57 protein-coding genes and 2 pseudogenes (1 of these 59 cut by a window edge) are annotated in these 55,243 nt (G+C 70.3%); 31 read left to right on the forward strand and 28 right to left on the reverse strand.

Annotated elements, in window-relative coordinates; translation table 11 throughout:
* Positions 1–164 (forward strand): annotated as a pseudogene (locus DDV73_RS29360) (IS982 family transposase); the annotation flags it as partial.
* Positions 165–185: 21 nt separating this feature from the next.
* Here DDV73_RS29360 and DDV73_RS21915 read toward each other — a convergent pair.
* The 4 genes from DDV73_RS21915 to DDV73_RS21930 are packed head-to-tail and all read right to left on the reverse strand — an operon-like array spanning position 186 to position 4,497.
* Positions 186–1,283: a sn-glycerol-3-phosphate ABC transporter ATP-binding protein UgpC gene (locus tag DDV73_RS21915; RefSeq protein WP_109509399.1), complete on the reverse strand. Its 1,098-nt coding sequence runs from the start codon at positions 1,281–1,283 to the stop codon at positions 186–188.
* Between the two features lie 9 nt (positions 1,284–1,292).
* On the reverse strand, positions 1,293–2,186 hold the full coding sequence (locus DDV73_RS21920) for a sugar ABC transporter permease (protein ID WP_109509400.1): 894 nt from the start codon (positions 2,184–2,186) through the stop codon (positions 1,293–1,295).
* Positions 2,186–3,190, reverse strand: a complete 1,005-nt coding sequence (locus DDV73_RS21925) for a carbohydrate ABC transporter permease (protein WP_206051028.1) — start codon at positions 3,188–3,190, stop codon at positions 2,186–2,188. Before DDV73_RS21925 ends, DDV73_RS21920 begins: the two co-directional genes overlap by 1 nt.
* Entirely contained in the window at positions 3,187–4,497 is a 1,311-nt protein-coding gene (locus tag DDV73_RS21930) for an extracellular solute-binding protein (RefSeq protein ID WP_109509401.1), read from the reverse strand. Before DDV73_RS21930 ends, DDV73_RS21925 begins: the two co-directional genes overlap by 4 nt.
* Before the next feature lie 139 nt (positions 4,498–4,636).
* Here DDV73_RS21930 and DDV73_RS21935 point away from each other — a divergent pair, with 139 nt between their 5' ends.
* Positions 4,637–5,656, forward strand: a complete 1,020-nt coding sequence (locus tag DDV73_RS21935; RefSeq protein ID WP_206051029.1) for a LacI family DNA-binding transcriptional regulator — start codon at positions 4,637–4,639, stop codon at positions 5,654–5,656.
* Here DDV73_RS21935 and DDV73_RS21940 read toward each other — a convergent pair.
* A complete protein-coding gene (locus tag DDV73_RS21940) occupies positions 5,653–7,062 on the reverse strand; it encodes a hypothetical protein (RefSeq protein ID WP_109509403.1) in 1,410 nt (469 codons plus the stop codon). The genes DDV73_RS21935 and DDV73_RS21940 overlap by 4 nt on opposite strands.
* A 79-nt stretch (positions 7,063–7,141) precedes the next feature.
* Between DDV73_RS21940 and DDV73_RS21945 the strand changes: the two genes are divergently transcribed.
* Positions 7,142–7,840: a LysR substrate-binding domain-containing protein gene (locus DDV73_RS21945; RefSeq protein WP_109509404.1), complete on the forward strand. Its 699-nt coding sequence runs from the start codon at positions 7,142–7,144 to the stop codon at positions 7,838–7,840.
* A gap of 248 nt (positions 7,841–8,088) precedes the next feature.
* Here DDV73_RS21945 and DDV73_RS21950 read toward each other — a convergent pair whose 3' ends face one another.
* Genes DDV73_RS21950 through DDV73_RS21960 form a run of 3 tightly spaced genes read right to left on the reverse strand, consistent with a single transcriptional unit; the run spans position 8,089 to position 10,461 of the window.
* Positions 8,089–8,637, reverse strand: coding sequence for a nucleosidase (locus DDV73_RS21950; RefSeq protein ID WP_109509405.1), 549 nt, complete (start codon positions 8,635–8,637; stop codon positions 8,089–8,091).
* Entirely contained in the window at positions 8,637–10,082 is a 1,446-nt protein-coding gene (locus DDV73_RS21955; protein ID WP_109509406.1) for a GuaB1 family IMP dehydrogenase-related protein, read from the reverse strand. The genes DDV73_RS21950 and DDV73_RS21955 overlap by 1 nt, the downstream gene beginning before the upstream one ends.
* 10 nt (positions 10,083–10,092) lie before the next feature.
* A complete protein-coding gene (locus DDV73_RS21960; RefSeq protein WP_109509407.1) occupies positions 10,093–10,461 on the reverse strand; it encodes an ankyrin repeat domain-containing protein in 369 nt (122 codons plus the stop codon).
* A 27-nt stretch (positions 10,462–10,488) separates the two neighbouring features.
* Between DDV73_RS21960 and galK the strand changes: the two genes are divergently transcribed.
* On the forward strand, positions 10,489–11,631 hold the full coding sequence (galK, locus tag DDV73_RS21965) for a galactokinase (protein ID WP_109509408.1): 1,143 nt from the start codon (positions 10,489–10,491) through the stop codon (positions 11,629–11,631).
* Here the strand turns inward: galK and DDV73_RS21970 are convergent.
* Complete coding sequence (locus DDV73_RS21970; RefSeq protein ID WP_154402857.1) at positions 11,611–12,318, reverse strand: hypothetical protein; 708 nt, start codon at positions 12,316–12,318, stop codon at positions 11,611–11,613. The two genes, galK and DDV73_RS21970, sit on opposite strands and share 21 nt — an antisense overlap.
* A gap of 134 nt (positions 12,319–12,452) precedes the next feature.
* Here DDV73_RS21970 and DDV73_RS21975 point away from each other — a divergent pair, with 134 nt between their 5' ends.
* Together DDV73_RS21975 and DDV73_RS21980 are read left to right on the forward strand one after the other, a co-directional pair.
* On the forward strand, positions 12,453–12,737 hold the full coding sequence (locus tag DDV73_RS21975) for a YiaA/YiaB family inner membrane protein (protein ID WP_109509410.1): 285 nt from the start codon (positions 12,453–12,455) through the stop codon (positions 12,735–12,737).
* A gap of 65 nt (positions 12,738–12,802) precedes the next feature.
* Positions 12,803–13,639, forward strand: coding sequence for a DUF427 domain-containing protein (locus DDV73_RS21980; protein ID WP_109509411.1), 837 nt, complete (start codon positions 12,803–12,805; stop codon positions 13,637–13,639).
* Here DDV73_RS21980 and DDV73_RS21985 read toward each other — a convergent pair.
* Entirely contained in the window at positions 13,636–13,977 is a 342-nt protein-coding gene (locus DDV73_RS21985) for a winged helix-turn-helix transcriptional regulator (protein WP_109509412.1), read from the reverse strand. The genes DDV73_RS21980 and DDV73_RS21985 overlap by 4 nt on opposite strands.
* A 94-nt stretch (positions 13,978–14,071) precedes the next feature.
* On the opposite strand from DDV73_RS21985, the gene DDV73_RS21990 reads away from it, so the two are divergent.
* The 3 genes from DDV73_RS21990 to DDV73_RS29365 are packed head-to-tail and all read left to right on the forward strand — an operon-like array spanning position 14,072 to position 15,879.
* Positions 14,072–14,560: a hypothetical protein gene (locus tag DDV73_RS21990; protein ID WP_109509413.1), complete on the forward strand. Its 489-nt coding sequence runs from the start codon at positions 14,072–14,074 to the stop codon at positions 14,558–14,560.
* Positions 14,561–14,584: 24 nt separating this feature from the next.
* Positions 14,585–15,031 carry a hypothetical protein gene (locus tag DDV73_RS21995; RefSeq protein WP_109509414.1) on the forward strand — a complete coding sequence of 149 codons (447 nt, stop codon included), beginning with the start codon at positions 14,585–14,587 and terminating at the stop codon, positions 15,029–15,031.
* Positions 15,028–15,879, forward strand: coding sequence for an LLM class flavin-dependent oxidoreductase (locus tag DDV73_RS29365; protein WP_240617417.1), 852 nt, complete (start codon positions 15,028–15,030; stop codon positions 15,877–15,879). The genes DDV73_RS21995 and DDV73_RS29365 overlap by 4 nt, the downstream gene beginning before the upstream one ends.
* A 38-nt stretch (positions 15,880–15,917) precedes the next feature.
* Here the strand turns inward: DDV73_RS29365 and DDV73_RS29630 are convergent.
* Positions 15,918–16,055, reverse strand: a pseudogene (locus DDV73_RS29630) (LLM class F420-dependent oxidoreductase); the annotation flags it as partial.
* 32 nt (positions 16,056–16,087) lie between these two features.
* Between DDV73_RS29630 and DDV73_RS22010 the strand changes: the two are divergent.
* On the forward strand, positions 16,088–16,504 hold the full coding sequence (locus DDV73_RS22010; RefSeq protein WP_109509416.1) for an LLM class flavin-dependent oxidoreductase: 417 nt from the start codon (positions 16,088–16,090) through the stop codon (positions 16,502–16,504).
* An 81-nt stretch (positions 16,505–16,585) separates the two neighbouring features.
* On the opposite strand, the gene DDV73_RS22015 is transcribed toward DDV73_RS22010, so the two are convergent.
* Positions 16,586–17,800 (reverse strand): acyl-CoA dehydrogenase family protein, encoded by a 1,215-nt coding sequence (locus DDV73_RS22015; protein ID WP_109509417.1) that lies wholly within the window; start codon positions 17,798–17,800, stop codon positions 16,586–16,588.
* Positions 17,801–17,829: 29 nt separating this feature from the next.
* Positions 17,830–19,194: an acyl-CoA dehydrogenase family protein gene (locus tag DDV73_RS22020; protein WP_109509418.1), complete on the reverse strand. Its 1,365-nt coding sequence runs from the start codon at positions 19,192–19,194 to the stop codon at positions 17,830–17,832.
* A 282-nt stretch (positions 19,195–19,476) separates the two neighbouring features.
* Here DDV73_RS22020 and DDV73_RS22025 point away from each other — a divergent pair, with 282 nt between their 5' ends.
* From DDV73_RS22025 to DDV73_RS22040, 4 genes are all read left to right on the forward strand, one after another.
* Positions 19,477–19,971 (forward strand): P-loop nucleotide/nucleoside kinase family protein, encoded by a 495-nt coding sequence (locus DDV73_RS22025; RefSeq protein WP_206051030.1) that lies wholly within the window; start codon positions 19,477–19,479, stop codon positions 19,969–19,971.
* Between the two features lie 11 nt (positions 19,972–19,982).
* A complete protein-coding gene (gene def, locus DDV73_RS22030; protein ID WP_240617418.1) occupies positions 19,983–20,600 on the forward strand; it encodes a peptide deformylase in 618 nt (205 codons plus the stop codon).
* Positions 20,597–21,127 (forward strand): GNAT family N-acetyltransferase, encoded by a 531-nt coding sequence (locus DDV73_RS22035; RefSeq protein ID WP_206051031.1) that lies wholly within the window; start codon positions 20,597–20,599, stop codon positions 21,125–21,127. Before def ends, DDV73_RS22035 begins: the two co-directional genes overlap by 4 nt.
* A 150-nt stretch (positions 21,128–21,277) precedes the next feature.
* Positions 21,278–24,532: a S8 family serine peptidase gene (locus tag DDV73_RS22040; protein ID WP_109509419.1), complete on the forward strand. Its 3,255-nt coding sequence runs from the start codon at positions 21,278–21,280 to the stop codon at positions 24,530–24,532.
* Between the two features lie 51 nt (positions 24,533–24,583).
* On the opposite strand, the gene DDV73_RS22045 is transcribed toward DDV73_RS22040, so the two are convergent.
* The 5 genes from DDV73_RS22045 to DDV73_RS22065 all read right to left on the reverse strand — a co-directional run bounded on the left by DDV73_RS22045 (position 24,584) and on the right by DDV73_RS22065 (position 29,223).
* A complete protein-coding gene (locus tag DDV73_RS22045) occupies positions 24,584–25,084 on the reverse strand; it encodes a hypothetical protein (RefSeq protein WP_109509420.1) in 501 nt (166 codons plus the stop codon).
* A gap of 66 nt (positions 25,085–25,150) precedes the next feature.
* The gene (locus DDV73_RS22050; RefSeq protein ID WP_109509421.1) at positions 25,151–25,954 is read right to left on the reverse strand and encodes a TrmH family RNA methyltransferase; all 804 of its coding nucleotides are present in this window, start codon (positions 25,952–25,954) and stop codon (positions 25,151–25,153) included.
* Positions 25,947–27,182 (reverse strand): uroporphyrinogen-III C-methyltransferase, encoded by a 1,236-nt coding sequence (cobA, locus tag DDV73_RS22055; RefSeq protein WP_240617419.1) that lies wholly within the window; start codon positions 27,180–27,182, stop codon positions 25,947–25,949. The genes DDV73_RS22050 and cobA overlap by 8 nt, the downstream gene beginning before the upstream one ends.
* Positions 27,182–28,246 (reverse strand): nicotinate-nucleotide--dimethylbenzimidazole phosphoribosyltransferase, encoded by a 1,065-nt coding sequence (cobT, locus tag DDV73_RS22060; RefSeq protein WP_240617420.1) that lies wholly within the window; start codon positions 28,244–28,246, stop codon positions 27,182–27,184. The genes cobA and cobT overlap by 1 nt, the downstream gene beginning before the upstream one ends.
* 65 nt (positions 28,247–28,311) lie before the next feature.
* Complete coding sequence (locus tag DDV73_RS22065) at positions 28,312–29,223, reverse strand: helix-turn-helix domain-containing protein (RefSeq protein ID WP_109509423.1); 912 nt, start codon at positions 29,221–29,223, stop codon at positions 28,312–28,314.
* A gap of 27 nt (positions 29,224–29,250) precedes the next feature.
* Here DDV73_RS22065 and DDV73_RS22070 point away from each other — a divergent pair, with 27 nt between their 5' ends.
* The 3 genes from DDV73_RS22070 to DDV73_RS22080 all read left to right on the forward strand — a co-directional run bounded on the left by DDV73_RS22070 (position 29,251) and on the right by DDV73_RS22080 (position 32,172).
* Complete coding sequence (locus DDV73_RS22070; protein ID WP_109509424.1) at positions 29,251–29,742, forward strand: VOC family protein; 492 nt, start codon at positions 29,251–29,253, stop codon at positions 29,740–29,742.
* A gap of 13 nt (positions 29,743–29,755) precedes the next feature.
* Complete coding sequence (locus DDV73_RS22075) at positions 29,756–30,271, forward strand: putative immunity protein (protein WP_109509425.1); 516 nt, start codon at positions 29,756–29,758, stop codon at positions 30,269–30,271.
* A 113-nt stretch (positions 30,272–30,384) separates the two neighbouring features.
* Positions 30,385–32,172, forward strand: coding sequence for a hypothetical protein (locus DDV73_RS22080; protein WP_109509426.1), 1,788 nt, complete (start codon positions 30,385–30,387; stop codon positions 32,170–32,172).
* Between the two features lie 3 nt (positions 32,173–32,175).
* On the opposite strand, the gene DDV73_RS22085 is transcribed toward DDV73_RS22080, so the two are convergent.
* Both DDV73_RS22085 and DDV73_RS22090 read right to left on the reverse strand, forming a co-directional pair.
* Complete coding sequence (locus DDV73_RS22085) at positions 32,176–32,793, reverse strand: FMN reductase (RefSeq protein WP_109509427.1); 618 nt, start codon at positions 32,791–32,793, stop codon at positions 32,176–32,178.
* Positions 32,790–33,890: an LLM class flavin-dependent oxidoreductase gene (locus DDV73_RS22090; RefSeq protein WP_109509428.1), complete on the reverse strand. Its 1,101-nt coding sequence runs from the start codon at positions 33,888–33,890 to the stop codon at positions 32,790–32,792. Before DDV73_RS22090 ends, DDV73_RS22085 begins: the two co-directional genes overlap by 4 nt.
* Before the next feature lie 163 nt (positions 33,891–34,053).
* Between DDV73_RS22090 and DDV73_RS22095 the strand changes: the two genes are divergently transcribed.
* The 3 genes from DDV73_RS22095 to DDV73_RS22105 all read left to right on the forward strand — a co-directional run bounded on the left by DDV73_RS22095 (position 34,054) and on the right by DDV73_RS22105 (position 37,207).
* Complete coding sequence (locus DDV73_RS22095; RefSeq protein ID WP_109509429.1) at positions 34,054–34,752, forward strand: hypothetical protein; 699 nt, start codon at positions 34,054–34,056, stop codon at positions 34,750–34,752.
* Between the two features lie 195 nt (positions 34,753–34,947).
* A complete protein-coding gene (locus DDV73_RS22100; RefSeq protein WP_109509430.1) occupies positions 34,948–36,567 on the forward strand; it encodes a sensor histidine kinase in 1,620 nt (539 codons plus the stop codon).
* Positions 36,560–37,207: a response regulator gene (locus tag DDV73_RS22105; protein ID WP_206051032.1), complete on the forward strand. Its 648-nt coding sequence runs from the start codon at positions 36,560–36,562 to the stop codon at positions 37,205–37,207. Before DDV73_RS22100 ends, DDV73_RS22105 begins: the two co-directional genes overlap by 8 nt.
* Before the next feature lie 3 nt (positions 37,208–37,210).
* Here DDV73_RS22105 and DDV73_RS22110 read toward each other — a convergent pair whose 3' ends face one another.
* Complete coding sequence (locus DDV73_RS22110) at positions 37,211–37,948, reverse strand: neutral zinc metallopeptidase (protein ID WP_154402858.1); 738 nt, start codon at positions 37,946–37,948, stop codon at positions 37,211–37,213.
* Positions 37,949–38,038: 90 nt separating this feature from the next.
* Here DDV73_RS22110 and DDV73_RS22115 point away from each other — a divergent pair, with 90 nt between their 5' ends.
* The 5 genes from DDV73_RS22115 to DDV73_RS22135 all read left to right on the forward strand — a co-directional run bounded on the left by DDV73_RS22115 (position 38,039) and on the right by DDV73_RS22135 (position 42,047).
* A complete protein-coding gene (locus DDV73_RS22115) occupies positions 38,039–38,620 on the forward strand; it encodes a DUF2238 domain-containing protein (protein WP_109509432.1) in 582 nt (193 codons plus the stop codon).
* Positions 38,621–38,665: 45 nt separating this feature from the next.
* The gene (locus tag DDV73_RS22120) at positions 38,666–39,592 is read left to right on the forward strand and encodes a hypothetical protein (protein WP_109509433.1); all 927 of its coding nucleotides are present in this window, start codon (positions 38,666–38,668) and stop codon (positions 39,590–39,592) included.
* Positions 39,593–39,846: 254 nt separating this feature from the next.
* Positions 39,847–40,437: a hypothetical protein gene (locus DDV73_RS22125; protein ID WP_154402860.1), complete on the forward strand. Its 591-nt coding sequence runs from the start codon at positions 39,847–39,849 to the stop codon at positions 40,435–40,437.
* Positions 40,438–40,447: 10 nt separating this feature from the next.
* On the forward strand, positions 40,448–41,245 hold the full coding sequence (locus DDV73_RS22130; protein ID WP_109509435.1) for an ABC transporter permease: 798 nt from the start codon (positions 40,448–40,450) through the stop codon (positions 41,243–41,245).
* Positions 41,238–42,047, forward strand: coding sequence for an ABC transporter permease (locus DDV73_RS22135; RefSeq protein WP_240617421.1), 810 nt, complete (start codon positions 41,238–41,240; stop codon positions 42,045–42,047). Before DDV73_RS22130 ends, DDV73_RS22135 begins: the two co-directional genes overlap by 8 nt.
* Here the strand turns inward: DDV73_RS22135 and DDV73_RS28085 are convergent.
* The 3 genes from DDV73_RS28085 to DDV73_RS22145 are packed head-to-tail and all read right to left on the reverse strand — an operon-like array spanning position 42,026 to position 44,528.
* A complete protein-coding gene (locus DDV73_RS28085; RefSeq protein WP_154402861.1) occupies positions 42,026–42,193 on the reverse strand; it encodes a hypothetical protein in 168 nt (55 codons plus the stop codon). The two genes, DDV73_RS22135 and DDV73_RS28085, sit on opposite strands and share 22 nt — an antisense overlap.
* The gene (locus DDV73_RS22140; protein ID WP_109509436.1) at positions 42,193–44,118 is read right to left on the reverse strand and encodes a multicopper oxidase family protein; all 1,926 of its coding nucleotides are present in this window, start codon (positions 44,116–44,118) and stop codon (positions 42,193–42,195) included. The genes DDV73_RS28085 and DDV73_RS22140 overlap by 1 nt, the downstream gene beginning before the upstream one ends.
* Positions 44,118–44,528 carry a DUF6220 domain-containing protein gene (locus tag DDV73_RS22145; protein WP_109509437.1) on the reverse strand — a complete coding sequence of 137 codons (411 nt, stop codon included), beginning with the start codon at positions 44,526–44,528 and terminating at the stop codon, positions 44,118–44,120. The genes DDV73_RS22140 and DDV73_RS22145 overlap by 1 nt, the downstream gene beginning before the upstream one ends.
* 199 nt (positions 44,529–44,727) lie before the next feature.
* On the opposite strand from DDV73_RS22145, the gene DDV73_RS22150 reads away from it, so the two are divergent.
* From DDV73_RS22150 to DDV73_RS22160, 3 genes are read left to right on the forward strand one after another with little or no spacing between them, the layout of a single operon-like run.
* Complete coding sequence (locus DDV73_RS22150; RefSeq protein WP_109509438.1) at positions 44,728–45,933, forward strand: sensor histidine kinase; 1,206 nt, start codon at positions 44,728–44,730, stop codon at positions 45,931–45,933.
* Entirely contained in the window at positions 45,930–46,610 is a 681-nt protein-coding gene (locus DDV73_RS22155; protein ID WP_109509439.1) for a response regulator transcription factor, read from the forward strand. Before DDV73_RS22150 ends, DDV73_RS22155 begins: the two co-directional genes overlap by 4 nt.
* 3 nt (positions 46,611–46,613) lie before the next feature.
* Complete coding sequence (locus tag DDV73_RS22160) at positions 46,614–47,567, forward strand: ABC transporter ATP-binding protein (protein WP_206051033.1); 954 nt, start codon at positions 46,614–46,616, stop codon at positions 47,565–47,567.
* Between the two features lie 109 nt (positions 47,568–47,676).
* Here the strand turns inward: DDV73_RS22160 and DDV73_RS22165 are convergent, their stop codons facing one another.
* Positions 47,677–50,112, reverse strand: a complete 2,436-nt coding sequence (locus tag DDV73_RS22165; protein WP_109509440.1) for a GcvT family protein — start codon at positions 50,110–50,112, stop codon at positions 47,677–47,679.
* A complete protein-coding gene (locus tag DDV73_RS22170) occupies positions 50,105–51,010 on the reverse strand; it encodes a choline kinase family protein (RefSeq protein ID WP_206051034.1) in 906 nt (301 codons plus the stop codon). The genes DDV73_RS22165 and DDV73_RS22170 overlap by 8 nt, the downstream gene beginning before the upstream one ends.
* A gap of 46 nt (positions 51,011–51,056) precedes the next feature.
* Here DDV73_RS22170 and DDV73_RS22175 point away from each other — a divergent pair, with 46 nt between their 5' ends.
* A complete protein-coding gene (locus DDV73_RS22175; RefSeq protein WP_161962500.1) occupies positions 51,057–51,737 on the forward strand; it encodes an HAD family hydrolase in 681 nt (226 codons plus the stop codon).
* Here the strand turns inward: DDV73_RS22175 and DDV73_RS22180 are convergent.
* Together DDV73_RS22180 and DDV73_RS22185 are read right to left on the reverse strand one after the other, a co-directional pair.
* Positions 51,679–52,485 carry a GntR family transcriptional regulator gene (locus DDV73_RS22180; RefSeq protein WP_109509443.1) on the reverse strand — a complete coding sequence of 269 codons (807 nt, stop codon included), beginning with the start codon at positions 52,483–52,485 and terminating at the stop codon, positions 51,679–51,681. The genes DDV73_RS22175 and DDV73_RS22180 overlap by 59 nt on opposite strands.
* A gap of 75 nt (positions 52,486–52,560) precedes the next feature.
* A complete protein-coding gene (locus tag DDV73_RS22185; protein WP_109509444.1) occupies positions 52,561–54,162 on the reverse strand; it encodes an amino acid permease in 1,602 nt (533 codons plus the stop codon).
* A 131-nt stretch (positions 54,163–54,293) separates the two neighbouring features.
* Here DDV73_RS22185 and DDV73_RS22190 point away from each other — a divergent pair, with 131 nt between their 5' ends.
* Both DDV73_RS22190 and DDV73_RS22195 read left to right on the forward strand, forming a co-directional pair.
* Entirely contained in the window at positions 54,294–55,037 is a 744-nt protein-coding gene (locus DDV73_RS22190) for a FadR/GntR family transcriptional regulator (RefSeq protein WP_240617422.1), read from the forward strand.
* A 34-nt stretch (positions 55,038–55,071) separates the two neighbouring features.
* Positions 55,072–55,243: the 5' end (the start) of a glutamine synthetase family protein gene (locus DDV73_RS22195; RefSeq protein ID WP_109509445.1), read on the forward strand. The gene runs 1,196 nt beyond the window's last position; the window shows 172 of its 1,368 coding nt (coding positions 1–172); the start codon lies at positions 55,072–55,074; the stop codon falls past the right edge of the window.

The raw sequence follows: 55,243 nt of genomic DNA on the forward strand, positions 1-55,243 counted from the left end.
ACACCTTCAAGGGACAACTCGACCTCGAACGCCACAGCGGCAAGACCATCGCCGGCGTGTGTACCCGCATCGCCCAGCGGGTCCTGGCACTGACCGCCGCGATCTGGCACAACGACCGCGCCGACGCACCCGTCCTACGCTCGCTCACCGCCTACGACCACTGAGGACCCCTTGGAATTTGTCATCTAGTCGGTCGGCAGCGCCAGCCCAGTCTCGGTGTCGAAGGCGTGCAGCGCGCCGGGCGCGATCGTGAACCACACGGTGGCGCCCTTCTCCGGGACCGAGCGCGGGGCGATCCGGGCGACGATGTGGTCGGCGCGCAGTTCGTCGCCGATCAGGTTGCCGTAGAGGAAGGCGTCCGCGCCGAGCTCCTCGACGACCAGCGCCTCGACCGCGAACGAGCCCGGATCTCCCTTGCCCGCAGGCAGCAGCGCCTCGGGCCGGAAGCCGAGCTGGACCGTGTCGGCCTTCAGCGCGCCGGTCATGGCACGAGGCAGCGGGACCCGGCCCTCGCCGATCTGGGCGTGGCCGTCGGTGACCCGGAAGGTGCCGAGGTTCATCGCCGGCGAGCCGATGAAGCCGGCGACGAACGCGTTGACCGGCTTCTCGTAGAGACCGAGCGGGGTGCCGACCTGCTGGAGTACGCCGTCCTTGAGGACCGCCACCCGGTCCCCCATCGTCATCGCCTCGACCTGGTCGTGGGTCACGTAGATCGTGGTGGTGTCGAGCCGGCGCTGCAGCGAGGCGATCTGGGTCCGGGTCGACACCCGGAGCTTGGCGTCCAGGTTGGACAGCGGCTCGTCCATGCAGAACACCTGCGGCTGCCGGACGATCGCGCGGCCCATCGCCACCCGCTGCCGCTGGCCTCCGGACAGCGCCTTCGGCTTGCGCTCGAGGTACGGCTCGAGGTCCAGGATCTTCGCGGCCTCCCGCACCCGGGCGTCGATGTCGGCCTTCGGCGTACCCGCGATCTTCAGCGCGAAGCCCATGTTCTCGGCCACGCTCATGTGCGGGTACAGCGCGTAGTTCTGGAAGACCATCGCGATGTCGCGATCCTTGGGACGCAGATGGGTGACGTCCTTGTCGCCGATCAGCACCCGGCCGTCGGTCACGTCCTCCAGCCCGGCGAGCATCCGCAGCGCGGTGGACTTCCCGGATCCGGAGGGGCCGACCAGGACCAGGAGCTCGCCCGGCTCGATGGTCAGGTCAAGACTGGCGACAGCCGGAGCCGTCGTACCGGGATAGACCAGGCTGGCCTGGTCGTAGCGGACGCTGGTGGACATCGTGGGTTCCTATCCCTTCGTGCCGCCGGCGGTGAGGCCGGCGACCAGGTGCTTCTGAGCGAAGAAGAAGACGACGGCAGCCGGGATCAGGATCAGCACCGACCCCGCCGTCAGCAGGTGCCACTGCGGGTTGAACTGCGGCACGAACTGCTGTAGGCCGGCACCGAGGGTCAGCTTGTTGCGGGACTGCATAAAGGCGATCGCGTACGCGACCTCGCCCCACGCGGTCAGGAACGTGTAAAACGCGGTGACCGCCAGGCCCGGTCGCGCCAGCGGCAGGATCACCCGCCAGAACGTGCCGAACGGGCCGAGGCCGTCGAGTGCCGCCGCCTCGTCGAGCTCCTTCGGAATGGTGTCGAAGTAGCCGCGCAGCATCCACGCGCAGAACGGCACCGCCACGGTGAGGTAGGCGATGACCAGCGAGGGCTTGGTGTCGATCAGGCCGAGGTTGGCCATGATCGTGTAGATCGGCACGATCAGGATCGCCACCGGGAACATCTGGGTGATCAGGAAGACCCACATCAGCCCCCGCTTGCCGGCGAAGTTGAACCGGCTCAGCGCGTAGCCACAGGTCGCCGACATCGCGATCCCGATCACCATCGTGAACGCGGCCACGATCACCGAGTTCAGGAACCACGTCGGGAACGGCGTGTCGAACAGCACCGCCCGGTAGTTCTCCAGCGTCGGGTCGTCGACGAGCGTGATCTCGCTGCTCTGGATCCGGTCGGCCGGCTTGAAGGAGCTGAGCAGGATCCACAGCACCGGGAACAGCGCGATCACGGTGGCTCCGAGCAGGGTGGCGTGCAGCGCGAGGCTGGCCAGCAGCGGGCGGTCCGAGCGGCGCCGCTGCAGCTGCTTGGGCGCCGGCTTCGGCGCTGGCTTGGAGACCTCGACGGTCGTCATCAGAACACCTCTCCCTGGGCCTTGAGCGTGCGTCGGTACGCCGAGGCGAAAACCATCAGCAGCGACAGGATCAGCACGCCGTACGTCGCGGCGAGTGAGTAGTTGCGCACGCCCTCGAACGCGGCGCGGTAGGCGCCGGTCACCAGGATCTCGGTCTGTCCGGCCGGCTCACCGCCGGTGACGAAGAAGATGATCGGGAACATGTTGAAGGTCCAGATGGTGCCGAGGAGGATCACCGTCGAGCTCACCGGCCGCAGCCCGGGCAGGGTCACGTTGCGGAACCGCTGCCACGGCGTGGCGCCGTCCATCTCGGCGGCTTCGTAGAGGTCGGACGGGATCGACTGCAGGCCGCCGAGGATGGCGACCATCATGAACGGCACGCCGAGCCAGACGTTGGTGCAGATCGCGGCGAACAGGCCGGTCCAGCGGTGGTTGAACCACTCGACCGGGTCCAGCCCGATGTTGACCAGGCCCTCGTTGATCAGCCCGAAGCGTGGGTTGAAGAGGAACTTCCAGCCGAAGGCGGCGACGAAGCCCGGCACCGCCCAAGGGACGATCAGCAGCACCCGGTAGAGGCTGCGGAACCGCATCCTCCGGTTGAGCATCACCGCGAGCCCGAGGCCGATCGTGTAGTGGAAGAACACGCAGGCGACCGTCCAGACGACGGTGTTGGTGAACTGCAGCCAGAACGACCCGCGCTCGCCGGTGAGCAGGTCGACGTAGTTGTCGACGCCGACGAACTCGGCCTTCTTCGGGTTCTCCTTGCACTCCTCGCCGCCGCCGAGGGTCTTGGTGCAGATGACCTCGTCCTGGTTGGCCTCGGTGAGGTTGGTGAAGGACTGGTAGACGCCCTGGACCAGCGGGAACAGCACCAGCACGCCCAGCACGATCACCGTGGGCAGCACCATCGCCCACGCGTACCAGTTCCGGTCGAAGGACCGGCGCAGCCGGCCGGCCGCCTTGGGCGGCTCGGCCGGCGCGTCGGTTGCAGCCTCGGAGCTCACTGCTCGTCGTACTCCGGTACCACGTCACTCTTGAACTTGGCGGCTGCCTCGTCCATCGACTTCTGTACGTCGGCACCCTGGATCAGCACCTTGGTCGCCATCTCGTCGAGCGGCGCGAAGAACAGGCCACCCTCCGGGATCCACGGACGGGCCTTGCTGACGCCCAGCGCCGACGTCCAGGCCGACACCCGCTCGTTGTCACCCAGCGCGTCGTACGCGTCGGCGTTGGCCGGCAGCACACCGAGCTCCTCGGCTGCGAACGCCTGCGACTCGGCCGAGGCCATGAAGTTCACGAACGCGATCGCCGCTTGAGCCTTGTCCTCGTCCATGCCGCTGTAGATGACGTAGTTGTGGCCACCGACCGGAGCGCCGGCGCCGTCCGAGCCGGCAGGCACGGGCGCGATGCCGAGGTTCTCGAACCCGCCGAACTTCGGGTCGTCGGAGATGGCCGCGGTCTCCCACGGGCCGTTGATGATCATCCCGACCTTGCCCTCCTTGAAGAGCGTCATCATCGTGCCGTAGGAGTCGTTGGCGTCCGGCTTGACCGCGGCGCCCGAGTTCACCAGGTCCTGCGCGGTCTGGATGCCGGCGACGTCCGCCTCGGAGTTCAGCAGGATGGTCTGCTCCTCGGTGTCGACGATGTCACCGCCCTCGCCGTAGATGAACGGAAGCAGGAAGTAGCCGCCGTTGTTGATGTAGAGACCGTCGACGTTGGCCTTCTGCTTGAGCAGCTTGGCGGCGTCCTCGACCTCCTGCCAGGTCGTCGGGGCCTCGGTGATGCCGGCCTTCTCGAACAGCGCCTTGTTGTACATCAGGCCGAGCGTGTCGGTGACCTGCGGCACGCCGTACGTCTTGCCGTCGTAGACGTTCGACGACAGCGGCGTCTCGAGGAAGTTGTTGTCGTCGAGCAGCGGCGTACCGTCCAGGGCGTAGAGGTGACCGGCCGCCGCGAACTCCGGCACCCAGGCGACCTCCGCGCGCAGGATGTCCGGCGCGCCCGAGTCGGCCTCGGCGGCGGTCTTGAACTTGTTCTGGGCCTCGCCGAAGGGGACCGACTCGTAGTTGATCTTGACCTTCGGGTACTCCTCGTTGAACTTCTTGATCAGCGCCTCGTAGGTCGGGCCCTCGTTGGTCGGGTCCGAGGTGTCCCACCAGGTCAGCTCGGCCGTGAGCGACGCCGGGTCGACGTCGGACTTGTTCGAGTCGTTCTTGTCGTCGCTCCCCGAGTCGCCGCCGCAGGCGGCGAGGACGAGAGCGAGCGCGGCGATACCAGCGATGCCAGCCATGCCGGGCAGCGTGCGGCGCATCTGTGCTCCTTGCCTATGTGTCACGTGGATCTGTGTCGCCCGGAGGACCGGGCTGTGACGGGAATCACCGGAGGTTAGCAACACTTTGCAAGAAATGAAAAGTCTTGCAGAACTCTTGCCGATGCGCTTTCATGCCCCCATGGCCACGCTCGCTCAGATCGCCGAGTCCGCTGGGGTCAGTGAGGCGACCGTCAGCCGCGTCCTCAACGACAAGCCCGGCGTCTCCGACACCGCCCGCCAGTCCGTGCTGACCGCGCTCGACGTGCTCGGCTACGAGCGGCCGGCGCGGCTGCGGCGCCGTTCTGCGGGCTTGGTGGGGCTGGTCGTTCCTGAACTCGAGAACCCGATCTTCCCGGCGTTCGCGCAGGTCATCGAGGACGCGCTGGCGCGGCGCCGGTTCACGCCGGTGCTGTGCACCCAGTCCCCCGGCGGCATCTCCGAGGACGAGTACGTCGAGTCCCTGCTCGACCACGGCGTGGCGGGCATCATCTTCGTCTCCGGCCGGCACGCCGACACCACGGCCGACCACGAGCGCTACCGCGGCCTGCTCGAGAGGGGCCTGCCGGTCGTCTTCGTCAACGGGTACGTCGAGGAGTTCGACGCGCCGTTCTTCAGCACCGACGACCGCGAGGCGATGGTGACGGCGATCAGCTACCTCGCCCAGCTCGGCCACCAGAAGATCGGCCTGGCCACCGGCCCGGCCCGGTTCGTGCCCTCACAGCGGAAGCGAGAGGGCTTCATCGGCGGTCTGATGCGCACCTTCGGCTACTCGAAGGCCGAGGCCAGGAAGTGGATCGAGGAGGGCCTGTTCACAGTCGAGGGCGGCGAGACCGCGGCCCTGTCGCTGATCGACCGCGGCGCGACCGCCGTCGTGTGCGCCTCCGACGTGATGGCGCTGGGCGCGGTCCGCGGAGCTCGCGAGCGCGGTCTCGACGTACCTGGGGACGTGTCCGTGGTCGGCTTCGACGACTCGTCGCTGATGGGCTTCCTCGATCCGCCGCTCACCACGGTCCGTCAGCCGGTGCAGAGCATGGGCGCGGCCGCCGTACACGCCCTCGCGGACGCGATCGGCGGCCAGCCGGTGCCGTCGAAGGAGTATGTCTTCAAGCCGGAGCTGGTCCTGCGGTCGTCCACAGGACCAGCCCCGATTCGGGACTAGATCGGCATCATTCGGCCGCCGCCCCCACGGACCGGTGGATACTGCCCTTCTGCGACCACCTTTGCGTGCGCCTCCAGCGCCGCGCTCGCCTCGGCGTCCCGGTCGCCCATGTCCTTGACCGCGAGCTCCAGAGTCTTGGCGCCGTTGGACACCTCCCAGTGAAGGTCGTCCAGCAGCCGCCACGAGAGCCAGAGCAGATTGCTCCAGTCGTTGAAGAAGCCGTTGTAGCCCAGCCCGACGGCTGCGTCGCGGTAGAACGGGCCGGATTCGCTCGCGTCGTCGAGATAGCCCCGCGCCTTCGCGATCTCGCCGGCAATGCCCGGCATCGCGGTGCCGGTGATCTCGAAGACCAGCGACTTGTTGTGGATGATCGCCGGGCTCCCGGCGACGTGCAGGTCGCTGTCGTCGTCGACGTTCTTCAGCGGTGCCTCCAGGTCGAAGCCGGCCTCGGGTCCCACCCGCTGAACGTTGGTGGTGAGGTTTCGCTGGACGGTCTCCTCCTCGATCCGGATCGCCTTGTTGATCTCGTCGAGGTTGTTCTCCAAGCCCTTCATCAGGCCCTCGAAGTTCTTCCCGGGCGGGTTGCTGGCCTTGGTGCGCTCGGCGGCCTCGCCGCCCTCCTTCAGCAGTGTCAGTGCCGCGCCAGCTCCGGCGATGACACCGGCCGCTCCGCCGGTGATGAAGGCGCCGACGCCCGCGAGGACAGCGGCGACCAGGGCGATGTCGAACTTCCAGTCGCCGCCGCCGGTCTTGGCGTAGGCATCCAGGGCATTGGCGGCGTTCTCGACCGCGTTCGCGACGTCCTGGCGCGCCTTCTCCCACATCAGCCGCTCGCCGGCAAGGGCGCCGCCGAGGACGATGGTCAGGCCGTGGTGACCACCGACGCAGTTGCCCAGCGACATCAGGAACTTCTGCTTGAAGGCGGAGATGATGCCGCCCGACATCGCGTCGGAGTTCTCCTTGATGATGTCGAGGTTCGCGCCGATCTGACCGGCGCCGTTCGTCGAGCCGCCGCCGGTTGCCGGCGAAGCCGCGAGGGAGACGTTCGCCAGCCGCATCGACTCGATGATGCCGTCGAACTCGCCCGGCTTGGGCAGGTCCTGCCACTTCTTCAGGGCGTTGTCGACGCGGGTGCGGATGGTGTTGAAGTTGTTGGTGAACTCCTCGTCCTTGCGGCCGCCGCCGATCCAGCTGTCCGGCAGGAGGTGGTCACTGGTCCAGTCGCCACCACCGTTGCCGTCGGCGCCGGGACGGGAGACCCAGTAGTGCAGGTCGGAGACGGAGTGGCGGGCGTCGTAGTACTTGGACTCACTCTCGATGGTGAAGCCTTGGTCCTTCATGTACGCGTCGATAGCGGCACGCTTCAGCTTGCCGGTCAGCGAGGGGAGGTCGTCGTAGGTGGCCATGCCCTCGAAATCCCCATGATTCGCAATCGCAAAACTAGGCTCTAGGTAAAGTCTTCCGCTCGCGGATAGCCTCAGGCACGTGACCCTCACGATCGCCTACGTCGCCGGCGCGGCTCCCGACAAGTGGGCGCGGCGCTGGCGGCAACGGGAGGCCGAGCCGCTTGAGCTGGTGGCCGTCTCGGACGACGAGCAGCTCGCCGTACTCGGTGATGGGCGGGCCGAGATGTCAGTCGCACGGCTGCCCGTCGACCGGGAGCGGCACCACGTGATCCAGCTGTACGTCGAGGTCCCGGTCGTGGTGGTGCCGAAGGAGCATCCGGTGGCGGCGTACGACGAGGTCAGGCTCGCCGACCTCGCCGGCGAGCAGCTGATCCAGGACCCTGAGACGGTCCCGGGGTGGGCCGACCTGGACACGCCCAAGCGGCTGAACTGGCCGGCGATGTCGGCAAAGGAGGCGATCGAGGTGGTCGCCAGCGGCACCGGGATCGTGATTGTGCCGATGTCGGTGGCCCGGCTCCACCACCGCAAGGACGTAGTGCATCGGCCCGTTATCGACGGCCCGGAGTCCCAGGTCGCGCTGGTCTGGCTGCGTGAGAACGACGACCCGCGGTTACAGACCTTTGTCGGCATCGTCCGCGGCCGGAGCGCTCGCAGCTCACGCGACGCCGAGCCGGCCCCCAAGAAGGCGAAGCCAACCGCGAAGAAGGCGGCCCCGAAGACCCCACGGCCTACGCAGTCCAAGAGAGTGCCGGCACGGGGCCGGCGGCGAGCCCGCTAGCCCACCTCGCAGCTGCCAGTCCGACACGGCGTCGCTGATCTCGAGCCAGAGATACTCGGAGCCGCCCCGCCGCACGTGCGCCCACAAGAAGTCCTGCCACTCCTCGGAGGTGTCGAAGTCGAACTCCGACCAGTCCTGGACGCGCCTGGGCACCAGAACCTTGGACTTCAGGACGATGTAGTCGAGGGTCGGCAGCCGCTTGTCGCCTGGCGGCTCAGGCGACGTCAGCGGCATCTCATCGCCTCCCGTTAGGCGAGGTTGTCCGTGGCCCAGTCGCCGAGGACGCGGGCGCTGGCGTCGACGAGCGACGGCCAGTCGAGGGCAGCGGAGTCCGCGTTGTCGGAGACGTGCTTGACCAGCCGCACCGGGACGCCGGCCCGCTGCGCCGCGTAGGCCACGGCGTACCCCTCCATGTCGACCAGATCGGCCCGCTCGGCCAGCGCCGCGCGCCGGATCGGGTCGGTCACGAAGGCGTCGCCGGTCGCGAGCACCGGACCGTCCCCACCGAGCTCCAGCCGGTCCCGCGGGTCGTAGCCGAGCGCGCGGAGCGCGTCGGCGTCGAGGTCGTGGTTCAGGACGACGCTGGGCAGGTGCAGGCCGTCGAGCCCGTCCTTGAGCGCACCGGCGGTGCCGAGGTTGATGGCCGTGAGCCCACCGAGGTCGTCGTAGCCCGCGAGTGCGGCCGCGGTCGCGGTGGCCGCCGCGACCTTGCCCATCCCGGTGATGACCAGCGGCAGATCCGCCGGAAGGTACGCCGCCTCCGCCTTCGTCGCCGAGACGACGAGGTAGCGCGGCATCACCAGCCGGCCGGCAGCGGCCGGCCCTCGTGGAAGCCGGCGGCCGACTGGACACCCACCAGCGCCCGCTCGCGGAACTCCGCGAGGGTCCGAGCGCCGGCGTACGTGCACGCGGAGCGGACACCGGCGCAGATCTGGTCGACCAGGTCCTCGACGCCGGGCCGCACCGGGTCGAGGTACATCCGCGAGGAGGAGATGCCTTCCTCGTAGAGGCCCTTCTTCGCCCGCTCGTACGCCGACTCCGTGGAGGTCCGGTTGGCGACGGCACGGGCCGAGGCCATCCCGAACGAGACCTTGTAGGGCCGGCCGTCGGTGTCGTGGAGCAGGTCGCCGGGCGACTCGTAGGTGCCGGCGAACCAGCTGCCGATCATCACCGACGAGGCGCCGGCCGCGAGCGCGAGGGCGACGTCGCGCGGGTGCCGCACTCCCCCGTCAGCCCAGACGTGCTTGCCGAGGTCGCGCGCCGCCTCGGCGCACTCCAGGACGGCGGAGAACTGCGGCCGGCCGACGCCGGTCATCATCCGGGTCGTACACATCGCGCCCGGTCCGACGCCGACCTTCACGATGTCTGCGCCCGCCTTCACCAGCTCCCGCGCGCCCTCGGCGGAGACCACGTTCCCGGCAGCGAGCGGCACCTCTGGGGTGAGCGCGGCGACGGCACGGAGTGCGTCGGCCATCCGCTCCTGGTGGCCGTGGGCGGTGTCGATGACCAGGCAGTCCACCCCGGCCTCGATCAGCGCGGCGGCCTTCGCGGCCACGTCGCCGTTCACGCCGATCGCGGCGGCCACCCGCAGCCCGCCCGTCGCGTCCACGGCCGGGGTGTAGAGCGTCGCCCGCAGCGCGCCGGTGCGGGTGAGGACGCCGAGCAGCTTGCCGTCGGCAGCGACCGCCGGCGCAATCCGGACCCGGGCGGCGTCGAGCTTCTCGAACGCGCTGCGCGGGTCCTCGTCACCGGCGATGAGCACCATCCGCGTGGTCATCACGTCGCGGACCTGGGCGAACCGGTCCACCTCGGCGCAGTCCTCCTCGGTGACCACGCCGATCGGCTTGCCGTCCTCGACCACGACGGCGGCCCGGTGGGCGCGCTTCGGGATCAGCGAGAGCGCCTCGGCCACGGTCTGGTGCGGGGCGAGCTCGATCGGGGTGTCGAAGACCAGGTGCCGCGACTTGACCCAGGCGATCACGTCGCGGACCACCGGGAGCGGGATGTCCTGCGGGAGTACGGCGAGCCCGCCGCGCCGCGCGATGGTCTCGGCCATCCGCTTGCCGGCGACGGCGGTCATGTTGGCGATCACCAGCGGCAGGGTCGCGCCGGTGCCGTCGTCGGTGGCCAGGTCGACGTCGTACCGCGAGGCGACCGCGGACTGCCGCGGCACCATGAAGACGTCATCGTAGGTCAGGTCGTGCCCGATGTCGCCGGGCGCCGCGTCATGGAGAAACTGCACGGCTGGGACGCTACAGGTCCTCCCCGAAGCGAGCAGCAATCTCCCGCGCACTGGGCGTCCCGAGATCCGGGTCGGCGTGGTTGTCCATCAGGTACCGGACGATGTCGTTCTCACCCTTGAACAGCGCTCCGGCCAGCGGCGACTGGCCGCAGTTGTTGAGCCGGTTGACGTCCGCGCCGCGGTCGACCAGCCCGTGCACCAGCTCGGTGTGCCCGTAGTAGGACGCGACCATCAGCAGGGTGCTGCCGTTGTCGTTGGTGAGGTCGGCGGGGACGCCGGCATCGAGGTACGCGAGCACCTTATCGGCGTCGCCATCATGGGCGAGGTCGAACATTGCGAGCCCGAGCTGTTCCAGGCGGGCGTCTACGTCGTCAGCCATAGTCGCCGAGTCTGACAGGCTGTCGCGGTGAACCTCGTAGAACCCGCCGACGACTCTCAGATCGCCAGAAGCCTTCCCACTGCCTTTCTCGAAGCGTACGGCGCGAAGCCGGCGTTCGTCGGTCGGGCGCCTGGTCGAGTGAACCTGATCGGTGAGCACACCGACTACAACGCAGGACTCTGCCTGCCGTTAGCGCTTCCGCACGCGACCTACGCGGCGGTCGCGCCGCGAGCCGACGGCGTGGTCCGGGCGCGCAGCGTGCAGAGCGAGGAAGGCTTCGAGGGTCGCGAGCTGGCTCCGGGCCGGGTGGCCGGCTGGCCGGCGTACGTCACCGGCGTGATCTGGGCGCTGCGGGAAGCCGGGTACGACGTCCCCGGAGTCGACGTCCTCGTCGACGGCCGGGTGCCGCTCGGCGCCGGGCTGTCGTCGTCGGCGGCGTTGGAATGCGCGGTGGCGGTCGCGCTCGCCGGTCTGGTCGGTGGAGTGCCACCCGAGGCGATGGTGGCCGCCGGGATCCGGGCCGAGAACGAGGCGGTCGGCGCACCCACGGGAGGCATGGACCAGACGGTGTCGGTCTTTGCCCGGGCGGGCTACGCGCTGCTGATCGACTTCGACGGCGGCCCACGGACCCAGGTGCCGTGGCGGCCCGAGGAGACCGACCTGACCCTGCTCGTGGTCGACACCCGGGTCTCGCACCAGCTCGCTGACGGCGGGTATGCCGCGCGCCGGGCCGACTGCGTCGCGGCGGCGGCCGAGCTCGGCGTGCCCTCTCTGCGGCACGCCAAGCACGTCGAGCGGCTCCCGTACAACCTTCAGCGGCGGGCTCGGCACGTGGTCTCCGAGATCGGCCGGGTTGAGCTGGCCACCTCCGCTCTCGCAGTCGACGACTGGCCGGAGGTCGGCCGGCTGTTCACCGAGTCGCACGCCTCGCTGCGCGACGACTTCGAGGTCAGCTGCGCCGAGCTGGACGTCGCCGTCGACGCGGCCCTCGCTGCCGGGGCGCTCGGCGCGCGGATGACCGGAGGCGGGTTCGGCGGCTGTGCGATCGCGCTGCTGCCGACCGACCTCGTCGACACCGCCCGGAAGACGGTCGACGCGGCCTTCGCCGAGCGCGGCTGGCGGGAGCCGGCGTACCTGCTCGCGGTGGCGTCAGCGGGGGCGGGTGTCTGAGCGCGGGGGCAGCGCGGGCTCCGGTACTGGTGGCTCGGCCGGCTCCTGCTGGACGGCGACGGCGAGCTGCTGACGGGTCGGCGGGGTCAGCCCGCAGTCGCGCAGCTCCAGCTCAGCAAGCCGCTCGATCAGCACCGGGTCACCGGAGCGCCAGTCGCCCGCCGGGTCGTCGCTGATCTGAGCCAGCACGTGCATCGGCTGCCGCGCCAGTGCCCGCAGCGCGAACAGGTCGAGGTCCTCGCGCGCGTCGAGGTACTTCTGGCCGGCGGTGGCGTTGCGGACGAAGGTGGCTCGCCGCGGCAGGTACTGCAGCGCGATGAGGGCCAGCGGCACCAGCCCTGAGTAGAGACCGAGCGCGACGGCCAGGTTGGCGACGTTCTGGCTGCCGTCCTCGGCCGCGGTTGCCATCTTTTCGGCCGCGTCCGCGCCCTTCTCGAATGGCTCGGCACCCTCGTCGCCGACCAGCGGGATGCCGCCGACGACGTCGCCCGCGTCTCGCAGGCTGTCGGCCAGCCCGGAGGCCGACCGCGAGGCGTCGGTGCTCGGGTCCTCCAGGTCCATGATCATGCTGTGCACGGCGAAGCCGATCAACACGAACGCGCCGCACCACATGACGAAGAGCAGGTCGGTCACTATCTGGCGTACCCGGCGGCCCGGACTGTCGGCGTACATCTTCATGGGTGTCATCCAACCAGCCCCGGCAACCGGCCTAGACAGCCCCATCTGGGCGCCGGTACTCAGGCGCCACCGTGTACGGCGCCCGCCCGATCCGGGTAGCCGGGCGGGTCACTCGCGGCCGGTCCGCGACCAGGCTGATGCCCATGAACGATCCCACGCCACCGCGGAACACCACCGCCTTCTACGTGCAGTCCATGATCGCCTTCGGCATCTCGCTGTCGACGATGATCGTCGCGATCCTCTACCTCCCGGTCGACGGCTGGATCCGCGCCTTCCTCGGCCTCGGCACCCTGTTCCTCACCACGTCGTCGTTCACCCTCGCCAAGTGCGTGCGAGACGCGCAGGAGAGCCAGGCCGTCGTCAGCCGCCTCGACCAGGCCCGGGTCGACAAGATCCTCGCCGACCACGACCCGTTCCGGACCGCCTGACTTCCGCGGTATCTGCGCCCGGTTCGGGGGCCACAATGAGGTGAGGACCGGAACCGGGAGGCACCATGGCAGTCCGCATGCGACACCACCTCGGCCAGGCGCTCGGGAGCCTGCGCTACGAGCCCACGCCGACTCGGGTGCGCGCCGACCTGGTCGGCGTCACCTGGGTCGATACCACCGACGCGTTCCTGGTCTGGGAGCCGCGCCGGATCATCCCTGTGTACGCCGTACCGCCAGGCGACATCGCGGCCGCCGTCGAGATGACCGACCCACAGCCGGCGCCGGCCGACCTCGACGCACTGCCGAAGGTTCTTACGCCAGCCGTCGGCTTCGAGACCCATTCCTGTCCCGGAAAGGTGATCGACCTCGACCTGCCGGGCCCGACGCTGTTCAAGATCGGCTTCCTACCCGACGACCCGGACCTCGGCGGCAGGGTGCTGCTCGACTTCACCCGGTTCGAGCGGTGGCGGGCCGAGGAGACCGAGCTGGTCGGTCACGCGCACGACCCGTTCAAGACCATCGAGGTGCTGACCTCGTCGCGCCGGGTGGAGGTGCGCCACCAGGGCACGCTGCTGGCTGCGAGCAGCCGCCCGAAGATGCTGCTGGAGACCGGCCTGCCGCCGCGCTGGTACCTGCCGCACGAGGACGTCCGGATGGAGCTGCTGGTTCCGAGCGAAACACGCACGACCTGCGCCTACAAGGGGCACGCGTGGTACTTGTCCCGCCGCGACGACGCCGAGGACGGCGCCGACCTGGCGTGGCTCTACCCCGAGCCGCTGCACGCCGCGGTCCCGGTGAAGTACAGCATCTGCTTCTGGTCCGAGCGCTCCGATCTCACTCTCGACGGCGAGCCGGTCCCGCGGCCTGTCACGCCCTGGTCCCGGACGCCGATGGAGCCCTAGACCAGCGCCTGCACGCAGCCCATCGCGTCCTCGACGGCGCGGTCGCCGCCATTGAGCTCGAGGTGGGACTCGCCCCAGACCCGGACCGCCTCCACCACCGGCAGCACGGTCGCGCCGTACGGACCCAGCCGGTAGATCACCGGCGCCGGCACCGGGCCGGTCTCGACCCGCTCGATCAGCCCGTCGGCCTCGAGCTCGCGGAGCTGCTCGGCCAGGACCTTCGCCGTGATCGGGGCGCAGCGTCGCCGCAGCTCGGCGAAGTGCGTGTCACCCCGTCCGAGCCAGTAGATCAGGGTCAGCTTCCACTTGCCGCCGATCGCAGCGAACGCAGCGGCCATCGGGCAGCCCGGAATGGGGTTGGGCCGTGAGGCGGAGGGGTTACCTGAAGGTGCCTTCTTGTCCATGGGTGTCCTCGGTTCGGATAGTCGGCTCATGACGACGGACCCAACCGGCACCCTAGATGACTTCGACTGGGAGATCGGCAGCTGGACGACGACCGTGAACGTACTGGCCGACCCACTGTCGCGGGGCCCCGACGAGTGGCTCCACTTCACCGGAACCACCGTGGTCAAGCCGCTCTTGAACCGCCGCGCGAACGTCTTGGAGTTCGACGTGTCCGGGCCCGGCGGCCGGATCGAGGCCGTCAGCCTCCGGCTTTTCGAGCCGCAGGCCCGCCGCTGGAGCATCAACTTCGCCAACATCCGCAACGGCCTGCTCACGCCCGCGGTGTACGGCGGCTTCGACGACGGCGTGGGCATCTTCTTCGGCGAGGACGAGCTCAACGGCCGCTCGGTCCAGGTCCGCTTCCAGATCGTCCTGCAAGGCCCGGACGAGGCCAGGTTCGAGCAGGCGTACTCCGATGACGGCGGCACGACCTGGGAGGCGAACTGGATCGCCGTCGACCACCGGGTGGATCGGTGACCACCCGGCCTTAGGGTGGCGCCCATGCCGACCGCCTGCGAACGCCTTGCCGACACTGCCGACGCCATCGTCGCCGACGATTCCGGGATCAGCGGGGAGGACTTCCTGCTCGAGCTCGGCGAACGCGCGGCCGGCATCCGGCGCGGCCTCAGCGGGCTGATCGACCTGGTCTCCGGCGGCAGCAACCCGATCGAGGGCGGCGGCTTCAAGAAGGAGTACGGCGATGGCAGCGGCAAGCAGGTCCGGCACTTCGCGGGCATGGCGGCCGCGGCCGCCCGGCTCGGCACCGACGTGTCGAGCTGGACCGGCGAGCACATCCGCCGCGACCCGGACGACTCCGCGGATGGCCGGCTGAACGAGGCCGCGATCCGGTTCGCGCGCGGGCTCCTCGAGGGCGATCTCTCCCCCGCCGACGCCGGCGGCTGGATTCGCGCCAACATCTGCGCGAGGGCTGCAAAACTGCCGGAGTGAACGTGCCATCGACCGGGCAGCGGCTACCCGACCCCGCGCTGGTCGTCCTGGTGGGCGCATCCGGCTCCGGCAAGTCGACGTGGGCCGAGCAGCGGTACCGGCGCGAGGAGACCGTCTCCTCAGACGCGCTGCGCGGCGTTCTTGGCAGCGGCCCGCACGACCTCGACGCCAGCGACGACGCGTTCTCCGTCCTGGAGACGGTCGTGGCCGCTCGGGTCGGTCGTGGGCTGACCACCGTCGTGGACACGCTCGGGCTCGATCAAGAACGACGCGAGCGCTGGCTGGGCCTGGCCAGGGCGGCCGGGCTGCCTGCGGCGGCCGTGCTGTTCGACGTACCGGAGCGCGAGTGCCGGCGCCGCAACGCCGCCCGGGACCGGCCGGTACCCGCCCTGGTCCTCGGCGGCCAGCTGCGCCGCGTCAGCGAGGTGGCGGCCGCGCTCGCTGACGAGGGCTGGGACCTGGTCGTCGAGTACGACGGCGGCGAGGCCGCCGCGACCGCCACAGCGGCGACGCCTCGACCGGCCCCGGAGGCGGACCGGCGCTCGTCGCAGGGCCTGCGGATCATGCTGCAGCTGTCCCGGTTCCCGTGGGGCGAGGACCCGGCGGCCTGGCTGCGCGAGGTCGCGCTCGCGGCGGACGCGGCCGGCTTCGCCGGGCTGGCGCTGATGGACCACCTGATCCAGATCCCCCAGGTGGACCGGGCCTGGGAGCCGATCCCCGAGCCCTGGGTGAGCCTCGGCCTGCTCGCGGGTCTGGACACCCGGCTGCAGCTCGGCACGCTGGTCACACCGGCGACCTTCCGCCCGGCCGGGATCACCGCGAAGGCCGCCGCCACCGGCCGCGGATAGCAGGTGGTCTCCGGCAGCGTGACCGCCTCGCCGGCGTACGCCTTCGTGCCGGGCGCCCAGAGGGCGCGCATCGTCTCGATGCCCGCCTCGAGCAGGTCCAGCCGCTCCCGCGCGGGCGGAAACGGCAGCCCGTACGCCGCGTGCTCGCGGGCCCACCAGCCGGCTCCGACGCCCACGAACGCCCGGCCACCGGACAGCGCGTCCAGCGGTGGGCCGGATCCCGATCGTCGTCGGCGGTGGTGGCGAGCGGCGTACGCTCCGGATCGCGGCGCGACTGGGCGACGCCTGCAACCTGCCGTCAGACCTGGCCACCCTCGACGCCAAGCTGGCGGTGCTCCGGCAGCACTGCGCCGAGGTCGGGCGGGCGCCCAGCGAGGTGGAGGTGACCGTGCTCGACCTGCCGATCATCGGCCGCGACCGAGACGACACCTGGCGACGGGTCGAACGGCTGCGTGGCCGGACCGCAGCCGCCGCCTTCGCAGCACGGCACCATGCTGGGACCATCGAGGACCAACGGCAGCGCTACGGCGACCTGGCCGAGCGCGGCGTCGGCACCGTCTTCGCGGCGCTCCCCGACCTCGACCGTCCGGACGACGTACTGGCGCTGTCGGATCTGACCAAATGACGACGGGCGGGCGCTCTCGCGCCCGCCCGTCGTCCTCTCCCCCGGCATGCTCCCGGTTGACTGTGTCCTAGTCAGGTGGTGCTACTTCAGCTCGCCCGATGTCAGGCCCAGGACCCGGCGAGCGACGATCAGCTGCTGGATCTGCTGGGTGCCCTCGAAGATGTCGAGGATCTTGGAGTCGCGAGCCCACTTCTCCAGCAGCTCGCCCTCGGAGTACCCGAGGGTGCCGCAGAGCTCGACACAGCTCAGGGTGATGTCCGAGCCGACCCGGCCGGCCTTCGCCTTGGCCATCGAGGCCTCCAGCGAGTTCGGCTTGCGGTTGTCGGCCATCCACGCCGACTGCATCATCAGCAGCTGAGCGGCCTCCCAGTCGGCCTCCATCTGCAGGAACTTCGCGGCGGCCGCCGACTGAACCTGGGCGGGCCGGTCGTAGTCGACCTCGACCCCGGCCTTGGCCAGCAGCTCTCGGGTCAGGTCGAGCGAGGCCCGCGCGGTGCCGACGGCCATCGCGGCCACCAGCGGACGGGTGTTGTCGAAGGTGGCCATCGCGCCGGCGAAGCCCTGCTTGACGTCGATCTCCGGCGAGCCGAGGAGGTTCTCGGCCGGCACCCGGCAGTCGGTGAACAGGATGACCGCGGTGTCGGACGCGCGGATGCCGAGCTTGTGCTCGAGCCGCTCGACCTTCATGCCCGGCGTGCCCTTCTCGACCACGAACGACTTGATCGCCGCCCGGCCGAGTGACTTGTCGAGGGTCGCCCAGACGACCACGCTGTCGGCCCGCTCGCCCGAGGTGACGAAGATCTTCTCGCCGTTGAGGACGTAGTGGTCGCCGTCGAGCTTCGCGGTGGTGGTGATGGCGGCCGAGTCCGAGCCGAACGACGGCTCGGTGATCGCCATCGCCGCCCAGGTGCCCTGGAACCGCTTCAGCTGCTCCTCTGTCGCGACCGAGGCGATCGCGGAGTTGCCGAGGCCCTGGCGCGGCATGGTCAGCATCAGGCCGGTGTCGCCCCAGCACATCTCGGCGACCGAAAGCACCGAGGCGAGGTTGGCGCCATTCTTGACCTTGCCGTCGTCGCCGCCGTTCTCGTCGCGGCGTACGCCGGCCGCACCGGCGCCCTCCGCCGCACCGGACTCGGAGAGCCCGTCGATCATCGCGGCGAGCATGTCGAGCTCCTTGGGGTACTCGTGCTCGGCGGCGTCGTACTTGCGGGAGATCGGGCGCAGCATGTTGGCCGCGGTCTGGTGCGCCTGCTCGATGAGTGCGCGATGCTTCTTGGGGGTTTCGAGATTGATCATGATCGTGTCTCCGGGTCGTGAGCCGAGGCTCAGACCAGGACCGCTCCTTCCGCGAGGCCGATCGCACGCAGGTCGCGGTACCACCGCTCGACCGGGTGCTCCTTGACGAATCCGTGGCCGCCGAGCAGCTGGACGCCGTCGTTGCCGATCTTCATGCCCTTGTCGGCACACAGCCGCCGGGCCAGCGCGACCTCGCGGCTGTAGTCCAGCCCCTGCGCGGCGCGGGACGCGGCCTTGTAGGTGACCAGCCGCATCGACTGCAGCTCGATCGCGATGTCGGCGACCATGAACGCCACCGCCTGGCGGTGGCTGATCGGCTCACCGAACGCGTGCCGCTCGTTGACGTACGGCGTGACGTAGTCGAGGACCGCCTGGGCGGTGCCGACCGCGAGTGCGCACCAGGCGAGTCGCGACAGCCGCACGCACTCGGTGTACGTCGAACCGTCGGTCTCGCCGAGTACCGCCTCGGCCGGGACCTTGACGTCCTTGAGCTTCAGCTTGGTCAGGCCGGCGGCGCGGACGCCCATCGCCGGGTCGGCCTCGATGTGAAGGCCCTCGGCGCTGGACTCGACGAGGAACAGCACCGGCTTGCCCTCGAGCTCGGCGCCGACCACGAACAGCTCCGCCTCGGCGCCGCGCGGCACCAGCGACTTCACGCCGTTCAGCACGAAGCCGCCGTCGCGGCGGGTCGCGGTGGTGGCCGGCGACAGCGCGTCGAAGAGCACCGTCGGCTCGGACAGCGCGAGCGCGGCGGCCGGCACGTCGCTGCCGGTGAAGGCCGGCAGGTAGGTCTGCTGCTGCTCGTCGGTGCCCCACAGCGACAGTGCGGTGGCAACGGCGCCGGGAGCCAGTGTCGCGACGGCCAGGCCCAGGTCGCCCTTCGCGAGCGCCTCGGCAACCAGCGTGCCGGCCATCGCCGAGCGCGCCTCGGAGACGCCGCCGAGCGACTCCGGCACCCCGAGGATCGGCAGCCCGATCTCCAGGCTGGACTCGAGCAGCTCCTTGGGCGCCGCGCACTCGTCGTCGGCAGCGGCCGCTGCGGGCCGGACCACGTCGGTGGCGAACTCGGTGACCACGTCGACGAGCATCTGCTCGTCCTCGGTGGGCGTCAGATCGAAGATGCCGCGGCCGTCGGCACTCGGTACCCGGACTCCGGCGGCACCGCGCTTGCCTCGCTTCTCGAACGTCCGGCTCGCGGCGCCGATCGCCTTGAAGCCGGACCTGGTGGCGGTGTAGACGGCCTGCTCGGCCGGCTTGCGGAGCCGCATCCGGTCCAGCAGCTCGCTCTGGGCGACTCGGTTGAGGGCGGCGACCGCGAACCCGATCGGGTCCCGGCTCTCCGACGACGGCAGGCCGTGCCGGCCGCCGGGCTTGAAGGTTCGCGTCAAAGACATGCGCTAAATGTAACTGGGAGTTACACACAGTGCCACACCTGGTTGGCGTGGCGCGGGTCACGGGCGCGTGTGGCCCGCTGTCCGCACCGCGGGGCGACTGGGCGCGCGCGGCCCACGCGTGGCCTCGGTTCCGAACGCATACCTCGGATGTCCGAATTTGTACGTACGGGCCTGTCCGTACAAATTCGGACACTGGCCACCGGACGCCGCCAGCTGACCAGGTTCGGAACTCTGTCGGAAACACAGGTGTGCGCGGCTGTCGCAAGCCCTACGTTGACATGCGTGAGCCGGGTGATCTTCATGTGCGGGCCGTCGGGGTCAGGCAAGACGACGTACGCCAAGCGATTGGAACGCGACGGGATGGTCAGGCTGTCCTTCGACACCGAGATGTGGGAGCGCGGGATCTTGTTGGTGCCGCTGCCGCAGGACGTTCGGGATGAGATCGAGGCGGACCTGCGCGCCCGGCTCCTGGAGCTCGTCGCCACCGTGCGGGACGTCGTCCTGGACTTCTCGTTCTGGTCACGCCGGATGCGCGACGACTACCGCCGGTTGCTGGAGCCGACCGGCGTGGTGCCGGAGACCATCTTCGTCGCGACCGACCGCGAGACGGTTCTGGAGCGAGTACGAGCCAGGCGTGGGAGCCATCCGGACGACTTCGTGCTCAGCGACGAGCTGGCCGCCCAGTACTTCGACCACTTCGAAGTACCGACCGCCGAAGAGGGTCCACTCACTGTGATCGCCAGTAGCCCCGCGAACTCGTCAGACTCGCGCCACTAGGATCGCTGACTGTGTCTGACTCCACCGCCACGCCGAGCCCGATTGCGCCGTACGGCCCACTTCCCGAGGGCGGCCAGGTCCGGCCGGTCACCCGCTGGGGCACACCGGTGATGCACCGCCCGCAGCAGCAGGTGACGTCGTACGACGAGGACCTGCGGCAGCTGGCCGCGGACATGGTCGTGACGATGTACGCCGCCGAGGGCGTCGGGCTGGCGGCCTGCCAGGTCGGCGAGGACTTCGCGATGTTCGTCTTCGACTGCCCCAACGCCGCCGGACAGTCGGTGGTCGGCGTGGTCTGCAACCCGGTGCTGACGCTGCCCGAGGGCCGGGACCGCCAGCTCGACGAGGACGACGAGGGCTGCCTGTCCTTCCCCGGCGCCTACGTCGAGTGCGCTCGCCCGGACTTCGCCCGCGTGGACGGCTTCGGCCTGGACGGCCAGCCGGTCAGCTTCGAGGGCGACGGCCTGCTGGCGCGCTGCCTGCAGCATGAGACCGACCACACGGTCGGGACGGTGTTCGGCGACCGGCTGCCGACCAAGCTGCGCAAGAAGCTCGGCAAGCTGCACGACAAGGCGGCCCCGGACTACCCACTGGGCTGGCCGGCCGAGCAGTCCGAGCAGGTCGAGTGACCGAGCCCGACATCCGCATCGTCCAGCTCGACCACGCCACCCTGGCCGCGCTCGCCGACGGCGACCTGGCGCGCGCTCGGCAGACGTCGCCGGTCGAGCTCACGCCGTACCTCGCATCCGAGGAACGCCGCAGCACCTGGGCCCGCCGCGCCCGCCAGTTGGTCGAGACGCCCGTGGACGCAGACTGGGTCACCGGCGTGGTCCGCGACGAGGCCGCCGGCCTGACGATTGGTGGGGCCGGATTCCACGCGGCGCCGGACGAGGACGGCATGGTCGAGGTCGGGTACGGCGTGGATCCGGCGTACCGGGGCCGGGGGTACGGTCACGCGATCCTCGCCCACCTGATCGAGCGCGCCCGCCGCGAGCCCGCCGTGCACGTGGTCCGCACCAGCATCCGCCCCGACAACGCGGCCTCGCTCGCGGTCATCGCTCGCTACGACTTCGTCGAGATCGGTGAGGAGTGGGACGAGGAGGACGGGCTGGAGATCGTGCGGGAACTTAACCTCCAGCACGCGCCGAACGCTTAGATCGTCCGTTTCGCCCGCAAATTGCGTGGCATATACCGGGCATGGCGAGACTCCGCCACCGGGCCGGTGTGGCCTGGCCCACTGCCGTGAGGCAGGCTTTGCGGCTATGTGCCGGTGGCCCCCGCCACCCGCGATTTCTCGAGGAGAACGATGTCGACACGCATGCCGGGCCGCCTCCTGGCCCTGGCCATCTCGGGTGGGCTGCTCGCCACCGCCGCGACCGCTACCACCGCGTTCGCCGAGGAGACCCCTGACCAGAAGGTCAGCGTGGTCCCCGGCAACGAGCTGGACGCGCATGATCTGGAGCTGCTGGCGGACGCCCGGCAGGCGAAACAGCACTGGGTGACGATGATGCTGGCGGCCGACGACGGCCAGGCGGACGCCATCGAGGAGAAGGTCCGCAGCCTCGGTGGCACGGTCGGCTTCCGCGACGAAAAGATCGGCTACCTCCGGGCCACTCTGCCGATCGGCAAGGTCGCGGCCGCGGCCGAGCTGCGCGGCGTACTCGCGAGCGACCTGGCCGAGACCCTGGTCGTGCCGCAGCCGGCCGACCTCTCCCGCAAGCCCCGCAAGGCGGGCACCTACCCCGGCCCGGACGCAACCACGCCGGACGCGAACCCGTACATGCCGACCCAGGACATGGGTGCGGTGACCTTCAAGACCGCGCACCCGAAGTACGACGGTCGCGGCGTGACCATCGGCGTACTCGACAGCGGGGTCGACCCGGAGCACGAGGCACTCGCCACGACCACGACCGGTGAGGACAAGCTCGTCGACTGGTTCCCGTCGACGGACCCGGTCCGGCACCTGTACGCCGGCGGCGACGCCTCCTGGCGGATCATGCTGACCGAGGTGCAAGGCCCCGAGTTCACGCTCCAGGACAACACCACCTGGAAGGCGCCGGCGGGCACCTACAAGATCAACCGCTTCAACGAGTCCTCCACGCGTGCCGGTGACTGGGCGGGCGACGTCAACCGCGACGGCGACACCACCGACCGCTGGGGCGTGCTCTACGACCCCGAGACCCACGACATCTGGGTCGACAGCGACCAGGACTTCGACTTCACCGACGAGGTCAAGCAGCGGCCGTTCGCCGAGGAGCGGCAGGTCGGTCACTTCGGAGTCGACAACCCGGACACCCCGAAGGTGATCGAGTCGACGCCGTTCGTGGTCAGCTTCCGTGAGGACGTCGACACCACGGTGCTCGACGACACGGAGATCACCAAGGCCGACTTCGTCAACATCGGCATCCAGGACGGCTCGCACGGCACTCACGTCGCCGGCATCGCGGCTGGGCACAAGCTGTTCGGCGGCACGATGAACGGTGTCGCCCCCGGCGCGAAGGTCGTCTCCGGCCGCGCCTGCTGGGGTGCCGGCTGCGAGAACTACGCGCTCGTCGAGGGCATGGTCGACATGGTGGCGAACCACGGCGTGGACGTGGTCAACATGTCCATCGGAGGCCTGGACGCCCTCAACGACGGCGCCGACGCACGCGACCTGCTCTACGACCGGATCATCGACGAGTACGCCGTCCAGCTGTTCATCTCGGCCGGCAACAGCGGTCCGGGCCTGAACACCGTCGGCTCGCCGTCGACCTCGACCAGCACGGTCAGCGTCGGCTCCTCGATCACCAAGCAGACCTGGGCGGCTAACTACGGCTCCGAGGTCAGCGCCGCCACCGCACTGCACAACTACTCCTCGCGCGGCCCGCGCGAGGACGGCGGCCAGAAGCCGAACATCATCGCGCCCGGCTCGGCGATCTCGTCGGTCGCACCGCAGTTCGGCGAGACCTCGGTGCCGGAGGCCGGCTACCCGCTGCCGCCGGGCTACGCCCACTTCAACGGCACCTCGATGGCCTCGCCTCAGGCTGCCGGTGGTGCGGCGCTGCTGCTGTCGGCGAGCTTCGACAAGGGCATCGCGGTCACCCCGAAGCAGCTCCGGACCTCGATCTACAGCTCGGCCAAGAAGGTCGGCGCGCTGAAGGCACACGAGCAGGGCTACGGCCTGTTCGACGTACCGGCCGCGTGGGCGCTGCTGAAGAAGCAGCCCGAGACCAACGAGTACCAGGTCTCCGCTCCGGTGTGTACGCCGATCAGCGAGCACCTCGCCACCCCGCACAAGGGCACCGGCATCTACAACCGCTGCGCCGCCGGCGCGGGCGGCCAGACCATCGGCAAGGCGAAGTCGTACCGGGTCAAGATCACCCGCACCTCCGGCCGGTCCGGCACCGTCGCTCACACCCTGAAGTGGTCGGGCAACGACGGCACCTTCACCGCGCCGAGCAAGGTCCGCCTTCCGAAGGACAAGGCGGTCACGATCACGATCAAGGCGAAGGCCAGGTCCGGCGGCGTCCACTCCGGGCTGCTCCGGCTCGACGACCCGAAGACCAAGGGCCTGGACGGCTCGGTGCTGTCGACCGTGGTCGTCGCGACCAACGTCAAGGCGCCGTCGTTCGGCACCACCGTCAACGGCAAGGTCGAGCGGAACCGGACCAAGTCGTATTTCATCAATGTTCCGGAGGGCGCCAAGACCCTGCAGGTCAACCTGGGCGGGCTGGCAACCAAGAGCCAGACCCGGTTCGTCGCGATCGACCCGCTCGGCCTGGTCCGCGACAGCACGTCGTCGCTGAACTGCTACTCGAGCTTCAGCGACCCGAACGTCTGCAAGCCGAGCGAGCGCGACTACGCCGACCCGATGCCCGGGATCTGGGAGTTCGAGGTGGAGAGCCGCCGTACCTCGCCGTTCCTCAGCAACCCGTACCGGCTCACGCTCCAGGTCCAGGGTCTCACCGTCGACCCGGCCTCCCAGGAGATCGACAGCGTCAAGGCCGACGAGCCGACGCCGCTGACATGGAACGTCACCAACGACTTCGGCTCGGTCAGGCTGGTGCCGACCGGCGGTGACCTCGGCAGCGCCAAGACCGACCGGCCGAGCATCGGGCAGGACGCGACCCAGGAGTACGACGTGGAGGTCCCGGCCGGCGCGTCGCGGCTCGATGTCAAGATCGGCAACACCAGCGACCTCGGCGCCGACCTCGACCTGGTCGTCCTCAAGGACGGCGAGGAGGTCGCGAGCGACGCCGACGGCGACTCCGAGGAGGCGGTGAGCATCGCCTCGCCGGATGCCGGCACCTACACCGTGCAGGTGATCGGCTACGCGGTCCCGGCCGGTACGACCGAGTACGACTACCTCGACGCCTTCCTGTCACCCGGCCTCGGCTCGCTGACGATCGACACTCAGCCGACCCAGCTCGCCTCAGGCCAGAAGCTCGAGGTCACCGGCACCCTCACTGCCAAGGCGGCACCCGCGGAGGGCCGTCAGCTGTTCGGCTCACTGCGCGCGCTCAGCGGTGACGAGGGGCTGCTCGGCACCGGCGACGTGCTGGTCAAGGCGGTCACGCAGTAGCTGCTGCTCACCACGAGGCCCCGCGAGCACGGCTCGCGGGGCCTCGTCGTGTCACTGCGGGTCGTCGGCCGCCTCCGAGGACACGACCTTGGTCACCTGGAACGGGATGCCCTGCATACAAGTGCCCATCAGGTCCGGCTGGGCCACGCCCTCCACGACGACCTTCGCCCCGAGGTGGCTGCGGTGCAGCCCGCTCAGCTGGTAGGTCTCGCCGCCGACCGTCATCACGACGCAGCCGGACTCGACGCCCTCGGTCGGCACCCCGGAGAGCCGCTGCTTGAACTTGCCAACGGTCGGGTCATCGGTCGGCTGGGTCTCGGGCGGCGGCATCGGCGTGACCTCGGTCGGCGGCGGGTTGCCGGCGGACGGCGACCCACTCGGCGGCGGCTTGGTCGGTGGAGTAGTGGAGGCCGGGTCGGACGGCGCGGCCGACGTGGACTCGTCGGAGGGTGTGGTGGACGGCTCGTCGCTCGACTCGTCCGACCCGCCACAAGCGGTCATCGACAGGGCCACCAGGGCGGCAGCCGCGATCCGGACTGGGAATGAGTGCACACGAGAGAGTCTCATGTTTGGTAGGACGGGACCCGGCATGGCCGCGTTCCCATCTGGACGGGATGGCTAGCGGCGCGCGGTGACGTAGCAGGCGACGGCGGACGCCGCGGCCACGTTGAGAGAGTCGATTCCGGCAGCCATCGGGATGATCGCCCGGCGGTCCGCGGAACGCTGCCAGTGGGCGCTGAGGCCGGGCCCTTCCGAGCCGAGGACCAGCGCCACCTTGTCCAGCCCGGCGACCGCCTCCTCGACTGAGACCGCGTCGGAGGCCAAGGTGAGCGCCACGGTCGTGAAGCCGGCCGCCGACAGGGTCGGGAGCGCGTCGTACCAGTCATCGAGCCGGGTCCACGGCAGCGCGAAGACCGCGCCCATCGCAACCTTGATCGACCGCCGGTACAGCGGATCCGCGCACCTCGGCGAGAGGAGTACGGCGTCGAACCCCATCGCGGCGCCGCTGCGGAAGATCGCGCCGACGTTGGTGTGGTCGACGATGTCCTCGAGCACCAGCACCGAGTGGGCGCCGTCGAGAACACTGGCGAGCGAGGGCAGCGGGCGGCGCTCCAAGGAGGCGAGCGCGCCGCGGTGGACGTGGAAGCCGGTGACCTCTTCGGCGAGCGCCTCGGACACCACGAAGCAGGGAGCGTCGGTGGCGGCCAGCACGTCGGCGAGCCCGTCCAGCCAGCGCTCGGCCATCAGGAACGACCGCGGGGCGAAGCCGCCCTCGACCGCGCGGCGTACCACCTTCTCGCCCTCGGCCAGGAACAGCCCGTGCTCGCTCTCCAGCCGCTTGCGGAGCTGGACATCGCGCAGGTCGCGATAGTCGGCCAGTCGAGGATCCGCGGCCGAGTCGACGGGGACGAGCTCAGCCACGGCCGAAGTGCTGGGGCCGGGCCACGGCCACGACCTCGCCGATCACGATGATCGCCGGCGGCCGCACCTCTTGGGCCACGATGTCGGCGCCGAGCTCGCCGAGGGTGGTCAGCACGGTGCGCTCCTCGGGCATCGTGCCCTCGACCACGACAGCGACCGGCGTGTCGGCGGGCCGGCCGCTGTCCACGAGCGCGTCGGCGATGGCCGGCGCGTTCTCGACGGCCATCAGCAGCACCACGGTGCCGCGCAGCCGACCGACGGCGCGCCAGTCGACCAGCGACTCGGGATGTCCGGGCGGCAGGTGGCCGGAGATCACCGTGAACTCGTGGGCGACGCCGCGGTGGGTGACCGGGATGCCGGCCCGGGCCGGCACCGAGATCGCCGACGACAGCCCGGGTACGACGGTCACCGCGACGCCCGCCTCGGCGCACGCGATCACCTCTTCGTAGCCACGGCCGAACACGAAGTTGTCGCCGCCCTTGAACCGCACCACCCGCTTGCCCTCGAGCGCCTTCTCCACGATCACCCGGTTGATGAACTCCTGGGCGGCGGAGCGGCCGCGCGGCAGCTTCGCGACGTCGATAAGCTCCACGTCCGGGGAGAGCTCGGCGAGCAGCTCGCGGGGGGCGAGCCGGTCGGCGACCACCACGTCGGCCGACGCGAGTGCGTGCCGGGCGGCGATGGTGACCAGCTCCGGGTCGCCTGGTCCGCCGCCCACCAGCACCACGCCCGGACTGCGGTCCTGGGCGTCGCGGGCGGTGATCGAGCCGTCCCGGAGCGCGGTCATGATCTCGTCGCGGACTGCGGCCGACTTCCGCGGCTCGCGGTTGCCGAGTACGGCGACGGTGACCCCGCCGTGCCGGCCGACGGCGGGCGTCCAAGCCGACGCGTCCCGGGCGTCGTCGCTGCGCACGCAGAAGACCCGGCGCTCCTCGGCGGCGGTGGCGACAGCCGCATTGGTCTCCGCGTTGTTGGTCGCGGCGATGGCGTACCAGGTGTCGTCGAGGTCGGCCGGCTCGAACTTGCGCGACACCCAGGTCAGCTCGCTGAGCATCCCCTCCAGCGCGGGCGTGAGCGACGGCGACACCACGACCACGTCGGCACCGCAGGCGATCAGCGCCGGCACCCGCCGCTGCGCGACGTGGCCGCCTCCCACCACCACCACTCGGCGGCCGGCGAGCCGCAGCCCGGAGGGGTACGGCGGCAGCGAACTCCCGTGAGTGACCACTAGGCGTCCTTGTTCGCTACGCCAGCCGAGTCGAAGGTGGCCATCTCGGCCAGGATCAGCGCGGCCGAGCGGACCAGCGGGAACGCCAGCGCGGCGCCGCTCCCCTCGCCCAGCCGCAGCTCCAGGTCGACGAGCGGACGGAGCCCGAGTGCGGCCAGCGCAGCGGCATGCCCGGGCTCGACACTGCGGTGTCCGGCGAAGCAGTAGTTGATCGCCTCCGGCGCCAGCCGCTGCGCGACCAGTGCGGCGGCACCGGCGATCACTCCGTCGAGGACGACCGGCCGGCGGTGAGCGGCCGCGCCGAGGATCAGCCCGGCGAGGCCGGCGTGCTCGAGGCCGCCGACCTCGGCGAGAACGTCGATCGGGTCGGCGCCGGGGGCCAGCCGGGCGACTGCCGTGGCCACGACCTTCGTCTTGTGCACCAGCATCTGGTCGTCGATGCCGGTGCCGCGGCCGGTGACCTGGGCAGCCGGCGTGCCGGTGAGGGCGGCGATCAGGCAGGCCGACGGCGTGGTGTTGCCGATGCCCATGTCGCCGGTGAGCAGCGCGTCGTAGCCCTCGACGATCAGCCCGCCGGCCACCTGGATGCCGACCCCGATCGCCTGCTCGGCCTCTTCCCGGGTCATCGCGGGGCCACCCGCGAGGTCGGCAGTGCCGGGGCGGATCTTCCGGGCCAGCACAGTGGCATCGCCCTTCACCGGGGAGGCCACGCCGACGTCCACGACGTACACGTCGGCACCGGCTGCCCGGGCCAGCACGTTGACCGCGGCGCCGCCGGCCCGGAAGTTCTCGACCATGCCCGCGGTGACCTCCTGCGGCCACGGCGTCACGCCCTGGGCGAGTACGCCGTGGTCCCCCGCGAAGACGGCGACAGCGGGCCTGGCCGGCACCGGCGCCGGGCATGCCTCGGCGATGCCGGACAGGGTGATCGACACGTCCTCGAGTACGCCGAGAGCGCCGGCCGGTTTGGTCAGCTGGGCCTGCCGCGCCCGCGCATCGGCCATCGCCTGGTCGTCGAGGGGACGGATATCGGCGATGGTCTCGGCAATCAGCTCATTGGTCACCTGCACATTCTGGCCGAGATGGATGACGCGCCGTGCCGCGGCCTGGTCCACGACCATCCCTCGGACTACCGCTCCCCCGCGGGGCGACCAGCACTGACGGCGTACGCGCTCGGTGACTGACCGACCTGCTCGGTGAACTCGCGGGTGAAGTGGGCCTGGTCGAACCAGCCGAGCCGGGCCGCGAGCTCGGCGAGGTCGTCGTACTCCCCCGCGTCGATCAGCGTGACCGCGTCGTGGAGGCGGTAGCGGCGCTGCACCCACTTCGGCCCGACCCCGACGTAGCGCCGGAAGAGCCGCTGCAGCGAGCGCGGCGCGATCTCGAACCTCTCGCACACGGCGTCGACCGAGATCATTGTCGGGTCGCCGATCATGCCGGCCACGATCGCCAGCACCCGCTCGTAGCGCGGGTCCGGCTTCGGCAGCCGACGCTCCAGGAACTCGTCGACGATCGCTGCGCGCTCGGCGTCCTCAGGCTCAGCGAGGACCGCACCCATCAGCGCTGTCGACTCCTCCCCGAAGGCCGCGCGGAGTGGCAGCACCTGATCGGTCCAGGCGCCGACGTCCTCGCCGGTGAACGCGCCGAACCCTCCTGGCCGGAACTTCACGCCGAACGCGCGCCCCTCGCCGGAGAGGTCGATCCGGAACCGCTTGGTCGGCACTCCGTGGATCAGCGCCGCCGGCATCTCGACGCCGTAGTGGGGTGTTGTGCCGGACTCGACCGACAGCTGCACGGCCGGATGGGTGACGACCTCGGAGGTGTACGGCGGCGCGTCACCGAGGTCCCAGCGGACGGTCCAGTAGTTCTCCACCCAGGTATGCAGCCGCGGGCTCACCGGCGGCCTGGCCAGTTCGACCACCTCGGCGTGCCGGTCGGGGTGGAGGATCCCGGCCGTCGTGGCGGTCGGCGGGCGACGGGCCTCGGGCGGCAGCGAGCGCAGGCTCAGCCGGCTTGTTGTCGCATTTCTCCAAGCGCCCATGGCGGCAGCGTAGAGACGATCACCGACATGACCACTGAACAGGACACCAGCACCCCCGTCGCGCCCGTCCCGGCCGGCTACACCACGCTCACGCCGTTCTTCGTCTGCGACGGAGCAGCCAAGGCGATCGAGTTCTACATCTCGGTCTTCGGCGCGCGCGAGATCACCCGCAACGACGGGCCGGACGGCACCGTCGCCCACTGCGAGCTGGAGCTCGAGACCGGCCGGATGCAGGTCGGCGACCCGGCGCCCGACCACCACCTGGTCGCGCCAACCGGCGGCGACGACGTCAGCCGCTCCACGGTCTACTACTGCGCCGACGTCGACAGCGTGTACGCCGCGGCGGTCACTGCCGGCGCCAAGGGGTACGGCGACCCCGAGACCTTCGTGACCGGCGACCGCTACGCCGCCTTCCTCGACCCGTTCGGGCACCGCTGGGCGGTGATGACCAAGGTCGAGGACATCGACCCCGCGGAGGCTGAGCGCCGGGTCAACGAGTGGCTGGCGAGCCAACCGTAGGCTTGCGAGGGCCATGATCCTCTCGAAGATCCGCGACCCTCGCCTGGTCACCATCCGACGTGGCGGGACGCTGACGGACTCGGACCACTACCTCCTCGCCCTCTGGGCGGCCACCTGCGCCGAGCACGTCCTCGAGATCTTCGAATCCGCCTGCCCCGAGGACGAGCGGCCACGTCAGGCCATCGAGCAGGCCCGCGCCTGGACGCGCGGCGAGGTCAAGATGATGGAGGCCCGGGCGGCGGGCGGCCACGCCATGGGTGCCGCGCGGGACCTGCGCGGGGCGCCGCGCCACGCGGCGTACGCCGCCGGCCAGGCCGCGGTGGTCGCCCACGTCGCCGCGCACGAGCTGGGCGCCGCCGCCTACGCGATCAAGGCCGCTCGGGCCGCAGCAGCGCGAGGCGAAGGCGAGGAAGCTGGCCGACGAGAGTGCCGGTGGCAGCGCGAGCAGCTGCCACCGACAATTCGCGACCTGGTGCTGGACGACCAGAGGCTGCGCAACGACCTCTGCTGGTCGGTCTTCGAGTCCTGAGGTCCCAGGGTCGCAAACCGGCCCGGCGACGGTTCGTGACGTGTTAACTTGAGCCGCTCAATCAACGGGGGTGCGCTCGGGTCGCGCCATGACCTCATTCTTGGAGTGGCTCAGTGAAGCGCTACCTGGGCGCCGGTCTTGGCGCCGTACTCATGCTGTCCGGCCTGTCCGGCCTGTCCGGCCTGTCCGGCTTCGCCGCGAAGGCGGCTGAGCCCCACTCGCCTCCGGTCATCAACTTTGCGGGCGAGATCAGCAGCGGCTCGATCTCCCTCAAGGCGACGTCATCCGCGCCGTACGTCAGGTTCCGGCTGTCGAACTCAGACACCGGAGGGCCCTACATTCAAGGCTCGCCGGTGGCTGCGGGCGCCGATGGCAAGTTCGCGGACGAGATCCCGTCACGCGGCCTGAACCGCGTCTCGTACGCGACGGCGATCAACTGTGCGTCCGCCAGCGCCGACTCGTGCAGCACGATCTCCAGTGAGTGGCACCGTGCCGGCCGCTCCGGATCCACCCAACTCTCGCAGACCGACAATCCCAAGCAGGTCCATAACCCGGCACTGAGCGATGCGCGCGTGATGGTGCCGGAACTCGGGGACGACGAGACCTGGCTCCTCGTCGGCACCCAGCGCCAGGCGGCTGTCACCGGCGAGAACACCGTGGACCTCGCGCCGCTGGCTGACGGGGACTACTGGGTGTGGCTCTCGCGCTGCAGTGCGATCAACAGCCAGGTCTGCGACCGGCCGGAGTGGGTAGACGAGAGCCAACTGCCACGAGTGTCGGTACGCCGTGCCATGCGTCCGTCGCTGCGCGCGGTCGGTGGCGGCGGCCTCGATGGCTATCTGAACCCGAACGGAGACGGCTTCGCCGACCGGGCCGGCTTCCGTTTCGGCCCCGACCATGCCGTCCCGGTCAGCTCCGGCTCCTGGCGAGTCGTCAACGGCACCGGCAAGACACTCATCGGGCCGCGTTCCATGACCTCCGGTCAGCGCACCGGCGACGAGCCCATCGTCGTCGACCCGGCCAAGGAGGGCCTGCGCCTCGCCGACGGCAGCTACCGGATCCGGGTCAGTGTCACCGGCAGCGTCAGCGGAGTCAGCAAGAAGTCGACGCTGGAGCGAGGGATCCGAGTCCGGAACTCCAGGTCGCTTCTGGGTGTCCGGACCGACCTGTCGACCTTCTACCCGGTCATGGACGACTATCGGGACGAGGTCAGGATCGATCCGAGCTTCAACATCGGCTATGCCGAGTCGACCGACGTTGTCCGTGCAGACGGCACCGTGGTCCGGCACGGCCGGTATGCCAACGGCTGGTGGGACGGCCGGTCCGACCGGGGCTTCCTTGTCCGCGAAGGCCGCTACCGGATCGCAGTCGAGATGAAGAGCCCTTCAGGCGAGCGGAAGACGTTCTACACACCGCTGTTCAACCTGTCCCACAAGCGACTGGTGACCAAGACCTTCCGGAAGACCACAACCGCAAAGGCCAGTCTCCTGCGTAACCAGTCGCAGCGGTGCGGTCGGCTTCGTAGTGAGCCGACGGGTGCCATCCGCTACCTCAGCAGGCTCTGCCGGCCGTTCATCGGAGAGGGCTCGCGCGCGACCGGCCTCCACCGGGTCCAGCTTCCCTCTGGCGACCCGGTCTCAGTGCGCATCGGCACGACCGGCCGGAGCCTCGACAGGTGGCGTGACCACGAGGGCAAGCTGATCAACCTCACCCGGACCGGTGGCCGCGCGGTATGGACCGAGATCGGGCCCGGTCGGGGCACCTGGTTCACCCACACTATGAGGCCCAGGCACATCTTCCGCCGGGACAGCAAGCTCCGCTGGCTCTTCGAGACCCATCTCGGCCGGGAGTTCCAGGTGCGGACGTTCAGCGTTGTCTACCGCTACCGCGTTCTGCGGTAGGGCTCACGCTTTCAGCAAGTCCTCGAACGGCGTCGGTTCGTCGAACTCGTCAGCCAGGGTGCGCGGGCGGGTGGCGATCGGCGCCGCGGTCACCGCGTTGGCGAGCTCGGCGGCGGCGCGTTCGACCCGGCCGGCCAGCGCGCCATCGGCGGTGTTGCCGAAGTCCTCGGTCGCGGCGTACACGCCGGTCGGGACGGGCAGCGCCTTGAGGTAGTTGAACAGCGGGCGCAGCGCGTGGTCGAGGACCATCGAGTGCCGCGCGGTGCCGCCGGTGGCGGCCATCAGCACCGGCAGCCCCGCCAGCAGGTCCGGCTCCAGGACGTCGAAGAAGGTCTTGAACAGCCCCGAGTACGACGCGCTGAAGACCGGCGTGACCGCGATCAGAGCGTCCGCCTGACGGAGCAGCCCGACCGCAGCGGCCAGCTCTCCTGACGGGAAGCCGGTGACCAGGTTGTCCGCGAGCGGACGGGCCAGCGCCCGCAGCTCGATCACGTCGACCTGGACCTGCTCGCCGCGCGTGCGCAGCGCGCCTGCCGTCGCTGCGGCCAGCTGGTCGGCCAGGATCCGGGTCGAGGACGGCGTGCTCAGGCCGGCGGTCACGACCACGATTCGGCGGGTCACTGGTCGGCTCCCTCGGTGGTCTCGGCCAGCTGGTCTGCTAGGAGCGACTGGTGGGTGGGGGCGTTCGGCACGTGCGCGGGCCGGTCGGCCTCGAAGCCCTTGCGCAGCTCGGGCAGGATCTCGCCGAGCAGGTCGAGCTGCTCCAGGACCGTCTTCAGCGGCAGCCCGGCGTGGTCGACGAGGAACATCTGGCGCTGGTAGTCGCCGACGTACTCGCGGAAGCCGAGGGTCCGCTCGACGACCTGCTGTGGAGAGCCGACAGTGAGCGGGGTCTGGCTCATGAAGTCCTCCAGCGACGGGCCGCCGCCGTACACCGGGGCGTCGTCGAAGTACGGCCGGAACTCCCGGACCGCGTCCTGGGTGTTGCGCCGCATGAAGATCTGGCCGCCGAGCCCGACGATGGCCTCGTCAGCGCTGCCGTGCCCGTAGTGCTCGAAGCGGCGACGGTAGAGCCCGACCATCTGCCGGGTGTGCGAGGCCGGCCAGAAGATGTGGTTGGAGAAGAAGCCGTCGCCGTAGTACGCCGCCTGCTCGGCGATCTCGGGGCTGCGGATCGAGCCGTGCCAGACGAAGGGAGGTACGCCGTCGAGCGGCCGCGGCGTGGAGGTGAAGCCCTGCAGCGGGGTGCGGTACTTGCCCTCCCAGTCCACGACGTCCTCGCGCCAGAGCCGGCGCAGCAGCGCGTAGTTCTCGATGGCGAGCGGGATCCCGTCGCGGATGTCCTTGCCGAACCACGGGTACACCGGCCCGGTGTTGCCGCGGCCGAGCATCAGGTCGACCCGTCCGTCGGAGAGATGCTGCAGGTAGGCGTAGTCCTGAGCGATCCGGACCGGGTCGTTGGTGGTGATCAGCGTGGTCGCGGTGGACAGGATCAGCCGCTCGGTCTGGGCGGCGATGTTCGCCAGCAGCACCGGCGGGTTGGCCGGCGCGGCGAACGGCGGGTTGTGGTGCTCACCGGTCGCGAACACGTCCAGCCCGATCTCCTCGGCCTTCTTCGCGATCTCGACGGTCGCCTTGATCCGCTCCTGCTCGGTGGGAGCGCGACCCGTGGTCGGGTCGGGCGTCACGTCGCCGACGGTGAAGATCCCGAACTGCATGACTGCCTGCCTCTTGTAGTTGAAATCCTAACTACCCCCCGAACAGGCGCGGGATCCAGGCTATTCCCGCCCGCGGATCCCGGCAGATCGAGGGCGTTTGCCTCTGCTGCCTGGGACGCCGGGACTCCGATCCTCGGATCACCCACTAGCCCAGGAGGACCCCATGAACGACCGCCACGACGTTCTGACCGCAGAACGCCCTCTCATCGACCACCGGGTCCGGCTCGCCCGCCAGCGCTCGCTCGCCGTCGTGCTCGCACTGGGCGCGACCGCCGCGGCCGCCAACCTACTGCTGCGTCCCGTGGCCGCCGAGGACTCCTCGGAGTTCGCCCAGGTCGCCCCGGACCGTGACGCCGTCTGGCTGTTCGGCCTCGTGGGCGCGATCAGTACGCCGGTCGCCTACCTGGCGGTGGGCCTGGCCTCCTGCCTGCTGGTCAGCGCTCGTGGCGGCATGCTCGCCACAGTCGGGGGGATGCTCACCGGTCTCGGCGCGTTCGGCTACGCCTGCGGGTTCTTCGCCTTCCACACTCTGTCCTGGTACGGGACGGCGGATGTCCTGTCCCCGCAGGGCGAGGAGTTCCTGACCTACGTCGGCGACAACGCCGGCCATGTATTCGGTCCGCAGATGCTCGGCTTCCTGCTGTGCGCGCTGGGCTACCTCACGATCGCGGGCGCGTTCTGGCGCTCTCGCGCCGTACCCCGATGGTTGCCGATCTCCATCGCGGTGACCTTCGTGCTCACTATGCTGGCGGGAACCGGCATCGCCTTCGACGTGGTCCACGCGGTCTACATGGCGACGTTCGTGGCGGTCGCCTGGTTCGCGTGGCACGCGCCGCAGGAGCGGGTGCCGGCCACCGGATGACGGGAGTGCCGATGCGGAGGCTGCTCGCGTACGGCGATCGGCCTCCTGCTCTGCGCCTGGTCGGTCGCCGCCATCGACTGGATCGTCCACGCCGACCAGGTCCGGGAGGTCGAGTGGCTGCCGTGGACCTCCGACGAGGGGCGCGCGGTCCTCGCCGACTGGGGAGTCTCGCCGACCCGCTGGGCGGCGTTCCTCGTGATCGTCTCCGGTGCCGTCGTCGTCGCGACCGTCGTCGCCGCCCGGCTGCTGCTCCGAGGCTCCCCGTCCACGTTCCGCGCCTACGTCGCAGTGGTCCTCGTGCTCTTCGCCACGGCCGGCGGTCACGTGGCGGTCGTCGTCGGGACCTTGCACGACGGGTTCGGCGAGACCGGCGCCGTTGTCCAGGGCCTGGGCTGGGTCGCCGTGCTCCAGCTGGCCTACGTCTTCCCGGACGGGCGGTTCGTGCCGCGCTGGAGCGGCTGGCTCACCGTCGCGTGGGCGGTCGTGCTCGGCGCCGGCATCATCGTGGCCGCCGCTGGACTCGCCACCGACGCCTACCAAGGGATCGAGTCCGTAGCGGTCCTGGTTCTCGTCGGCACCTGCCTCTATGCCCAGGTCCACCGCTATCGCAAGGTCTCCGGGTCTGCCGAACGCCGCCAGGCCCGCGGCGTCCTGATCGTGATCGGAGTCTGGTTCGCGTTCGGGGCGATCCTCATCGCCACCCCGCTGCAAGACCTGCAGCGCGAGGCGACCACGCAAGGGCTGCTCGCTCACCTCGCCGTCGAGCTGGCGACGGCGGCGATCTGGGTCTCCTTCCCCCTGGCGATCACGGTCTCGCTGCTGAACCACTCCACCTTCGTCCTGGCTCAGCTCGGCCGGCGCCTCGCCGGCGCGATTCCCGGCGACGACGTCGCCCCGATGCTGGTGAGGTCCATCGGCGAGGCGCTGGGTGACGGCCGCGTGGCGCTGACCATGACGGGGTCGCCGGGAGTCGTGGCGGAGTACGGCCGAGCGCCGGCACGTCGGCGGGACGTGCTGAGGGTTCCGATCGCGTACGACGACGCGCCGCTGGGCGAGCTGGAAGTGGCAACGTCCCGGCGGATCACGGACCGCGACCGCCAGCAGATCGACGATGTGACCCAACAGGCTGCCGTCGCGCTTCGTGCGGCCGCCCTGACCAACGAGCTGCGACGGGCCCGGGAGCGGCTGGTCGCGACGCGTGAGGAGGAGCGCCGGCGCCTCCACCGCGACCTGCACGACGGCCTCGGCCCGACGATGGCGAGCCTGAGCCAGCGCCTGCAGCTGGCCGAGCGGTTCCTGGACGGCGATCCCGAGCAGGCACGCCGCCTGCTGGACGGCTGCTCGGAGCAGACCAAGGCGGCCATCGCGGACCTGCGCCGGGTCGTCTACGCACTCCGTCCGCCCGCGCTGGACGAGCTGGGGCTGGCCGGCGCGATCGAGGAGGCCTGCCGCCGGTTCGGTACGCCGGACGGTCTGCGGATCGAGGTCGCCGCGGACGGGCTGCCCTCGCTGCCGGCCGGCGTCGAGGTCGCGGCGTACCGGATCGCGACCGAGGCCGTGACCAACGTGGCGCGGCACGCTGAGGCGACGACCTGCCGGGTGACCATCTCGCTCGACGGCCGCGACCTCGCGGTGTCCGTTGTCGACGACGGCTCCGGTGTGCCCACCGGGACCTCCGGAGGCGGACTGGCGACGATGCGTGAGCGCGCCGAGGAACTCGGCGGCAGCCTGTCCGTGACCGCGAACAGACCTCGGGGAACGGCCGTATCGGCCCGCCTGCCGATCGGTTCGATGGATGATGTCGACCATGAGTGAGCGCCCGGTGCGCGTGGTCATCGTCGACGACCACCCCTTCTACCGAGAAGGGGTCAAGGCGATGCTGACCGCACGCGCCTCCGACATCACCGTCGTCGGCGAGGCACAGAACGGCGAGGAGGCACTCGAGATCGTCGGCTCACTTGCTCCCGACGTCGTCCTCATGGACCTCGCGATGCCGGGCATGGGTGGCCTCGAGGCCACCAGGCGCGTGGTGAAGGACCATGCCGGCGTCGCGGTCGTCGTACTCACGATGTTCGACGACGAGTCGGTGCTATCGGCCGTCCGCGCCGGCGCCAAGGGCTATCTGCTCAAGGACGCCGACGTCGACGAGGTGGTCCGTGCGGTGCACGCCGCGCACCACGGTGAGACGGTCCTCGGCGCCAGGCCGGCGAGCACACTCGTCGGCTACGTCGCGAGGGCGACCGCACAGCCCGGGCCGTTCCGCGAGCTGACCCAGCGTGAGCACGAGATCCTGCGGAAGATCGCCGTCGGCGCGGACAACGCGACCATCGCCCGCGACCTGCACCTCACCGACAAGACCGTCCGCAACTACGTCTCGACGATCCTGTCGAAGCTCCACGTCGGCAGCCGCGCCGAGGCGGTCGCCAAGGCGCGGGATGCCGGCATGGGCGGCTGAGGGCTACTCCCCCAGCGGGTGGTCAGGCAGGTACTTCTCACAGCGGTCGAGACCCTGGAAGGCGCCGGAGGCGAACGAAGTCTCGCGCTCCAGCACGGTGCCGTGGGAGCGGTCGGGACCTTCGAGCTCGGAGATCGCCGCCAGCAGCAGTCCGACCTTCAGGTCCTGGAGGAATTTGTCCAGGCCGCCGCCGCGTTCGTCGCGGTACCACGCACCGGAGATGCAGTCGGCCTGGTTCTCGATGGCGATCTGGGTGTCCTGGTCGTTCACCTCGAGGTCGGTCTGGAACTGCAGGTGGTGACCCCACTCATGGGCCATGCCGACAGCGGGCGCCTGCTCGCCGAAGGTCTCCCCGAAGTCGGCCATGCTGGCCTCGCCAATGAAGATCGCGTCGTCGGGCGGGCAGTAGAAGTAGGCCGTGTCGTCGGCGTCGAGCTCCTGACCGCTCTGATCGGTGCACTGGGTCGGCTCGGTCTCGCCCTCGGCGATGAAGTGCCAGTCCGACGGGGTGCTGAGGTCCTGCTCCTCGGCGTACGCCTCGATCTTCTCGACAGAATCGTCGAAGAGCTCGCGCATCTCCGAGGCTTCCTCGGTGGGCTCGTCGCTGGTGTCCTCGCTGGGCTCCTCGGTCGACTCCGTGGCGGAGCCGCTCGGCTTGTCCTCTGCGGGGTCGCAGGCAAGGCTGCCGACGGACAGGATGGCGATGGCGGCAGCGGTGCTGGCCACACGGATGAAAGACACGACTCTCCTTGATGGTTCGGCTCAAACGTGCGGGGATGCCGGTGCGTGGCGGTCCAACCCGCCGTACCAACCTTCCGCAACGATGAGCCGATGAAACCAGATCGCTGCCCCGCCTGGGTCCCCGCCCTGGTACTCATTCTCACGGTCGTACAGCTCGCCGTGGCTGAGTACGCGCCGGGGATTGAGCGGTTCGAGGGCAAGGCGTTCGGGGCCCGGCTGCTCGCCTATCCCCTGCTGATGCTGCTGGTGCCGGCACTCTGGTGGTACGCCGCCCGCCGCCGCGAGCCGCGCCCGTCACCGCCGTACGGCGCCTTCGCACTGGTGATGCTGCCGTTCCTGATCGACGTCACCGGCAACAGCCTCGACCTCTACGACACCGTCGAGTGGTGGGACAACTTCAACCACTTCTTCAACTGGTTCCTGCTGCTCACCGGGCTCGGCCTGATCATCTGCGGCTCGGTCAGGCCGCGCTGGGCGGTCGTCCTCCTGGTCACCGGCCTCGGCGCCATCCTCGCCGTCGGTTGGGAGATCGGCGAGTGGTACACCTTCATCCGGCACGGCACCGAGATCGACACCGCCTACGAGGACACGCTCTCCGACGTCAGCCTCGGCACCCTCGGCGCGCTGCTCGCCGGCCTCGTCGTTCTCCGTCGAAACGGGTCTCCCGATTGACCGGCTCGGGTTAGGATCTGCCGACTTCATCGAGGGGGACCCGCTGTGAACCAACCGCTTGCCGCTGCCCTGGGCCTGGTACTCGCCGCCACCTTGGCCACCGCTGTACCACCGTCGTACGCCGACGAGCCGCTGCCGATTCCCACGATCACCTCCCCCACACAGGAGGAGCCGGTCGGCAACGAGGTGACGGTTGCTGCAACCGCCTCTGGCGCTCCCTACGGTCTCTTCGAGCTGCGGCACAGTTACGACCAGGCCATTCGACATGCTCCGGTGACGTCCGGACCGGACGGCACCTTCACCGACACGCTGCCGACGAAAGGCCTCGGCAGTATCTTCCACGTCACCGCACGGGCCTGCCGAACCTCGAGTGTCGACAGCTGTCATGACCGTGGCGCGGAGCTGTACCTGAGACGGACACCCCTGCCTGCGGTCACCACCGGTGAAGGCTGGCGCGACGTGGTCGATACGACCACGGTCGGCACCGTACCCGTCGTGGTTCCGGACACTGCAGGTCTTGACGTGTTCTTGTACACCCCGAAGGGCCGGTTCGCCGCTACTCCGGCGGGCCCACGGCAGATCGATGTCGCCGGCATCGAGGACGGATATACGAGCGTCGGCATTGGTCAGTGCAGTGACCTCAACCCCGACGTCTGCACTAAACGGGGCATACGGTTCCTCGTCCGCCGGGCGCCGCACGCTTCGTTCGTCTGGCACGACAGCGTCATCAGCCAGAACCGGGATGGGATCTGTGATACCGCCCGGTATCAGCTCAGGCTCGACCCAGACCTTCCGGTGCTCGCCCGCTGGCGAGTGCTGAGCGGTTCGACGACGGTCGTCGGTCCGATCGACTACTCAACGTCAGAGGTCGCTCAGGCGCGCCAGCTTGGCGGGATCCAGCTCGCTGCCGACCACTGGCAGCCCTTGGCCGTGAGTTGCCTGCCGCCAACTATCAGTTCCAGGTCGAGGTGATCCCTGACAACGTGCCCGGGTACACCAACCAGACCCGGGTCAGCTTCCCGCTGCGTGTCGCGAACACGCCAGCAGACTGGCGGCTGTGGGTAGACCGTGCGGTCATCTATCCCCGAGACCACACTGGTGCTGGGTCCAAGGTCCGACTGCTGCATGGACTCGACGCCGACGAGGTTCGCTGCGGATGGTTCGCCTGGAGGGTCGTCAATGCGGAGGGGCACGAGGTCACCGACGGTTGGTACACCCTGAACCCGATGAGTCATCCGAGCAGCTGGGATGGCATGACTCGCCGCGGAACGGTGCCCGCCGGCCGGTACCGGTTCGAGGTACGAGCGCTCAACTACCCACAGGGGCGAATCAACCGGTCGCCGTACTTCACAGTCTCCCACCGCTACCGAGTCCTTCAAGAGGTCAAGACCCCGCGTCAGCGTGCCGTCCAGAGCCTGATCAGGAAGTCGAAGCTGAGGAACGGACGGATCACCCGCGGACCGCTCGGCAGCCTGAACTACCTCAGCAACTCCCCGGCGCGCCCAACTCCCGACCTGCGCACGTTGCACAGAATCAAGCTGCCGCCCAACCGGGTAGGGAAGGCGGAGATCTGGTTCTCCGGCTCCTGGCCGCAGTGGGCACAGCACCCACGGGTCTTCCTGATCGCCCCGAGCGGCCGGCGCGTCCCAGCCAGTGGCTGGGATTACCCGGATCGACAGAACATGAGGTTCACGGTGCCGAGGCGCTTCGTGCGAGCAGACGGTTTGGTTCGTTTCGAGCTAGCCGTCAAGCACGCCGGGCGTACCCGGATACGAGACTTCCGGGTCGGCTACCTGCGCTACCGCTGGGTGTCATAGCGTCACCTGAATGCTCCACCTCTCGGTCGCCGTGAGCTCGTTCCGGCGCTACTCGACATACCGGGCGGCAACGATTGCGGGGGCGTTCACCAACAGCGTGTTCGGCATCATCATGTGCTTCGTCTACCTGGCGGTGTGGGAGCGGCAGCCGGACGCCGGAGGGTACGACGCGAGCGACGCGGTCACCTACGTGTGGCTCGGGCAGGCGATGCTGGCGGCGCTGGCGACCTTCGGGGGTGGCGCGCCGGACGACCTGGCCGCGCGGATCAAGTCAGGTGACGTGGCGATCGACTTCTACCGGCCGGTCGACATCCTCGGCTGGTATCTCGCCGCCGACCTGGGCCGGGCGGCGTTCCAGCTGCTCACCCGGGGGCTGGCGCCGACGCTGGTCGGGATCGCGCTGTTCGACATCCGCCTCCCACCCGGGCCCGTCGCGTGGCTCGGCTTCGCGGCCGCCGTCGTTCTGGCGGTGGTGGTCAGCTACGCGCTGCGGATGCTGGTCGCACTCTCGACGTTCTGGCTGCTCGACGACACCGGTCCCCGCACCCTGGCGATGGTGGTCGCGGTATTCCTCGGCGGGATGACGGTGCCGCTGGTGCTGTTCCCCGATGGTTTGCGCGAGGTGGCGATGGCGCTGCCGTGGGTGGCCTACCTGCAGGTGCCGGCCGACATCTGGCTCGGCCAGCGGGCCGGCACCGAGCTCCTTGCCGGGCTCGCGCTGGCCGCTGCCTGGGCTGCCGTCCTGCTGGCCGTCGCCGCGCTGGTTCTGCGCGCGGCGGAGCGACGAGTGGTGGTCCAGGGTGGTTGACGCGGCAGTCGATGCAGCGGTCGGCTACCTGCGGACCTCGGCGATGTGGATGCGCGCCTCGCTCGCGTACCGCACGTCGTTCTGGATGCTGACCATCGGCGGCTTCGTGGTCGGCGGCCTGGACATGGTCGGCATCTGGATCCTGTTCCAGACCATCGACCGGCTCGGCGGCTTCTCCCTGACCGAGGTCGCCTTCCTGTACGGCGCCGCCGGGTTCGGGCTGGCCGTCGCCGACATGATCGTCGGGCAGGTCGAACGGGTCGGCCAGCTGGTCCGGCTCGGCAAGCTGGACGTGATGATGGTCCGCCCGCTGCCGCTGCTGAGCCAGGTCTGCGCCGAGCAGTTCGCCCTCCGTCGGGTGTCGCGTGTGCTGCTCACCGCCGGCATCCTCACCTGGGGAGCGGCGTACGTCGACTGGACGCCGCTGCGGGCGGCGGTGACCGTGTCGATGCTGATGAGCGGGGTGGTGATCTTCGCCGCCGTCTGGATCACCTTCGCCACCATCCAGTTCTGGACCGCCGACTCCGCCGAGATCGCCAACGCCTTCACCTACGGCGGCTCGACGGTCACCCAGTACCCGCTCGCGATCTACCCGAGCGAGGTGATCAAGGCACTGACCTTCGCGGTCCCGCTAGCGTTCGTGAACTGGTACCCGGCGCTGTACGTCCTCGACCGGGACGACCCGCTCGGCCTGCCGACCGCCTTCCAGTTCGCCTCGCCCGTCGTCGCCCTCGTCCTCACGGGCATCGCCGCCCTGGCGTGGCGCACCGGCGTCCGCCACTACACCTCGACCGGGAGCTGAGCGACCTCGAACAGCCTCAGCAGCCGCGCGGCGACGTGCTCCATCGCCGCGTCGATGAGCTCCCGCTCGCCGGCGCCGAGACCAGGTGCGCGCCGGTACAGCCGCCGGAGCTCGGCGTCGATGACGGCACGGCTCTGGTCCGACATCAGTGGTGCCCGGTGTGGGCGCCGTGGAAGGAGTCGGTGACGCCGTCGTATACCAGCCGCAGCATCATCCCCTGATGGGCGTGCGGCAGGTTGTGGCAGTGGTTCATCCAGATTCCGGGGTTGTCCGCCCGGAAGCCGACCTCCCACACGTCGCCCGGGCGAACGTCGAACGTGTCGAGCCACAGCGGACTCCCGGTCGGGCGGTCGCCGTTGCGCGACATCACCAGCACCGGGTGGCCGTGCAGGTGCCACGGGTGAGTGTCCAGGCTGCGGTTGACGACGGTGAACCTCACTAGGTCGCCCTCGGCCACCAGCTGGTCCGGGATTCGCGGGTGGCCGCGGCCGTTGACGGTGTGGGCGTACGCCGGCCGCCCGTCCACGATCGCCACGCCCCGGTCCAGCACGATCGTGAACTCCCGATCCGCCCGCTCCAGGTCGGCGGCGTCGAAGGGTACGGCGGCAGGCCGGCCGTAGCTCAGCAGGTCGAGCTCGGGCCAGTCGGCCACGTCGTCGTCCATCAGCAAGGCAACCGGGCCGTCCGGCTGGTCGAAGACCAGGTCGTACCGGCCGCCCGCGGGGAGGCGCAGCGCCACTTCCTCGACCGGACCCGGCTGGTGGAGGTCGCGACCGTCCACGGCAGCGACCCGGAACGCCGTACCGTCCAGCGCGAAGATGTGCGGCTCGGAGTCGGTGTTGACCAGCCGCATCCGCACCGGCGTGCCGGCCGGAGCGGTGTGGTCCAGCCTCCCCTCGCTGTCGCCGAGCAGCACGGTCCCGTCAAAGGTGTGCACCGGCAGGGTCAGGTCCACTCCGTCAGGACGAGGACCGCGCGGGGTCACCACGAGCGTGCCGTAGAGACCCTTGCGCACGCCGATGTGGGAGGCCTGGTGGGTGTGGTACCAGTACGTCCCGACCTGGTCCGCCCGGAACCGGTACCGGAACTCCTCGCCGGGCAGCACCACCGGCTGGGTCACCCCGGGCGCGCCGTCCTCGCCGCACGCCACGTCGTAGCCGTGCCAGTGCAGGGTCACGCCGTCCTCGATGTCCTCGTTGCGCAGCGTTACGTCGACGAGGTCGCCCTCGGTCGCGGTGATCGCGGTGCCGGGCAGCCGGCCGTCGTAGGTGAAGGCCTCGACCTCACGCCCGGACGGCAGCCGGACGGTGGCCTGCCGAGCGGTGACCGTGTGCCGCCGTACGACGCCGCCGGGTGCCGGTGACCGCTCGCCCCTCAGCTCGGTCACCGGCACTGCGGCATTCGGCGAGATCGCCCGGCCGGGCCCGCCGCCGGTGGTCACCGAGCTGTCCGACAGGAACGACATCAGCCACAGGCCGACGCCCGACCCGCCCGCGGTCACCGTCAGTGCGCTACCCACGGCAACTCCCCCGCTCGCACCCAGGAAGCCGCGTCGGGTGAGCCCGGCGCGGTCCGCAGCCGGGAGCGGGTCGGTCGCCACGGCTGCCGGAACCGCCCGGGCGGTCAGCAGCGCGGCGAAGCCCAACACCGACATGCTGACCAAGGCGGTGCTCCAGGTCAGTGGATAGCCGACGACGAAGGTGACCAGGAAGCCGGCGAGTGCGGCGTACCCGGCCACGAGCGGCGCGACGGCACCGCGTCTGGGCAGTGCCGCCCTGCCGGTACGCCGCGCGGTCAGCAGCGGCGGGCCGGCCAGCACCAGCGCCGCCGCCCCGGTGACCATGAGCAGCGGCAGGCCGAGCAGCACCTTCTCCTGCACGAACCACCATCCGTGGCCGGCCAGTACGGCGACCGTGCCGACTCTGGCCAGGGTGGACAGCAGCGCGGCGGCCAGCAGGCCGAGCGCCCACCGGGGCCGACGCAGTACGGCGGTGACGCCGGCGCCGAACCAGGTCCCGATGGTCAGCAGCGCGGCCAGGTGGTCGAGAAGCAGCCATGACCCGGCCCCCATCAGGCGGTCTCGGCCGAGACCAGGCCGCGGGCGCCGCTCACCAGGCCGGACGCGGTGAACACGATGGCCACCGCGTTGATCGCGTGCAGGCCGAAGACCATCGCGCTGGTGGTCGAGGTGCCGCCGCCCGTGTCGTCGAGGGCGCCGGCGACGCCGGCGATCACCGCCTGCAGGATCGTCAGCCCGGCGACCGCGCCGGCCATCGCGATCAGCTGTCCCGGGACGCGCGCGAGCGCACCGACCAGCGCAACGAGGCCGGCGATCAGGATGATCGCGTAGCCCAGGGCGCGGTGCATCTGGAACGAGTCGTCGACGGGCGCGTCGTCGTAGGCGCCGGTGGCGGCCAGGAAGAACTGGATGGCGATGGCCAGCATCAGCAGGAAGGCAACGCCCGCGAACAGCTTGCGCATGGTCGGTCTCCTCGAATCGGTCGTGTGTCGGGCTCCGAACCGATCGTGGCGCCGCGGGTGGGTCGCGGGCGTCGGCCCACCTGCGACATCGACTACGCAGATCTGCGTAGACGGCAGGGCGCCGACTAGGACCTGAGTCGTAACAGGTTGCGCCCGTGGACGGAGTCGGTCAGCCCGCGCGGCTCCCTACGATGACGGCATGCGACATCGCACTGCGCCCATCCGGGTGCCACCCCTGGCGCAGGACGTCCTACTCGCGGCGTTCGTCGCGGTGATGCAGGTCCAGGGCACGGTCACTCGCGCGGCCTCGGAGCCGGAGTCGGTGTTGCGCCCGCTCGCCGATGTGGGCCACCTCGGCTACGTCCTGCTGGCCGCCAGCGGCGTCGTGCTGGTGGTACGCCGCCGCTTCCCGGTCACCGTCTTCGTGCTGACCGCGCTGTCGAGCGCCACGTACTACGCGTTGGACTACTCCGACGGACCCGGCTGGCTGGCGCTGTTCATCGCGACGTACACGCTGACAGCCCACGGCGACGGACGCCGGTCGCTGCGGATCGCGGCCGTGGGAATCGTCCTGCTGACCGGCTGCTGGCTGGCCGCCGCGGCCGACATCACCCCGGACATCGCGATCGGCTGGGTCTTCTTCCGGATCGGGGCCACGGTGATGAGTGCGGCGCTCGGCGAGTCGATCCGGAGCCGCCGGGTGATCGCGGCCGAGGCGATAGCCCGGGCCGAGCTGGCCGAGCGAACCCGCGACGAGGAGGCACGGGCGCGGGTGGACGAGGAGCGCCTGCGGATCGCCCGCGAGGTGCACGACACCGTGGCCCATGCGATCGCGATCATCAATGTCCAGTCCGGCGTCACCGCGCACGTGATCGACAAGCGCCCCGACCGGGCCCGCGAGGCACTGGAGTCGATCGAGCGGACCAGCTCGCAGGCGCTCCGCGAGATGCGCACCATCCTCGGCGTGCTCCGCGACGCCGACGACGAGCGCGCGCCGTACCCGGGGCTGGGGCAGGTCGACGAGCTGGTCGCGAAGGGACGCGATGCCGGTCTCGACATCAAGCTGGAGGCGGCTGCGCCGGTCAGTCCGCTGCCGAGCGCGGTCGACAGCGCATGCTACCGGATCCTGCAGGAGTCGATCACCAACGTGATCCGCCACGCCGGCCCGACCCGGGTCACCATCGGCCTGCGGTACGACGCCGAGTCGGTCGGGCTGCGGGTGACCAACGAGGCGGCCGCTCCCGAACGCCGGCCGGCGGCGCCGTCGGCGGGCCGTGGGATCCAGGGCATGCGCGAGCGCTGCCAGCTCCTCGGCGGCGAGCTCACCGCCGGACCGGTCCCGAGCGGCGGGTTCGAGGTCACCGCCTCCCTGCCCTTCTCCCCCGACGCGAAGGCGCGCCCGTGAACGGCAACGCTCCGATCAAGGTGCTGCTGGTCGACGACGAGGGGCTGGTGCGCTCCGGATTCAGGCTGCTGCTCGAGCTCGAGGACGACATCGAGGTGGTCGGCGAGGCGGCCAACGGCGCCGAGGCCGTCGAGCAGGCGCGGGCCACGCGACCGGACGTCGTCCTGATGGACATCCGGATGCCGAAGCTGGACGGCATCCAGGCCACTCGTCAGATCGCCGCGACTCAGGGCCTGCACCAGGTCCGGGTGCTGATCCTCACCACCTACGACACGGACGCCTACGTCTTCGAAGGTCTGCAGGCCGGTGCCAGCGGGTTCCTGCTCAAGGACGCCGGGCCGGCCGAGCTGCTGCACGGCATCCGGGTGGTCGCGGCCGGCGACTCGCTGCTGGCGCCGCGGATCACCCGGCGGCTGATCTCCCAGTTCACCGCCCGGCGCACGGCCGACCAGGCGGCCGAGGCGCGGCTGGCGGCCCTCACCGGCCGGGAGCGGGAGGTGCTGACCCTGGTCGGGAAGGGGATGAGCAACGACGAGATCGGCGGCGAGCTCTTCCTGAGCCCGGCGACCGCCCGCACCCACGTCAGCAAGGCCATGATGAAGTTGGGTGCCCGCGACCGCGCCCAGCTGGTCGTGATCGCCTACCAGACGGGACTGGTGAGTCCCCAGGGGAGCTGAGCCGTGCCGCTGATCGACGTCCGGGATCTGGAGCGCACCTTCGTGGTACGACGCCGCACCGGTGGCCTGGGCCGCACCCGCGACACCGTGCGCGCCGTACACGACCTGACGTTCGCGGTCGAGCCCGGGGAGATGGTCGGCTACATCGGCCCGAACGGCGCCGGGAAGTCCACGACGATCAAGATGCTCACTGGCATCCTGGTCCCGACTTCCGGTCACCTGCGGGTGGCCGGGGTGGACCCCAGCCGGCGGCGGACCGAGCTGGCGAGGCGGATCGGCGTGGTGTTCGGGCAGCGGACCACGCTGTGGTGGGACCTGCCGCTGTGCGACTCGTTCGAGCTGCTGCGCAAGATCTACAAGATCCCGGCCGACCGCTACCGGGCCAACCTCGACCAGTTCCTCGAGCTGCTCGACCTCGGCGACCTGCTGGACACCCCGGTCCGGCAGCTCAGCCTCGGCCAGCGGATGCGCGGAGACATCGCCGCCGCGCTGCTGCACGACCCCGAGATGCTCTACCTCGACGAGCCAACCATCGGCCTCGACGTTGTCAGCAAGGGCCGGCTGCGCGAGTTCCTGCGCGAGATCAACCGGGACCGGGCCGTGACGGTGCTGCTCACCACCCACGACCTGCACGACATCGAGGCGCTGTGCGACCGGGTGATGGTGATCGACCACGGCACGCTGGTCTTCGACGGCACCCTCGACGACCTCCACCGCACCGGCGAGGCCCGCCGGACCCTGGTCGTCGACCTGGTCGACGAGACCCAGCCGATCGAGGTGCCCGGCGCCGAGGTGGTCCGGGTCGACGGACCGCGGCAGTGGCTGGCGTTCCCGGCCGACACCAGCGCCGCGCCGGTCGTCGCCGCCGTCGCCGCGTCGTACGACGTCGCCGACCTGTCGATCCGGGAGCCGGACATCGAGGACGTGATCCACGACCTCTACACGCGGCGGCCCTAGCCCCATCTAGCGAAGCGGTGCCGGCCGGCGCTGCGGGACGTCATACGAACCGCGAGCCACGGCCGCCACACCGTATGACGCAACCGCCGGGCGTCGGCCGCGCACGGCCCTAGCGGAGCGGAGCCGCCAGCGAGAGACGCACGGGCGTCCGGACGCCGGCCACGTCCACCTCGAACCCGCCCGTGCCGAGCCAGTCGGCGGTGATCGGCGCGTCGTGCCGGATCAGGGCGAGGCCGACGCAGCTGCCGACGGTCTCGCCCCACGCGGCGCTGGTCACCTGGCCGACAGCGTGGCCGTCGAGCAGCACCAGTTCGCCACCCCACAGCATCGGCGCCGGGTCCTCGACCACCAGCGACACCACGCGTCGGCGCGGGCCGCCTTCACGGAGCCTGGCCCGCTGGGCCAGCAGCGCCTTGCGTCCGAGGAAGTCGATCTCGGTGCCGAGCTTGGTGGCGAAGGTCAGGCCGGCGTCCACCGGCGTCAGCTCGGGGGTCAGCTCGCGGCCGAATGCGCGGTATCCCTTCTCCAGCCGCAGCGAGTCGATCGCGTAGTAGCCGGCGTTGCGGACGCCCAGGTCCGCGCCGGCCCGGAGCAGGTCGTCGTACGCGCCGAGCGCGAACTCGGTCGGCACGTAGAGCTCCCAGCCCAGCTCGCCGACGTAGGTCATCCGGGTCGCGCGCGCGGTGGCGTAGCCGAGTGGGATCTCCCGGCTGGCGGCGAACGCGAACGCCTCCTCGCTCAGGTCGGCGTCGGTGAGGCGGCCGAGCAGCTCGCGGCTGCGTGGACCCATCACCCCGAGTACGGCGTACGCCGAGGTGACGTCGACGACGTACGCATCGGCGCCGGGTGGCAGGTGCCGCCGGATCCAGTCGGCGTCGCGCACCGGTGCGGCCGCACTTGTCACGACCACGAACTCCTGCTCGGCCACCCGCGTGACGGTCACGTCGGCCTCGAAACAGCCGCGTTCGTTGAGCATCGCGGTATAGACCGCCCGGCCGACCGGCACGTCGACGTCCCCGGCGCAGATCCATTGCAACGCATCCCGGGCCCCCGCACCCACGACCAGCAGCTTCGCGAACGAGGTCTGGTCGAAGACCGCCACGTCCGCGCGAGTCGCCCGCTGCTCGGCGGCGACCCAGTCGTGCCAGTTCGGCCTGCCCCAGGAGTACTCGATGGCCGGGTCCGCGCCGGGCGGCGCGAAGTAGTTGGGCCGCTCCCAGCCCATCTTGCTACCGAAGCAGGCGCCGGCGGCCGCCAGCCGGTCGTGCAGCGCGGAGCGGCGGAACGGACGAGCCGTGTCGAGCTCGCGGTTCGGCCACGGGACGGCGTAGTGGAGGCCGAGCACCTCGCCGACCCGGTCGCGCAGCCACCGGCTGTTGCCGTTGAAGCCGGCGAACCGGCGGACGTCGACGCCGACCAGATCCATGGTCGGCTCCCCCTGCACGATCCACTCCGCCAGGGCCAGGCCGGCGCCACCGGCCGAGGCTATGCCGACGGAGTTGAAGCCGGCCGCGACGAAGTAGCCGCGCACCTCCGGTGCCTCGCCGAGCACGAACTGGTTATCGGGCGTGAAGCTCTCCGGTCCGTTGTAGAACTTGCGTACGCCGACCTCCTGAAGCGCCGGCAGCCGGTGCATCGCGCTCTCCATCAGGATCGAGAAGTGCTCCCAGTCCTCGTCGAGCAGCGCGAACTCGAACGGGTGCGGGATCGCCTCGGGCGAGACCCACGGCTTCGCGTTGGGCTCGAAGCCGCCCACGACCAGCCCGCCGACCTCCTCCTTGAAGTAGGTGTAGCCGTCGGGGTCGCGCAGGATCGGGAGGTCGGGGTGGACGCCGTCGATCGGCTCGGTGACTACGTAGAAGTGCTCGGCGGAGTGCAGCGGCACGTTCACCCCGGCCAGCCGGCCGACCTGCTTGGCCCACTGCCCCGCGCAGTTGACGACGACCTCCGCCTCGACGTCGCCGTGGTCGGTGCGAACGCCGGCCACCGCGCCGTCGCGAACGATGAAGCCGGTGACCCGGACCCGCTCCCGGATCGTCACGCCGCGCTGCCGGGCGCCCTTCGCCAGCGCCTGGGTGAGGTCGGTCGGGTTGGCCTTGCCGTCGCCCGGCAGCCAGATCGCGCCGACGAGGTCGTCGGTGTGCAGCAGCGGGTAGCGCTCACGGGCCTGCCCGGGCGTGAGCAGCTCGCACTCCAGGTCGTACGCCGCCGCGGTCGCCACGGTCCGCCGCAGCTGGACCATCCGGTCCTCGGTGCGGGCCACCGTCACTCCCCCGCATCGCTTGTAGCCGGCGCTCAGCCCGGTGTCCTCCTCCAACCGGTCGTAGAGCCGGGTGGAGTACTGCACCAGCCGGGTGCCGCTCTCGGACGCGCGCAGCTGCCCGACCAGGCCGGCCGCGTGCCACGTCGTACCGCAGGAGAGCGCGCCCTGCTCGAGCAGGAGGACGTCGGTCCACCCGAGCTCGGCCAGGTGGTAGGCCACGCTGGTGCCGATCACTCCCCCGCCGACGATCACGACCCGGGCGCGGGTGGGCAGGTCAGTCACGGAGCTGCACCTCGGCGATCAGGGTCTCGAAGTCGGCGGCGGCGAAGGCCCGCGCGGCCTTCTCGTAGCGCTCCAGGCACCAGCCGCGGAAGTCGTAGTCCAGCGGGCTGGTGGCGGCCTGGATGGCACCCCACAGCGCCCAGCCGTACGCCGACACGATGGCCTGCAGCCGGACCCGGGCCAGCCGCGCCGGGGTGACGGCGCCGAAGTAACCGGCCACCAGCTCCTCGACCTGGGCGTCGTCCAGGTCGCACTCGGTGCTCGTGTTGCCGAGCTCGAAGCAGGCGTCGTTGTTGCCGGAGTACTCGTAGTCGATCAGCCACAGCCGCTCCCCGTCGTCGACGAAGTTGGCGGCCAGCAGGTCGTTGTTGCATGGCACGGTGGGCTCGGCGCCGACTTCCAGCGCACCCCTGACTCGCTGGAAGTCGGCGCCGAAGTCGGCGTACCCGGGCGGCAGCCAGAACCCGTGCTGCGCGATCAGGGCCTGGTAGCGCGCTTGCCGGGTGAACATGTCGAAGTCCGAGACGAACCGCGGACCCTCGTGCAGCGCGCGGATGGCGTGTGCGGCACGGGTGGGGGCGCCCGGCTCCCGGAAGCTGTCGTTGCTCCACGCCGGGCCGTCGAGGTAGTCGATCACCAGGACGCCCAGGTCCGGCCGGTAGTCCACCACCGGCGCACCCACGCCGGCCTCGGCCGCCGCGCGGGAGTTGAGGTGCTCGGCGTCGCGGTCGATGCCGAGCAACTCGCCGTCGGACTGCCAGCGGCGTACGACGTAGACGGCGTCGGCCGTGGTCACCTTGAGGTTGATGTTGGTCAGCCCGCCGTCGAGCGGGGTCACGGTGCGCTCGCGACCGCGCAGCACCGCGATCTGGTCGAGGACTTCCGCGGTGTCCGGCACGGCGCTCACCTTAGTGACCCCGGCGTTAAAGGTCTAGACTATTAGCGTGAGCACGGACGTCTGGCCGCGGGCCGTCATCTTCGACTTCAACGGCACCCTCTCCGACGACGAGCCCCTCTTGTACCGCGTCTTCTCGGAGCTGTTCATGGCCCGGCTCGGCTGGGATCTGACCGAGGGCGACTACTTCGCGGACCTGGCCGGCCTGAGCGACCGCGAGATCATCGAGCGGGGCGTATCGCGCGCGGGCCGCCACACGGCCAACGGTCTGGTGGACGAGCTCCTCCTCGAGCGCAGCAGGCGGTACGCCGCGCTGGTCGCGGAGGAGAACCCGGTCCGGGCCGACACCCGTGAGCTGGTGGCCGCACTGGCTGCGACCGGCCGGTCGGTCGCGATCACCACCGGCGCCCAGCGGGCCGACGTCGAGCTGGTCCTGTCGCGGATCCCGGAGGGGCGTCACTTCCGGGTCGTGGTCACCGAGGAGGACGTCGATCGCGGGAAGCCGGACCCGCAGGGCTTCCTGCTGGCCGCCGCCGCCCTCGGCGTCGCTCCCGCGGACACGGTCGTCCTGGAGGACTCAGTCGCCGGGATCCGAGCCGCCCGGGCCGCGGGGATGACCGTCCTGGCCGTGGCCGGCACCCGGCCGGCCGCCGAGCTGGCCGCCGAAGGCGTCACCGTGGTCGAGCGGCTCGACCCGGGACTGCTTGACCGATTCCAGTTCGCAGACTGATCCGGGACCGGTCGGCCCGGTAGAGGTCGACGGCGTGCTCCACCGGCACGCCCTCCTCGTCGTACGACGTCCGCGTGATCCGCATCAGCGCGGCACCCGGCTGTACGCCGAGCAGCGTCGCCTCCTCCTCATCGGCGACCACCGGCTCCAGCCACTCCTGCGCGGTGTGCGGCGCGACGCCGTACTCCCGCTCCAGCAGCTTGTAGAGCGAACCTGTCAGCCGTCGCTCCAGCAGCCCCGGAAAGCGCTCGGGCGGCATCCAGGTGTGCTCGAGCGCCAGCGGCTGCCGGTCGACCAGGCGCACCCGGACAAGCAGCAGTGCCGGCGCGTCCTGGGGCAGCCAGAGCGCCTCGGCGATCTCGTGCGTCACCTCAACCGGCTCCGCGCGGACGACCCGGGCGCTCGCTCGCTTCTGGGCACGGGCCATCTGCTCGGTGAACCCGGGCAAGCCGGTCAGGTCGACGTCGATCCGGCGCCTGCTCACGAACGTGCCACCGCCGCGGCCGCGTCGCCGGCTCACCAGCTCCCGTGACTCGAGCGCGGCCAGCGCCTGACGCAGCGTCATCCGGCTGACGCCGAGCACCCGGGCGAGGTCCTGCTCGGACGGCAGGCGGTCCCCGTCGGCGAGCTGCCCCCGCGCTATCGCCGTCGCCAGCCAGTCCGCGATCCGAGCGTGCGCCGGCTGATCGTCGCCCTCGGGGAGGGCGGCGTCCGCGAACGGCGCCTGGTCGGCGGTCAAGATCCTCATTGTCCGCCGACCCTACGGCAGCATCGGGTGGTCTCGACGACGGTTGCTGCGCAACCTGCTCGACCACCCGAGTGGCTAGTCGCCGAAGGCCTCCACCACGGCCGGGTCGATCGTTTGCTTCGGACCCGTGAACCAGTGTTTCGCCGAGACGTTCCACCAGATCGTGAGCAGCAAGAGCGCGCCCAGCGTGACGATCGGGGCGTAGTTGACGAACTTCCACTCGAACTCGTCGCGGAGCGGGTTGGCCGCCGGGGTCGCCGGCAACATCAGGTAGGCCGACACGATGAGGATCTCGGCGACGGCGATCAGGTTCAGCCACTTGTACTTGGCGCCGTTGTTCCACGAGCCGACTTCGAACCTGTCGCCGTGTCGCCAGCGAAGCCAGATCGGGATGGCGAAGGCCAGGTAGAGCCCGATCACCGCGATCGAGGTGACCGCGTAGAAGGCCAGGGGTACCGGCGTGCCGTTGACGTCGACCTCGACCAGCGCGGGCAGCGTGAGTACGGCGCTGGCCACGGCCACCATCACCACCGCGTTGGCGGGCACCCGCTTGGCCGTCAGCTTCTGGAAGATGCTGGCTCCAGGGACGGCGCCGTCGCGGCTGAACGCGTAGGTCATCCGGGAGGCCGAGGTCAGGCAGGACGTCGCGCAGAAGAACTGCGCCGCGGCGGAGACGAAGAGCACGAGCGTGGCCCAGTTGGTGCCCAGTGCCTCCACGAAGATGCCCGCGACGCCGCCGCCCGCCAAGGCGTTGTCCGGCTCGCCCTGCGCGTTGTCAGGAATCGCGAAGACCACGCACAGCAGCAGGATGTACCCGCCGATCACCGAGTAGAGGATCGAGCGCCAGATCCCCTGTGCCGCTGCCTTCGAGGCCGCCGCGGTCTCCTCCGACAGGTGAGCCGAGGCGTCGAAACCGGTGATGGTGTACTGCGTGAGCAAGAAGCCGAACGGGACGATCGCGAACCAGAAGGCGAGGCTGGTCGTGCTGCCGTCGCCGTACCCGGAGTTGTTGAACCGCTCGGTGAACACGTAGCTGAATGACTGGTGCTGGTCGGGCACGAACAGCAGGATCGCGACGATGATGGCCGCGCCCGCGACGTGCCACCACACCGAGACGTTGTTCATGATCGCCATCAGGTGGCTGCTGAAGATGTTCAGCACTCCGGCGAGCGCGAGGACGACGACAAAGATCACGAAGACGCGGGTCAGCGAGTAGCCGTCTGCGTACCCGGTGGAAAACGTGCTGAGCGTCAGGTCGATGAAGGTCGCACAGCCGTAGGACACGCCGGCGGTGACCGCCACCAGGCCGATCAGGTTGAGCCAGCCGGTGAAGAACCCGGCCATCGGGCCACCGAGCTTCGAGGCCCACCAGTAGATGCCGCCCGAGGTCGGGTAGGCCGAGACGAGCTCGGACATCGTAAAGCCGATGATCAGGATGAAGAGTCCCAGGATCGGCCATGACCAGGAGATTGAGATCGGGCCGCCGTTGTTGAAGCCGGCCCCGAAGTTGGTGAAGCAGCCGGCGAGGATCGAGATGATCGAGAATGAGATGGCGAAGTTAGAGAAGCCGGACCAGGAGCGATCCAGCTCCTGGGCATAACCGAGCTGCGCGAGTTTGAGCTCGTCCTCGGAGAGCGGGACGTCGCTCGCGGGATCGGTGGGTACGGGTTTGCTCATGGGCACTCCTGATGACGGATCCGGTTGGGCCACGCTAGTGGTGCAGATCACAAGAGGTCTAGACTTAAAAAGCAAAAAGGTTTGAAACCCGACCATTGACACTTAGGGTCCTCCAGCGCAGACTCTTGCCCGTGTCCGAGGGGTCCCTGTCAGCAGCGCAGCAAGCAGCGCCGCTGACCGACGTGGTGCTCCGCCCGGTCCGTGGACACCACGCGTTCGAGGCCTGTGTGGAGCAGCTCGCCACCGCGATCAGGCTCGGCCTCTATCCGCCCGGCAGCCCGCTCCCGGCCGAGCGCGAGCTCGCCGAACGGCTGCAGGTCTCCCGCAGCACCCTGCGGGAGGCGATGACCGCGCTCCGCGCGACCAACATGATCGAGACCCGACGCGGCCGCGGTGGCGGCACGATCGTGACCTACTCCCCCGTCTCGCCGGCGAAGGGCGCGGTCCCGCACGGCGACCGGGAGGACGCCCTCGACGCTCTGGTCTTCCGGCGCGTGGTGGAGGGCGGTGCCGCCGCGGCGGCGGCGCGGCGAACGCTGACCGACGAAGAGCGGGCCCTGCTCACCGACGCCCACGACGCGGTGGCCGGGGCGACCGACCCGGCCGTGCACCGTCAGGCCGACTCGCGGTTCCACCTCGCGGTCGCGACCCTGAGCGGCTCCCCCAGGCTGGTCGACGCCGTGACCAGTGCCCAGTCGGCGCTGCACGAGATGCTCATCCAGATCCCGCTGCTCGAGGTCAACCGCGAGCACTCCGACCGCCAGCACCGGACGCTCCTCCGCGCCGTCCTGCGCGGCGACGCCAACCAGGCCAGGCGGGTCATGGAACAGCACTGCGACGACACCGCGGCCCTCCTCCGAGGCCTGCTCCACTGATCGCGATGAGCCACGATGCACCGAGGGAGACCCGATGACGCTCCGCAACGAACGCCACCTGAGCATGGACGGTCTGCTCACGCGGATCCGCTCCGGCGAGGTCGACACGGTTGTCGTGGCGTTCACCGACATGCAGGGGCGGCTGCAGGGCAAGCGTCTGCACGGGCGCTACTTCGCCGACCACGTCGCAGGCCACGGAACCGAGG

The sequence above is a fragment of the Nocardioides speluncae genome (assembly GCF_003121585.1).
Taxonomy (GTDB): Bacteria; Actinomycetota; Actinomycetes; order Propionibacteriales; family Nocardioidaceae; genus Nocardioides; species Nocardioides speluncae.

Excerpts from the sequence above, each read along its gene's own strand:
- DDV73_RS28085 (WP_154402861.1), bottom strand. The coding sequence starts at position 42,193 with ATGTCGGACCAGAGCCGTGCCGTCATCGACGCCGAGCTCCGGCGGCTG.
- DDV73_RS22150 (WP_109509438.1), top strand. The coding sequence starts at position 44,728 with ATGCGACATCGCACTGCGCCCATCCGGGTGCCACCCCTGGCGCAGGAC.
- DDV73_RS22075 (WP_109509425.1), top strand. The coding sequence starts at position 29,756 with ATGATCCTCTCGAAGATCCGCGACCCTCGCCTGGTCACCATCCGACGT.
- DDV73_RS21980 (WP_109509411.1), top strand. The coding sequence starts at position 12,803 with ATGGCAGTCCGCATGCGACACCACCTCGGCCAGGCGCTCGGGAGCCTG.
- DDV73_RS22140 (WP_109509436.1), bottom strand. The coding sequence starts at position 44,118 with ATGGGGGCCGGGTCATGGCTGCTTCTCGACCACCTGGCCGCGCTGCTG.
- DDV73_RS21920 (WP_109509400.1), bottom strand. The coding sequence starts at position 2,186 with ATGACGACCGTCGAGGTCTCCAAGCCAGCGCCGAAGCCGGCGCCCAAG.
- DDV73_RS22125 (WP_154402860.1), top strand. The coding sequence starts at position 39,847 with ATGAGTCATCCGAGCAGCTGGGATGGCATGACTCGCCGCGGAACGGTG.
- DDV73_RS22070 (WP_109509424.1), top strand. The coding sequence starts at position 29,251 with ATGACCACTGAACAGGACACCAGCACCCCCGTCGCGCCCGTCCCGGCC.
- DDV73_RS21930 (WP_109509401.1), bottom strand. The coding sequence starts at position 4,497 with ATGCGCCGCACGCTGCCCGGCATGGCTGGCATCGCTGGTATCGCCGCG.
- DDV73_RS22130 (WP_109509435.1), top strand. The coding sequence starts at position 40,448 with ATGCTCCACCTCTCGGTCGCCGTGAGCTCGTTCCGGCGCTACTCGACA.
- DDV73_RS22015 (WP_109509417.1), bottom strand. The coding sequence starts at position 17,800 with ATGATCAATCTCGAAACCCCCAAGAAGCATCGCGCACTCATCGAGCAG.
- DDV73_RS22105 (WP_206051032.1), top strand. The coding sequence starts at position 36,560 with ATGAGTGAGCGCCCGGTGCGCGTGGTCATCGTCGACGACCACCCCTTC.
- DDV73_RS22115 (WP_109509432.1), top strand. The coding sequence starts at position 38,039 with ATGAAACCAGATCGCTGCCCCGCCTGGGTCCCCGCCCTGGTACTCATT.
- DDV73_RS22065 (WP_109509423.1), bottom strand. The coding sequence starts at position 29,223 with ATGGGCGCTTGGAGAAATGCGACAACAAGCCGGCTGAGCCTGCGCTCG.
- DDV73_RS22145 (WP_109509437.1), bottom strand. The coding sequence starts at position 44,528 with ATGCGCAAGCTGTTCGCGGGCGTTGCCTTCCTGCTGATGCTGGCCATC.
- DDV73_RS21970 (WP_154402857.1), bottom strand. The coding sequence starts at position 12,318 with ATGACACCCATGAAGATGTACGCCGACAGTCCGGGCCGCCGGGTACGC.
- DDV73_RS21960 (WP_109509407.1), bottom strand. The coding sequence starts at position 10,461 with ATGGCTGACGACGTAGACGCCCGCCTGGAACAGCTCGGGCTCGCAATG.
- DDV73_RS21935 (WP_206051029.1), top strand. The coding sequence starts at position 4,637 with ATGGCCACGCTCGCTCAGATCGCCGAGTCCGCTGGGGTCAGTGAGGCG.
- DDV73_RS21985 (WP_109509412.1), bottom strand. The coding sequence starts at position 13,977 with ATGGCCGCTGCGTTCGCTGCGATCGGCGGCAAGTGGAAGCTGACCCTG.
- DDV73_RS21950 (WP_109509405.1), bottom strand. The coding sequence starts at position 8,637 with ATGCCGCGCTACCTCGTCGTCTCGGCGACGAAGGCGGAGGCGGCGTAC.
- DDV73_RS22020 (WP_109509418.1), bottom strand. The coding sequence starts at position 19,194 with ATGTCTTTGACGCGAACCTTCAAGCCCGGCGGCCGGCACGGCCTGCCG.
- DDV73_RS22040 (WP_109509419.1), top strand. The coding sequence starts at position 21,278 with ATGTCGACACGCATGCCGGGCCGCCTCCTGGCCCTGGCCATCTCGGGT.
- DDV73_RS22185 (WP_109509444.1), bottom strand. The coding sequence starts at position 54,162 with ATGAGCAAACCCGTACCCACCGATCCCGCGAGCGACGTCCCGCTCTCC.
- DDV73_RS21990 (WP_109509413.1), top strand. The coding sequence starts at position 14,072 with ATGACGACGGACCCAACCGGCACCCTAGATGACTTCGACTGGGAGATC.
- DDV73_RS21995 (WP_109509414.1), top strand. The coding sequence starts at position 14,585 with ATGCCGACCGCCTGCGAACGCCTTGCCGACACTGCCGACGCCATCGTC.
- DDV73_RS21915 (WP_109509399.1), bottom strand. The coding sequence starts at position 1,283 with ATGTCCACCAGCGTCCGCTACGACCAGGCCAGCCTGGTCTATCCCGGT.
- DDV73_RS21940 (WP_109509403.1), bottom strand. The coding sequence starts at position 7,062 with ATGGCCACCTACGACGACCTCCCCTCGCTGACCGGCAAGCTGAAGCGT.
- DDV73_RS21975 (WP_109509410.1), top strand. The coding sequence starts at position 12,453 with ATGAACGATCCCACGCCACCGCGGAACACCACCGCCTTCTACGTGCAG.
- DDV73_RS22090 (WP_109509428.1), bottom strand. The coding sequence starts at position 33,890 with ATGCAGTTCGGGATCTTCACCGTCGGCGACGTGACGCCCGACCCGACC.
- DDV73_RS22180 (WP_109509443.1), bottom strand. The coding sequence starts at position 52,485 with ATGAGGATCTTGACCGCCGACCAGGCGCCGTTCGCGGACGCCGCCCTC.
- DDV73_RS22095 (WP_109509429.1), top strand. The coding sequence starts at position 34,054 with ATGAACGACCGCCACGACGTTCTGACCGCAGAACGCCCTCTCATCGAC.